Origin of the sequence: Streptomyces sp. NBC_00249 (assembly GCF_026342355.1) — a bacterium.
GTDB lineage: Bacteria > Actinomycetota > Actinomycetes > Streptomycetales > Streptomycetaceae > Streptomyces.
Genome location: NZ_JAPEMV010000001.1, coordinates 1421964 through 1478598, shown reverse-complemented (window position 1 = coordinate 1478598; position 56635 = coordinate 1421964). Strand labels below are relative to the sequence as shown.

The following is a 56635-nucleotide window of genomic DNA, read 5'->3' as shown; positions in this document are numbered from 1 at the left end:
TCCGCCACCGAGACCGCCTTCCTGATGGGCGCCTCCCTCTTCACCGCAGGCCTCGCCACCCTCCTCCAGACCCTCGGGTTCTGGAAGATCGGCGCCAAACTCCCCTTCGTCAACGGCGTCTCCTTCGCCGGAGTGACCCCGATGATCGCCATCGGAAAGGGGGAGGGGGACAACGCCATCCCCATCATCTTCGGCGCGATCATCGTCGCCGGACTGGTCGGCTTCCTCGCCGCCCCCTACTTCGGGAAGCTCGTCCGCTTCTTCCCGCCCGTCGTCACCGGCACCGTGATCACGCTGATCGGCGTCTCACTGCTCCCGGTGGCCTTCAACTGGTCGCAGGGCGGGAACCGCACCGCCACCGACTACGGCTCCATGCAGAACATCGGCATGGCCGCCCTGACCCTGGTGATCGTCCTGGCGATGCGCAAGTTCCTGCGCGGCTTCCTCCAGCAGATCTCCATCCTGCTCGGCCTGGTCGCGGGAACGCTGATCGCGATACCCCTCGACATGACCAGCTTCGACGCCGTGCGCAACGCCGACATCATCGGCTTCCCCACGCCCTTCCACTTCGGCGCCCCGCAGTTCCAGGTCGCCGCCATCATCTCGATGTGCATCGTCATGCTCGTCTGCATGACCGAGTCCACCGCCGACATCCTGGCCCTCGGCAAGATCGTCGGCCGGCCGGCGGACGCGAAGACCATCGAGGGCGGCCTGCGCGCCGACACCCTCGGCAGCGCGCTCAGCCCGCTGTTCAACGGCTTCATGTGCAGCGCCTTCGCACAGAACATCGGACTCGTCGCGATGACCAAGGTGCGCAGCCGGTTCGTCGTCGCAGCCGGCGGCGGCATCCTGATCCTGCTGGGCCTGTGCCCGATGGCCGCCTCCGTCATCGGGGTCGTCCCGCTGCCCGTCCTGGGCGGCGCCGGCGTCGTCCTGTTCGGCTCGGTCGCGGCCAGCGGCATCCAGACCCTGGCGGGCGCGGCCATGGAGAAGGGCGAGAACGCCCTGATCGTGGCCGCCGCGGTCGGCATCGGCCTGATCCCGATCGCCGCCCCGGACTTCTACCACGCCTTCCCGAAGGACCTCCTGGTCGTCCTCGACTCCGGGATCAGCACGGGCTGCGTGGTGGCGATCCTCCTCAACCTGGCCTTCAACCACCTCGGCGCGAAGAAGGACGCGGGGACGGAGGAGACCGCACCGGAACCGGCCTTCGTGCACTGACACTGACGGACCGTCAATCAGCTTGGCTCCAGGGCTGGTTCACCGTCCGACGGCGCGTGCGGCGGTGCGTACGCCACCCACTGCGGGTGTGGCGTGCGCACCGCCGCACGCGTTTCGTCCGAACGGGCCGCCGCCGGCCGGGTCCTGCCAGATGTCCGGGCGGACCGTGCGCAGGCGGCGGCCCGTCCGTCCAGTTCGCAGCGGGAGGCGCGCCCTGCCCGTACGGGAACTGCCCGAGCTGCGCCTCGCGATGACCCCGCTCCTGGGCCGGCTGTGACCACGCCGTGGTCCAGCGCCACGAGGGCCGTCCCGCCCCCGCGCGGAGCTGCTGCGCGCCCTGGAGATCCAGCTGGCCCTGGACGACCGGCTCGGGCAGACCCTCTCGGTGGAGCTGCCGGCCGCGTTGGAGGCGGACCTCGGGCACTACGAGCAGTCCCGCTGCGCGTGCTCCTGCCGGAACGCTGAGCCGCAGGTCGACGGGCGGGACAAGGGGTGTGCACGGGCCGGGAGTTGCCGCGCCGATCCGGCGTGCGCCCGGCGCCGCGCGGAAAGACATTCCCTGCGCACGCGGGAGCCGTCGGACCGGGGCCCGCGTACCGCACGCCACGCCCTCCCCTCCTGCGGCCGGCTCCCACCGCCCGTGGTGCGCCGCCGCGCCCGCAGGAGGGGGATGGGGCGGCCGTCCCCACCTCCTCCGAGCCGACAGGCGGTACAGCGATGGCAGACCTTCCGCAGCTCTGGATGCGCAGCGAGACCCGCCCCACCGAACGGCGTGCGCCCCTGACCCCCGACGACGCCGCGCGGCTCGTCCGCCAGGGCGTACGGATCACCGTGGAGGACTCCGCCCACCGGGTCTTCCCGCTGGAGGAGTACGCGGCCGTCGGCTGCGCCACCGCCCCGGCCGGCTCCTGGGCGGGGGCCGCGCCCGGGTCGGCGTACGTCCTGGGGCTGAAGGAACTCCCGGCGGCGCCCGAGCTCCTGCACCACCGGCACGTCTACTTCGGGCACGCCTACAAGGGGCAGCCGCAGGGCCCCGAGCTGCTGCGCCGCTTCGCCGCGGGCGGCGGGACCCTGCTCGACCTGGAGTACCTCGCCGACGCGCAGGGCCGCAGGCTGGCCGCCTTCGGCTACTGGGCCGGCTACGCGGGCGCCGCCCTGGCCGCACTGCACGCGCGGGGCCTGCTGAGCGCCCCGCTGGTCCCGCTGCCCCGGCCGGAGCTCGACGCGCGCCTGCGGGCCTCACCGCCCGACGGGTTGCGGGCCCTGGTGATCGGCCCGGACGGCCGCAGCGGCCGGGGCGCCTGCGACGCCCTCACCACCGCCGGGATACACGTCACCCGCTGGGGCCGCGCCGCCACCCGCCGACTGGACCGGGGCGCGCTCCTGGACCACGACATCCTCGTCAACGCGGTCCTCACCGACCGGCCCGCGCCGCCCTTCCTGACCCCCGCCGACCTCGACGCCGGACCCCGCAGGCTGTCGGTCATCGCCGACATCACCTGCGACACCGGCTCCGACCTGCACCTGCTGCCCGTCTACGACCGGCTCACCGACTGGACCGCCCCGGCCCTGCGGCTGCGCGGCGCACCCCGGCCGCTCGACGTGATCGCCATCGACAACCTCCCGTCGCTGCTCCCGGCGGAGGCGGCCCGCGCCTTCTCGGCGGACCTCCTGCCCAAGCTCGCCGCCCTGCACGCACCGTCCCCGGACCCGGACTGGCTGCGCTGCCGGGACGCCTTCACCACGGCCCTGACCGCCCTCCGGCAGGACCCGGACCGGGCGGCCTGACCCGGGCCGGCCCGACCGTCCGTCACCGCGCGTCGGGCTCCCACAGCATCAGGTTGCTCATCAGGTCCGCCTGCTCCATCGCGTCGTCGAGCGCGTGGTGCGTGTGGGGCCGGCGCGAGAGGAGGGAGCGGGGCATGCGCCCCTTCACGGCGGCGCGCAGCGGGACGCGGGCCTTCGTCGCGTAGAGGGTCTTCATGTCCAGGCAGCCGGAGTGGCCGAAGGGGCTGTCGTCACCGAACTCGATCAGGTACCAGTACAGGAAGCTCCAGTCGAAGGAGGCCGGGTACGCGCACATCACGGGCTGCGCCCCGGCGGACACCTCCCGCACCCACGCGCGGAACTCCGCCATGGCCACGGCCGGGTCGGCGCCCTCGCTCAGCAGCCGGTCGCGGTCGAGGCCGCTGACGGCGAGCGCCGCGTCCACCCAGCGGTCGCTGATGGGGCGCAGTTCGCGGTAGAAGGTCTGCCGCTCGGGATCGGCGGCCGTGTACGTGGCGCCGTCCTGCCGTCCTGCGACACAGGCCCCGAAGCTGATCATCGAGTACGGGCCGGGTACGGGGCCGTCGGCCTCGATGTCGACGGAGATGTACAGACTGGGCCGGTCGAGGCGGGCGGGACGCGGGGAGTGGGCGGGACGTGCGGAGTGGGCTGTCATGATCCTGATCCTGACAGCCCACCCCGCGCCGCTCATCCGGTTTACGGGGCCGGGGTCAGGTACATCCCGGTGTGGTCGCCGCCGGCGGTGTTCTTGCAGCCGGAGGCGGAGTTGGCGGGCTGGGCCACCGCGAGGGCCAGGCAGCGCCCGACGGCCAGCTGGCCGAAGTAGTTCGGGTGCATGGACTCCTGGATCAGGCCCTGGGACTCGTTGTTGTCGATCCAGCGCGCCCACTCGCTGGTCCTGCCGGACGCCGCCGACGTGGAGCTGACCTGCTTGCTCGCCTTGGCGCAGACCTCACGCCCCTGCATCATGTCCTTCAGGTCCAGGAACTGCACGCCCTTGGCCGCGGCGACCGACTTGATGCGGCCCGCGATCTGCGGCACCAGCGAGTCCCGCGCCCAGTCCGAGTCCCGGTTCCAGAAGGGGCAGCCGCCGGTGTTGAGGCGGCTCCAGTCGCTCTGGGTGTAGCGGTTCTCCGCACCCCGGGGGATCGGAGACGGGTACGACTGCAGGACGATCCGGTACGAGGAGTCCGCGTACCCGGCGGCGCGCATCACGGCCCGGATCTCGTCGACGGACTTGCCGACGCCCGCCATCACCGCGTCGATCTTCTGGTCGACCCCGGCCTGCTGGTCGTCGTAGCAGTAGGAGCCCCACAGCACGAAGTCGTACGCGCAGTCCTTGATGATGTCGGCGAAGCCCAGGTCGTTCCCGCCGATGGACAGCGCGATGACCTTCACGTCGCGGCTCGCGGCGACGGCCGCGAGCTGGTCGGCCTGCGGGGCCTCACCCTTGAAGGCCACGCCCCCGTTGGACGCCCGGAAGACGTTCTGCGAGGTGGCGCCCGAACAGGCCAGGTTGACGGCCGTGTCGGCGATCGCGCCCGCGCTCAGCACCTCGGCCGAGTCCGAGCGGTGGCAGCCGCCGGCGGTGGCGCCGTAGACCTTGGAGGGGTCGTAGGAACTGCCGCTGACCCATGCCCGGTCGGTGCCGTTCCTGCTGCCGCTGTTGGTCAGGCTGTTGCCCTTCCAGCGTCCGGCCTCGCCGGAGATGTAACTGTCGCCCATGGACACCACGGCGGTGGGCCCGTTCCCGGGGCTGGCCGCCGACGTCCCGGCCCCGCCGGCGAGCAGCGCCCCGACGGCGAGCGGTACAACCATCCCGGCGCCGGCCAGTCGTCGCACACGACTGCGCGCGGCCCGGTCCTTGCCGTCCTTGCGGAATCCGATCACTGCGGAACTCCTGCGGTCGGCCACGCCGAAGTTGCCGACAACTTCGCTGCGTGGCGTGGAAAGTGGGGGTACCGCCGGCGCCGGTGGCATCGGAAAGGTGACACGCGCCCACTTGTTACCGCTAGGTACAGCAAGGTTACGATGAAGTAACGCCCGACCGTTCGTTCGGCCGCCCCGTGCCCGTTGACCGCTTCCGCTTCGCCCCGTGCGGGCAACTCCGTTCACGATCCGGCAAATTGCCGGGCAAACGCCCGTGCAAACAGCTCCGCCCCCGTCACCACGAGGGCGACGGGGGCGGAACCGGATGTTCGACTGCTGTGCGTTTCAGTCGAAGTCGGGGGGTCAGCCTACGAGCTGGTCGTACGCGGGGAGGGTGAGGAAGTCCGCGTAGTCGGCGTCGAGGGAGACCTGGAGGAGGAGGTCGTGGGCCTGCTGCCACTTTCCGGACGTGAAGGCCTCGTCGCCGACCTCGGCGCGGATGGCGGCGAGTTCCTCGGTGGCGATCTTCCGGGTCAGATCGGCGGTGGCGAGCTCGCCGTTCTCGAAGACGACTCCGGCGTTGATCCACTGCCAGATCTGGGAGCGCGAGATCTCGGCGGTGGCCGCGTCCTCCATGAGGCCGAAGATGCCGACCGCGCCGAGGCCGCGCAGCCAGGCCTCGATGTAGCGGATGCCGACCTGGACGGCGTTGCGCAGACCCTCGTAGGTGGGCTTCGCGTCCAGGGAGTCGATCGCGATCAGTTCGCCGGGGGCCACCGAGACGTCCTCGCGCAGGCGGTCCTTCTGGTTCGGCTTGTCGCCGAGGACCGCGTCGAAGGAGGCCATCGCGATCGGGACCAGGTCCGGGTGGGCCACCCACGAGCCGTCGAAGCCGTCGCCGGCCTCGCGGTCCTTGTCGGCCTTGACCTTCTCGAAGGCCACCTTGTTGATCTCCGCGTCCTTGCGGGACGGGATGAAGGCCGCCATGCCGCCGATGGCGTGCGCGCCGCGTTTGTGGCAGGTGCGGACGAGGAGTTCGGTGTAGGCGCGCATGAACGGGGCCGTCATCGTGACCGCGTTGCGGTCCGGCAGGACGAACTTCTCGCCGCCGTCGCGGAAGTTCTTGACGATCGAGAAGAGGTAGTCCCAGCGGCCCGCGTTGAGGCCGGCCGCGTGGTCCTTGAGCTCGAAGAGGATCTCTTCCATCTCGTAGGCCGCGGTGATGGTCTCGATGAGGACGGTCGCGCGGACGGTGCCCTGCGGGATGCCGACGTAGTCCTGGGCGAAGACGAAGATCTCGTTCCAGAGGCGGGCCTCCAGGTGAGACTCCGTCTTCGGGAGGTAGAAGTACGGGCCCTTGCCGAGGTCGATCAGGCGCTGGGCGTTGTGGAAGAAGTAGAGGCCGAAGTCCACGAGGGAACCGGAGGCCGCGCCGCCCTCGAAGCGCAGGTGGCGCTCCTCCAGGTGCCAGCCGCGCGGGCGCATGACGACCGTGGCGAGCTGGTCGGCGGGCTTCAGGGCGTAGGCCTTGCCCGTGCGCGCGTCCGTGAAGTCGATGCGGCGCTCGTAGGCGTCGATGAGGTTGAGCTGGCCGAGGACGACGTTCTCCCAGGTGGGAGCCGAGGCGTCCTCGAAGTCGGCGAGCCAGACCTTGGCGCCCGAGTTCAGGGCGTTGATGGTCATCTTGCGGTCCGTCGGACCGGTGATCTCCACGCGGCGGTCGTTCAGCGCGGCGGGGGCCGGTGCGACCTTCCAGTCGCCCTCGCGGACCTGTGCGGTGTCCGGGAGGAAGTCGAGGGTGGAGGTCCGGGCGATCTCGGCGCGCCGCTCGCCGCGTCGGGCGAGGAGCTCGGCGCGGCGGGGGGCGAACCGCCGGTGGAGCTCGGCCACGAAGGCGAGGGCCGCTTCGGTGAGGACTTCGTCCTGCCGGGGCAGGGGCTCGGCGTCGACGATGGCCAGCGGGGACGGCGCTGGTGCGGACATATCTGTCACTCCTTCAGCGGCGGTGCCTGGCGGCCGCGGGGAATGCTCGCGCGAGACGGCACGCAGTGCCGTCGGGTGTGGAGAGTTCCGGGTAACGGTCGCGGGCGCCGTCTTTAAGTTCAGGGCGCTTCTGACCAGTGGATAGTAATTTCCTCATGGTGGAAGTTCAATGGTTTGTTGATGTCGAGATTCTCTGAGTCGACAGATTCCGCTTCCCGGTGGCCCTCAGTGCCACCACCGTCACACCCCGCTCAGGCCGTACACGAGCACGACTCAAGCGAGACGTGCCAGGTCGGGCGGGGTGTCGATGTCGAAAGCGGCCGCGATGTCCCCGCACTCCACCAGCATGACCTCTTTCGCATGTTCCCTCAGATGGACGCGCGCACCCTGGTCACCGGTCGCCGTCGCGGCGATGTCCGCCCACCGGTCCGACCCGAACAGCACCGGGTGCCCGCGCTCCCCGTCGTAGGACGCCGCCACCAGGCTCGCCGGGGACCGGTACGCCTCGCGCACCCGGGCCACCGCGTCCGGGCCGATGCCCGGCTGGTCCACCAGGGACACCAGGGCCGCCCCCGCGCCCGTACCGGCCAGCGAGGTGAGGCCGACCCGCAGGGAGGAGCCCATGCCCTCGGCCCAGTCCGGGTTGTCCATGACCACGCACCCGCTCAGGTCCGCGCGCTCGCGCACCTCGGCCGCCGAGGCGCCCAGCACCACGTGGACCGGGCCGCAGCCGGCCTCGCGCAGGACGCGTACGGCGTTCTCCACCAGCGGGCGGCCCCGGTACGTGAGGAGCGCCTTCGGGCGCCCGCCCAGGCGGCGGCCACCGCCTGCGGCCAGCAGCAGGCCGGCGATCACCGGACCCCCGCCGCCGGCTAGCGGGGGAGCGGGCTGGTCCGAGAGGCCTTCGGAGGCTGAGGGGGCTGAAGGGGCTGGGGAGACTGAATCGGCTGACATGACTGCGATTCTCGCCCCTCGCCCGGTACCCGCGGGCGCCGGGCCAGCAGCCGCGCCGCGGCGGCCAGGGCGGCGCCCACGCGCAGCGGCTCGGAGATCCGGTTCCCGGCGGCGGCCACCAGGGCCCGCTCGTCACGGTCGGTCAAGAGGTGCTGCGGCATCGTGGCTGCTCCTTGCCAATCGGGGGCCAATACCGCGAGTCTGGACCTCGATTGGCCTGGTCGGCAGAGCCAATCGGGGGAGGTTGGCATGGCAAACGGGCGAGTGGTCCATACGGCGGACAGGACGATCGGCAGCCGCCAGCTCGCGGCCATGCTCCCGGCCGAGGTGCTGGCCCGCCCCGGCTACCGCGCCCTCGCCGACGCCGTCCGCACCCTGATCCTCGACGGCCGCGTCGCCCTGCACGTGCGCCTGCCCGCCGAGCGCGAGCTCGCCGAGGCCGTCGGCGCCAGCCGCGCCACCGTCACCAGCGCCTACGACCTGCTGCGCGAGAGCGGCTACGTCCGCAGCCGCCGCGGCTCCGGCACCTGGACCGAACTCCCCGACGGCCACGACCCCGTCGGCGCCCACGCCCTCATCGGCGGCATCGGCGGCCGCGCCGACGACGACCCCGGCATCGACCTGGCCATCGCCGCCATGGGCGCCCCCGAGGGCAGCCTCGCCGACGCCCTCGCCCGGATCGCCCACCGGCTGCCGCTGCTCACCCGCACCCCCGGCTACCACCCCTTCGGCCTGCCCGACCTGCGCGCGGCCGTCGCCGAGCGCTTCACCCGGCGCGGGCTGCCCACCCGCCCCGAGCAGATCCTCGTCACCGCCGGCGCCCAGCAGGCCTTCGCCCTGGTCGTCAGCCTGCTCTGCGGCCCCGGGGACCGCGTCGTCACCGAGAGCCCCACCTACGCCAACGTCCTCGACGCCCTGCGGCACGCCCGGCTGCGCACCGGCTCCATCGCCGTCTCCGACACGGGCTGGGACATGGACATCGCCGAGTCCACGCTGCGCCAGACCGTCCCCCGGATGGCGTACGTGATCCCGGACTTCCACAACCCGACCGGCGCCCTGATGCCCGAGGAGCAGCGGCTGCGGCTGCTCGCCGTGACCCGGGCCACCGGCACCTGGCTGGTGGTCGACGAGACGATCGCCGACATCGCCCTGGACGTGCCCCGGCCCGCCCCGCTGGCCTCCCTCGGCCCCCGCGCCGGCACCGGCGCCGACCACGTGCTCACCATCGGCTCGCTCAGCAAGACCCACTGGGGCGGCCTGCGCGTCGGCTGGGTCCGGGCCTCGTCCAAGCTGATCACCGAGCTGGCCGGCGTACGGGTCGCGGCCGACATGTGCGGCTCGGTGCTCGACCAGCTGGTCGCCCTCCCGCTGCTGGAGGACCTGGACCGGTCCCTGCCCGCACGGCTGGAACAGCTGCGCGGCCAGCGCGCCGCCCTCGTAGCGTCGCTCCAGCGGCACACCCCCGAGTGGTCCTGGCAGCTGCCGCCCGGCGGGCTCTCGCTCTGGGTGGACCTCGGGGAACCGGTCAGCTCCGCGCTCGCCGAACGGGCCGCGGCCGCCGGGGTGCACATAGGGCGCGGGGCCCGCTTCGGCGTGGACCCCGGCACCTTCGAACACCGGCTGCGGATCCCGTACACCCTGCCCGCCGACCGGATCGACGAGGGCGTACGGCTCCTCGCGCAGGCCTTCCACGACGGGGTACCGCTGGCTCCGGGCGTGGACCGGCCGTACTGGGTCGCGTAGGCCCTTTCCTCCCGGTCTACGGGGTGCGGATCAGGCGGCGGGTGGCGGCGGCCGCCACCGCCGAGGTGCGGGAGTCGACCCCGAGCTTGGCGTAGACGTGCACCAGGTGGGACTTGACCGTGGCCTGGCTGAGGAACAGCTTCTTCGAGATCTGCTGGTTCGACAGCCCGTCCGCGACCAGTTGCAGCACCTCCAGCTCCCGCTTCGTCAGCGCCTCCGCCGGGGTCCGCATCCGGTCCATCAGGCGCAGCGCCACCGCCGGGGCCAGCGCCGACTGGCCGGCGGCGGCCGTCCGCACGGCCGCCGCCAGTTCCTCCGGAGGGGCGTCCTTCAGCAGGTAGCCGGAGGCGCCCGCCTCCACCGCCGCCAGGATGTCCGCGTCCGTGTCGTAGGTGGTCAGGACCAGCACGCGGGGTGCGCCGGGCCGCTTGGTGATCGCCGCCGTGGCCGCCGAACCGTGCATGCCCGCGCCGAACTGGAGGTCCATCAGGACCACGTCCACCGGCTCGGAGGCGGCCAGCTCCACGGCCCGCTCGGCGGTGGCGGCCTCCGCGACCACCGCGAAGTCCGGTTCGGTGTCCAGGACCGCGCGCAGCCCGGCCCTGACCACCGGGTGGTCGTCGGCGAGCAGGAGACGGATGGTCACGGTGCCTCCACGGGCAGCGGCAGGGTGACGGCCACGGCGGTGCCCTGGCCGGGGTCGGACTCCACGGTGAACAGCCCGCCCAGGGTCTCGGCCCGCGCGCGCATCGCGGGCAGGCCGAAGCCGCCCTCGCCGGAGGCGGACGGCGCGCCGGCGAGGTCGAAGCCCCGGCCGTCGTCGACGACGTCCAGGGTGACGGAGGCGTCCATGAAGGTCAGGGTGATCTCGGCGCGCCCGGCCCGCGCGTGGCGCACGACGTTGGCCAGCGCCGACTGCGCGATCCGCAGCAGGGCCACCTCGTACGGGGTGGGCAGCACCCGGGGGGCGCCGCTCACGGAGAACCGCACGCGGGGCCCCGGGGCCCCCGAGCACAGCCGCTCCAGCGCGGCGGCCAGCGAGCCGTGCTCCAGGTCGGGGGGCGTCAGGGCCCGTACGAAGCGACGCGCCTCGGCGAGGTTCTCCTGGGCGGCCTCACGCGCCCGCGCGATGTGCGCGAGCGCCGCCGTACCGCCCGTCGGGAGCGCGGCGCCAGGGCGGTCGTCGGAGAGGGCGCGTTCCGCCGCGCGGAGCAGGAGCTGGATCGAGGAGAGGCCCTGGGCGAGGGTGTCGTGGATCTCCCGGGCCAGGCGCTCGCGCTCGGCCAGGATCCCGGCGCCCCGTTCGGCGACGGCCAGCTCGGCCCGGGTGGCGATGAGCTCCTCGATCAGCTCGCGGCGGCGCTCGCTCTCCCGGTACAGGGCCTGGTAGCCGAGCACCGTGGCGACGGCCACCGCCCCGCCCAGGACCGGCCCGAGGAAGGCCCCGGGGGTGAGGGCGCCGCTGTGCGCGAGGCTGTTGTGCCCCACGAAGCCCCCGATCGCCGCGCAGGCGGTGACCACCACGGCGGCGATGCCCCAGCGCAGCCGCAGCAGGTGCAGTTCCAGGAAGTACAGCGGGAAGGCGATCCACAGGCCCTCGGGGGAGACCACGAGCAGCGCGGCCCAGGCGGCGCCCACCGCGGCGAGCCACAGCCCGGCCGCCCGCTCCGAGCGCTGCACCACGGGGGCCCGTACGCCCGCCACGTAGACGGCGGCGAGCACGGCGCACACGCCGGCCACCCACCCGGCCCGCGGCGCGGAGTCGGCGACGGCCCGCCCGGCGGCCAGCGCGAGCAGCCCGAGGAGCAGCGCGTGCAGGCACAGCCGCAGGACGCGGGAGACGGGGGTGAGGGGGCGCGGACGCGCGGCAGCAGACATGGCCCGACCAGCGTAAGTCGGCGGGCGGGACCCCCGGTCAATCGAAAGGTTGATGTCCTGGTGCGCCCTTCGATACGAGGATCCCTACTGTGGCGCGATGCCCTGTGCCCACGCGGAAGAGCAAGGTGGGGGACATGTTCGTCGCATGGAGAGATCTACGGTTCGCCAAGGGCCGTTTCGCCCTCATGGGCTCGGTCGTACTGCTGATCACGCTGCTGGTCGGCCTGCTGTCCGGGCTCACCTCCGGCCTGGCCCGGGAGAACATCTCGGCCGTCACCGGGCTGCCCGCCACCCGGCTGGCCTTCGCCGCGCCCGCCGGGGACCAGAAGGTCTCCTTCACCAACTCCCAGCTGCCCGAGAGCGCCTGGCAGGCCTGGCGCGGCCGGCCTGGGGTGACCTCGGCGCAGCCGCTCGGCATCCGCACCACCAACGCCGTCTCGGGCGAGCGCACGGCCGCCGTCTCCGTCTTCGGGGTCGAGGCCGCCGGCCCGCTCCCGCCCGCAGGCGCGGGGCTCACCCAGGGCTCCGTGGTGCTGACGCAGAAGGCCGCCGCGGAACTCGGCGGGCTCCGCGCGGGCGGCAAGCTGAAGATCGGCCAGCTGGAGCTGACGGTGGCCGCCGTCTCCGGCACCGCCTCCTACAGCCACACCCCGGTCGTCTGGATGGACCTGAACGACTGGCAGCGGATCGGCAACCCGGGCACCTCGCTGGAGACCCTCGCGACCGTGATCGCCCTCGACACGACCGGCTCCGCCGACCTGGCCGCCGCCGACGAGGCCGCCGGGACGAAGTCGCAGACGGTCGACGAGGCGCTCGGCGCCATAGGGTCCTACCAGGCCGAGAACGGCTCGCTCCAGCTGATGCGCGGCTTCCTCTTCGCCATCTCCGCCCTGGTCATAGGGGCCTTCTTCACGGTCTGGACGATCCAGCGCAGCGGGGACGTCGCCGTGCTGAAGGCACTGGGTGCCTCCACCCCGTACCTGCTGCGCGACGCCCTCGGCCAGGCCGTGGTGATGCTGGCGATCGGCACCGGGCTCGGCACCGCCCTCGCGGCCGGCTTCGGGGCGCTGATCAGCGGCGGGGACGTGCCGTTCGTCCTCGACGCCGCCACCGTGCTGGTGCCCGCCGCGATCATGATCGTGCTCGGTGCGCTGGGCGCCGCCCTGTCCATCCGGCGGATCACCGCCGTCGACCCGCTGACCGCCCTCGGGAGCGCCCGATGACCCTGCTCGTCCACGACGTCACGCTGACCTACCCCGACGGGGACACCCGCCTCACGGCCCTCGACGCGGTCGCCCTGGAGGTGCCCGCCGGCAGCCTGACCGCCGTCATCGGGCCCTCGGGCTCCGGCAAGTCCAGCCTCCTGGCCGTCGCCGCCACCCTGGTCACCCCGGACTCCGGGCGGGTCGTGGTCGCCGGCCAGGACGTCACGGCCCTGGGCGCCGCCGAGAAGTCGGCGCTGCGCCGCGAGAAGATCGGCATCGTCTTCCAGCAGCCGAACCTGCTGGCCTCCCTGACCGCGGCCGAGCAGCTCCAGGTGATGGCCCACCTCTCCGGCCGCCCGGCCCGCCAGGTGCGCGCGCGGGCCCTGGAGCTGCTGGACGCGGTGGGCCTGGCCGACAAGGCCGACAAGCGGCCCCACCAGCTCTCCGGTGGCCAGCGCCAGCGGGTCAACATCGCCCGTGCCCTGATGAACGAGCCCGCGGTGCTGCTGGTCGACGAGCCCACCAGCGCCCTGGACCACGAGCGGGGCGCGGCGGTGCTGGACCTGCTTGTCACCCTCACGCGGGAGCGGGCCACGGCCACGGTGCTGGTCACGCACGACCGCGCCCACCTGGAGCGGATGGACCGGACGGCGACGATGGCCGACGGCCGCCTGACGCAGACCCCGGACCCGGTCCCGGCCGCCTGAACCGGCGTACGGGCCCGGCGTACGGGCCCGGCGTACGCGAAGGCCCCCGCACCCCTCTGAGAGGGGCGCGGGGGCCTTCGTACGCCCTGCCCGCTACGCGGGGCTCTGGTTGGCCAGCGCCACCGAGAGCTCGGCGGCCACGCCCTGGAGGATCGGCACGAAGGACTCGGCGACGGCCTCGGTGACCCGGCCCGCCGGACCGGAGATGGAGATCGCGGCGGCGGTCGGCGAGTTCGGCACCGACACGGCGAGGCAGCGGACTCCTATCTCCTGCTCGTTGTCGTCGACCGCGTAGCCCACCCTGCGGACCTGCTCCAGGGCCTCCAGGAAGCCCTCGGGCGTGGTGATGGTCTTCTCGGTCGCGGCCGGCATCCCGGTGCGGGAGAGGAGCGCGCGCACCTCGTCGGCGGGGGTGTAGGCGAGCAGCGCCTTGCCCACGCCCGTGGAGTGCGGCAGCACCCGGCGGCCGACCTCCGTGAACATGCGCATGGAGTGCTTGGACGGCACCTGGGCGACGTAGACGATCTCGTCGCCGTCGAGCAGGGCCATGTTCGCCGTCTCGCCGGTCTCCTCGACCAGGCGGGCGAGGTAGGGGCGGGCCCAGGTGCCCAGCAGGCGCGACGCGGACTCGCCGAGGCGGATCAGGCGCGGCCCGAGGGAGTACCGTCGGTTGGGCTGCTGCCGGACGTAGCCGCAGGCGACGAGCGTGCGCATCAGGCGGTGGATGGTCGGCAGCGGCAGGCCGCTGGCGGCGGAGAGCTCGCTGAGACCGACCTCGCCCCCGGCATCGGCCATGCGTTCGAGCAGATCGAAGGCGCGCTCCAGGGACTGGACGCCACCGCTGGCGGCGGTGGGCTTGGCGGAAGCGTCGGTGGTGCTGGCGCTGGACGTCGGCACGGCGCGGTCCTTTCGGTGCTGGCAGGCAAGGGAGCAGCCTACCGGTCGGTCGGCGTCGGCCCTAGAGCCGGGGCGTCGTCGTCCCCGCCGGTCAGAGGCGGTTTGTCCTGGTGGTGGACGTCCTCGGGAAGTTACCTGCCCGGTCCCCGGTGGTGGTAGCTACATTCTGGATAGTGAAATCTTAATTCCATCCTGTGGAAACATCCAATTGCGGTGAGTGTCGGTCAGTGGTCCGTCCGGACGCTCTTGACTGGCCTCGGATCGGGGTGAAGACTCCGTCAACAGAACGTTGAATTTCGCTCTGTGGAAGTAGATGGGGAGGTTCCGGTGGCCGACGTGGCTGTGGAACTGGTACTGCGCTCGACGCGCGTCATCACCCCCGAGGGGACGCGTGCCGCCTCGGTGGCCGTCGCCGGCGGGAAGATCACGGCTGTGCTGGCGTACGAGGCCGAGGTGCCGGCCGGAGCCCGGCTGGAGGACTTCGGCGACGACGTCCTGCTCCCCGGCCTGGTCGACACCCACGTCCACGTGAACGACCCGGGCCGCACCGAGTGGGAGGGCTTCTGGACGGCGACCCGCGCGGCCGCCGCCGGCGGCATCACCACCATCCTCGACATGCCGCTCAACTCCCTGCCGCCGACCACCACGGTCGACAACCTCCGCGTCAAGCAGGAGGTCGCCCGGACCAAGGCGCACGTGGACGTCGGCTTCTGGGGCGGCGCCCTCCCGGACAACGTCAAGGACCTGCGCCCGCTGCACGACGCCGGCGTCTACGGCTTCAAGTGCTTCCTGTCGCCCTCCGGCGTCGACGAGTTCCCCGAGCTCGACCAGGAGCGGCTGGCCACCTCCCTCGCCGAGATCACCGGCTTCGGCGGCCTGATGATCGTGCACGCCGAGGACCCGCACCACCTGGATTCCGCGCCGCAGACCCCGGGCCCCAAGTACGCCGACTTCCTGGCCTCCCGTCCGCGCGACGCCGAGAACACCGCGATCGGCAACCTGATCGCCCAGGCCAAGCGGCTGAACGCCCGTGTGCACGTCCTGCACCTGTCCTCCTCCGACGCGCTGCCGCTGATCGCCGCCGCGAAGGCCGAGGGCGTCCGGATCACCGTCGAGTCCTGCCCGCACTACCTCACCCTCACGGCCGAGGAAGTCCCGGACGGCGCCAGCGAGTTCAAGTGCTGCCCGCCCATCCGCGAGTCCGCCAACCAGGACCTCCTGTGGGACGCGCTGGCCGACGGCACGATCGACTGCATCGTCTCCGACCACTCGCCCTCCACCGCGGACCTGAAGACGGACGACTTCGCCACCGCCTGGGGCGGCATCTCCTCCCTCCAGCTGGGCCTGCCCGCCATCTGGACCGAGGCGCAGAAGCGCGGACGCTCCCTGGAGGACGTCGTGCGCTGGATGTCCACCGCCCCGGCCGCGCTGGCCGGTCTGGCCGCCAAGGGCGCCATCGAGGCCGGCCGCGACGCCGACTTCGCCGTCCTGGCCCCCGAAGAGACCTTCACCGTGGACCCGGCGCACCTGCACCACCGCAACCAGGTCACGGCGTACGCGGGCAAGACCCTGCACGGCGTCGTGAAGTCCACCTGGCTGCGCGGTACGCAGATCGCCGACCACGGCACCCCGACCGAGCCCACGGGCCTCCTCCTCGAAAGGCAGAACTGACAGTGGCACAGCGTTCGACTGAACTGGCTTCTTTCACCGGTAACGCGAACCCGTACGGAGGCGGCGACCCGTACGCGGACTACCGCACCGCGGAGTTCCCCTTCACCCAGTACGCGAACCTCGCCGCCCGTGAGCTGGGCGCCGGTGTCATCGCCGCCAACGACGAGTTCTTCGCCGAGCGCGAGAACCTCCTCGTCTCCGAGGCCCCGCACTTCGACCCCGAGCACTTCGGGCACAAGGGCAAGGTCATGGACGGCTGGGAGACCCGCCGCCGCCGCGGTGTGTCCGCGGAGCAGCCCTGGCCGACCCCCGAGGACCACGACTTCGCCCTGATCCGTCTCGGCGCCCCCGGCGTCATCCGCGGCATCGTCGTCGACACCGCCCACTTCCGCGGCAACATGCCGCAGGCCGTGTCGGTCCAGGCCGCCTCCGTCGAGGGCTTCCCGACGGCGGAGGAGCTGCTCTCCGAGGACGTCAAGTGGACGACCCTCGTCGAGCGCACCACCGTCGGCGGCCACGCGGCCAACGGCTTCGCGGTCGACGTGGAGCAGCGCTTCACGCACCTGCGCCTCAACCAGCACCCGGACGGCGGCGTCGCCCGCATCCGCGTCTACGGCGAGGTCCGCCCCGACCCGAAGTGGCTCGCCGCGCTGGGCACCTTCGACGTCGTCGCCCTGGAGAACGGCGGCTCCGTCGAGGACGCCTCCAACCGCTTCTACTCCCCGCCGACCAACACCATCAACCCGGGCCGCTCCCGCAAGATGGACGACGGCTGGGAGACCGCCCGCCGCCGCGACAACGGCAACGACTGGATCCGCTACGAGCTGGTCGCCGAGTCCGAGATCCGCGCCGTCGAGATCGACACCGCCTACCTCAAGGGCAACTCGGCCGGCTGGGCCTCGCTGTCCGTCAAGACCGGCGAGGAGGGCGAGTGGGCGGAGTTCCTGCCGCGCACCCGCCTGCAGCCCGACACCAACCACCGCTTCATCCTCGACGCCCCGGCCGTCGGTACGCACGTGCGCATCGACATCTTCCCGGACGGCGGCTTCTCCCGGCTGCGCCTGTACGGCTCGCTGACGGAGGCCGGCGCGGCCGCGCACGCCGCCCGTCACCAGGAGCTGGGCGGCTGAGTCCGCTCCTCCTCCAGCAGACCGCCCCGGGGGCCGACACCCCCGGGGCGCGAGCACCGTCCTACGGGGCGCACCGCGGGCGGTGCGCCCCGTAGGCGTGTCAGGGTTCGGGCCGGGCCGGGCCGGGTCGGGCCGGGTCAGGCCGCGTGGCCGCCGTCCACCGAGAACTCCGCGCCCGTGACGTACGCGGCCTCCGCCCCGGCGAGGAAGGCCACCATGGCCGCCACCTCCTCGGGGGTGCCGAAGCGGCCGAGGGCCGTCATCGCGCTCTGCGGTCCCGCGTACGGACCGTCCGCCGGGTTCATGTCGGTGTCCACCGGCCCCGGGTGCACGAGGTTGGCGGTGATCCCGCGCCCGCCGAGCTCCCGGGCGAGGGCCTTGGTCAGGCCGGTCAGTGCCGCCTTGCTCGTCGCGTACAGGGTTCCGCCGGGGCCCGGGACCCGCTGGGTCATACAGGTGCCGATGGTGATGATCCGGCCTCCGGAGCCCATCCGCCCGGCCGCCGCCTGCGAGGCCAGGAAGGCGCCGCGCACGTTGACCGCCAGGACCCGGTCCACGTCGGCCAGGGTCAGGCCCTCCAGCGGCCCGAGCACGCCCGCGCCCGCGTTGTTGACCAGGACGTCGATCCGCCCGAGGCCGCGCACGGTCTCCTCCACCGCCGACACCGCCTGCTCCGCGTCACCCGCGTCGGCCCGTACGGCCAGGCCGCGCCGGCCGAGCGCCTCGACCTTGCCGACCACCTCGGCGGCCGCGGCCGCGTCGCTGACGTAGGTGATCGCGACGTCGGCCCCGTCCCGCGCCAGCCGCAGCGCGGTCGCCGCGCCGATGCCCCTGCTGCCACCCGTCACCAGGGCCACTGCGTTGCCGTTCATGCTGTTCCTCCGAGTCGCTTGGTTGCGAGTTCAATGAAATCGCCCGGAGATCACCGGCGCTGGCGGGAATCGGACACCGCGTTCACGCGCGCCGCACCGATGAGTTCCGGGCGGCCCGCGAGTCTGAACCGGTGCGAGGCACACCCGGTGCCGAAGACGAAGGAGCGCGGAGCCATGGGCAAGCTGACCCTCACCACCTTCCTCACCCTCGACGGCGTGATGCAGGCCCCCGGCGGCCCCGAGGAGGACACCACCGGCGGGTTCGCCTACGGCGGCTGGGTCGTGCCGTACGCCGACGAGGGCATGGGGGAGTTCATCGGCGAACTGTTCGGCCGCGCCGGAGCCTTCCTGCTGGGGCGGCGGACCTACGAGATCTTCGCCTCGTACTGGCCCGGGCACGACGACCCGGCCGACCCGGTCGCGGGCCGGCTCAACCGGCTGCCGAAGTACGTCGCCTCCACCACCCTGAAGGAAGCGGCCTGGGGCCCCGCCACCGTGGTGGACGGCGAGCAGCTCCAGGCGGAGGTCGTCCGCGCCAAGGACGCCACCGACGGGGAACTCCAGGTCCACGGCAGCGGACAGCTGGCCCGGTGGCTGCTCGCGCGGGACCTCGTCGAGGAGCTCAACCTGCTCGTCTTCCCCGTCCTCCTCGGCGCGGGACAGCGGCTGTTCGAGGCGGGCGCCCTGCCCACCGCCTTCGAACTGGCCGCCTCCCGCTCCACGGGCTCCGGCATCGCGATCCACACCTACCGGCTGGCCGGACGCGCCTCCTTCGGCACCTTCATGGACTGACCGCACCCAGGTCGGCTCCCGTACCAGGTCAGGGGGTGGAATGCGGTCGACGGGGAAGATCGGCTCCGCTACGGTGAGGCCGCACCCGTGCGAGCCGCCGACGTCTCCACCCCCTGCCCGCCGCCGGAGTTGCCCGCGTGTCGACCCTCACCGCCCCCGCGCCCGCCCTCGCCCCCCGCCGGGCCTGGCTGGCCGACCTGCCCGTCCTGCTCGTCGCCGTCGTCTGGGGCGGCAGCTACCTCGCCGCCAAGGGCATCACCACCCAGCACACCGTCATCGCGGTGCTCGTGGTCCGCTTCGCGCTCGTCCTGCCCGTCCTCGTCCTCGCCGGGTGGCGGCGGCTGCGCGCGCTGAGCGCCGCCCAGCTGCGCGGCGCCGGGGTACTGGGCCTCGTACTCGGCGGGATCTTCCTGCTGGAGACCTACGGGGTGGTGCACACCTCCGCCACCAACGCCGGGCTGATCATCAGCCTGACCATGATCTTCACCCCGCTCGCCGAGTCCGCCGTCCGGCGCACCGCCCCCTCCCCGGCCTTCCTCGGGGCGGCCGCCGTCTCCGTCGCCGGAGTCGTGCTGCTCACCCAGGGCGCCGGGTTCAGTGCGCCCGGCCTCGGCGACCTGCTGATCCTCGGCGCGGCCCTCGCCCGCACCCTGCACGTCCTGCTGATGGCCCGGATCAAGGCCGTCCAGGACGCCGACGCCCTCTCCCTGACCACCGTCCAGCTCGGCAGCGCCGTCCTGCTCTTCGCCCTCCTCGCCGCCCTGCCCGGCACCGGAGCCTCGCCCTGGGCCGCGGCCCTGGACTTCGGGCCCGCCGAATGGGCCGGGCTGGCCTTCCTCTCCGTCTTCTGCACCCTCTTCGCCTTCTTCGTGCAGATGTGGGCCGTCCGCCGCACCTCGCCCTCCCGCGTCAGCCTGCTGCTGGGCACCGAACCGCTGTGGGCGGCCGCCGCGGGCATCGCCATCGGCGGCGAGCACCTCGGCGCCCTCGGTCTGACCGGCGCGGCCCTCGTCCTGGCCGGCACGGCCTGGGGCCGCCGCGCCGCGGGCTGACCCGCCCGGCCCGCGCCGATTGGCCGACATTCGCCTGCCGCCTGCTTGATCGCCCGACCTACGGTGGCCCGCATGGCCCGCCTAGAGGTCCGGGAGCTCCGCCAGCCGCACCGGGCGCCGCTCCCGCCGCGAGTACTCGCACGCCTCCGCGATCCGGAAGGCGGCCAGCCCCTCCCTGCCGTCGCACGGGTTGGGGCCCTCGCCGCGCACCAGCCGGACGAAGGCCGCCAGCTCGGCCTCGTAGGCGGGGGCGAACCGCTCCAGGAAGCCGGACCACGGCTTGCTCGCCGGGGGCGGGCCGTGCGGCTCGGTGGAGGCGATGGGGGTACGGTCGTCCAGCCCGGAGGACACCTGGTCCAGCTCCCCGGCGAGCTCCATCCGTACGTCGTACCCGGCGCCGTTGCACCGGGTGGCGGTACAGGTCGCCAGCGTCCCGTCGTCCAGGGTCAGGACGGCCGCGGCCGTGTCGACGTCGCCGTTCTCCCGGAACCGCGGCGGCCCCGCGTCCGAACCGGTCGCGTACACCTCGCGGACCTCGCGCCCGGTCACCCAGCGGACCATGTCGAAGTCGTGCACCAGGCAGTCCCGGTACAGGCCCCCCGAGGTCGCCAGGTACGCGGCGGGCGGCGGAGCCGGGTCGGCCGTCATGGTCCGTACGGTGTGCAGCCGGCCCAGGGCCCCCGAGCGGACCAGCTCCCGCGCGGTGCGGCAGCCGGCGTCGAAGCGGCGCATGAAGCCCAGCTGCAGGGTCCCCCCGACGGACTCCACCTCGCGCAGCACCGCGAGGGTGCGCTCCAGGTCCGGAGCCACCGGCTTCTCGCAGAACACCGGCAGTCCGCCGCGCACCGCCCGGACGACCAGCTCGGCGTGCCCCTCCGTCGAGCAGGCCACGACCAGCGCGTCCACGCCCCAGCTGAAGACCTGGTCCACGGAGGGCGCGGCGGTGGCCCCCAGCCGGTCCGCGAGCCGCGCGGCCCGCCCGGGATCGGCGTCGGCCAGCAGCAGCGAGCCGGCGTCCGGGTGGCGGGCCAGGGCGGCCGCGTGGAACGAGCCGATCCGGCCCGTTCCGATGAGCCCGATGCGCATGCACTCAACGTGACCCCGTACGGGGGACCTGTCAATCTGCCCGGGCACGCCCCGATGACCCTTCATGGTCGACTGTGGCGGATACTGGGCGGCTGGAACCGGAATGACCGATTGATGACGGACGACACGGACGAGGGAAGGGCGGCACGGGGACGTGGCTAGGGTTCGGACAGGGGTACGCGTCGTGGGCGCCGTGCTCGCGGCGGTACTGGGAGCCTCCCTCGCGGGCTGCAGCAGCACCGGCGGCAAGCGTGCCGAGGAGCGGGCGAAGGCCGCGGAGGCGGGCCGGCCCGCCGTGTCCACGCCGCGCTGGACCTTCGCGATGGTCACGCACGCGGGCGACGGCGACACCTTCTGGGACATCGTCCAGAAGGGTGCCAAGGAGGCCGCGGCGAAGGACAACATCAACTTCGTCTACTCGCACGACGACCAGGCCCAGCAGCAGGCACAGTTCGTGCAGAACGCCATCGACCAGAAGGTCGACGGGCTGATCGTCAGCCTCGCCAAGCCCGACGCCCTCAAGGACGTCATCGGCAAGGCCGTCAAGGCGGGCATCCCGGTCGTCACGGTCAACTCCGGATCCGCCCAGTCGGCCGAGTACGGGGCGCTCACCCACATCGGCCAGGACGAGGGCATCGCCGGCGAGGCCGTCGGCGCCGAGCTGACCAAGCGCGGGAAGCGGAAGGCCGTCTGCGTCCTGCACGAGCAGGGCAACGTGGGCCACGAGCAGCGCTGCGCCGGGGCGAAGAAGGCCTTCGGCGGCAGCATGGAGAACCTCTACGTCGAGGGCACCAACATGCCCTCCGTGCAGGCCGCCCTCCAGGCCAAGCTCCAGGCGGACCCCTCCGTCGACGCGATCGTCACCCTCGGCGCCCCCTTCGCGGCCACCGCCCTCAAGGCGAAGGACGCGGCCGGCAGCAAGGCCGAGGTGGACACCTTCGACCTCAACGAGGCCGTCGCCCGCGACCTGAAGTCCGGCGCCCTCGGCTTCGCCGTCGACCAGCAGCCCTACCTCCAGGGCTACGAGGCCGTCGACCTGCTTTGGCTCAACCGCTACAACGCCGACGTCCTCGGCGGCGGCCGGCCGGTGCTGACCGGGCCGCAGATCGTCAGCGGGGCCGAGGCCGCCCAGCTGGAGAAGTACATCAAGCGGGGCACCCGATGAGCACCGCCACCGCGCCCGCCGACGAACGGCTCGCGCCCGCCTCCCTGGTCCGCCGGCTGCTCGGCCGTCCCGAGCTGGGCGCGGTCGTCGGCGCCGCCGCCGTCTTCGTCTTCTTCTCCTTCGCGGCGGACAGCTTCCTGCGGACCTCCAGCCTGAGCACGGTCCTCTACTCGGCCTCCACCATCGGGATCATGGCGGTCCCGGTCGCCCTGCTGATGATCGGCGGCGAGTTCGACCTGTCCGCCGGCGTCATGGTCACCACCTCGGCGCTGTTCAGCTCCATGTTCAGCTACCAGATGACCGCGAACGTATGGGTAGGCGTCGGGGTGTCGCTGCTGGTCACCCTGGCCATCGGCTTCTTCAACGGCTTCATGCTGACCCGCACCAAGCTGCCGAGCTTCATCATCACCCTCGGCACCTTCCTGATGCTGACCGGCCTGAACCTCGGCTTCACCAAGCTGATCAGCGGCTCCGTCTCCACCAAGTCGATCGCCGACATGGAGGGCTTCTCCTCCGCCCGGGCGCTGTTCGCCTCGCAGTGGAACATCGGCTCGGTCACCTTGAAGGTCACCATCCTGTGGTGGCTGGCCCTGGTCGCCGTCGCCACCTGGATCCTGCTGCGCACCCGCGCCGGGAACTGGATCTTCGCGGTGGGCGGCGGCGCCGACGCGGCCCGCGCCACCGGCGTGCCCGTGGTGAAGACCCGTATCGGCCTCTACATGGGCGTCGCGCTGTGCGCCTGGATCTCCGGGCAGCACATCCTCTTCTCCTTCGACGTCGTCCAGTCCGGGGAGGGGGTCGGCAACGAGTTCCTCTACATCATCGCGGCCGTCATCGGCGGCTGCCTGATGACCGGCGGCTACGGCTCGGCGATCGGCTCGGCCGTGGGCGCCTTCATCTTCGGCATGACCAGCAACGGCATCGTGTACGCCCAGTGGAACCCCGACTGGTTCAAGTTCTTCCTCGGCGCGATGCTGCTCCTGGCCACGCTCCTGAACGCATGGGTCCGCAAGCGGGCGGAGGCGAAGTGACCGTGAGCGCGGTGACCAAGACCGAGGGCCCGGCCCTCGTGAAGCTGACCGACGTCAGCAAGTACTACGGCAACATCCGCGCCCTCCAGGGCGTCTCCCTGGAGGTGTCGGCCGGGGAGATCACCTGTGTCCTCGGCGACAACGGCGCCGGCAAGTCCACCCTCATCAAGATCATCGCGGGGCTGCACCGGCACGACGCCGGCAGCTTCGAGATCGAGGGGGAGGAGACCGTCCTCGCCAACCCCCGCGCGGCCCTCGACCGCGGCATCGCCACCGTCTACCAGGACCTGGCCGTCGTCCCCCTCATGCCGGTCTGGCGGAACTTCTTCCTCGGCTCCGAGCCCACCAAGGGCCGCGGCCCCTTCCGGCGCCTGGACGTGGAGCTGATGCGCCGGACCACCCGCGCCGAGCTGCTGCGCATGGGCATCGACCTGCGCGACGTGGACCAGCCCATCGGCACCCTGTCCGGCGGCGAGCGCCAGTGCGTGGCCATCGCCCGCGCCGTCCACTTCGGGGCGAAGGTCCTCGTACTCGACGAGCCCACCGCCGCCCTCGGCGTCAAGCAGTCCGGCGTGGTCCTCAAGTACGTCGCCGCCGCCCGCGACGCCGGACTCGGGGTGGTCCTGATCACCCACAACCCGCACCACGCGCACCTGGTCGGGGACCGTTTCGTCCTCCTCAAGCGCGGCACGATGGCGGGCAGCCACACCCGGGACTCGATCACCCTGGACGAGCTCACCCGGCAGATGGCGGGCGGCTCGGAGCTGGACGAGCTGAGCCACGAGCTGGAGCGGGTGGCAGAATCAGGACCGGACACCGCGGCCGGTACCCCCGCCGGCCCGCAGGCCACCACCACCTCCGACAGGGACGACACGACTCGATGAGTACGTACCGGGACTTCACGCTCGCCCACCGGGGTGCGGCGCGGGGCACCGTCCTGCGGACGGTCGGGACCCGTGAGCGCCGGTCGCTGCTGACCGCCCCGCGCGTGCCGACCGTGGGCATCGACATCGGCGGCACCAAGGTCATGGCCGGCGTCGTCGACGCGGACGGGGTCATCCTGGAGAAGATCCGCACCGAGACCCCGGACAAGTCCAAGAGCCCCAAGGTCGTCGAGGACACCATCGTCGAGCTGGTGCTCGACCTCTCCGACCGGCACGACGTGCACGCGGTGGGCATCGGCGCGGCCGGCTGGGTCGACGCCGACCGCTCCCGCGTGCTGTTCGCCCCGCACCTCGCCTGGCGCGACGAGCCGCTGCGCGACGCCCTGCAGTCCCGGCTCGCGGTCCCGGTCATGGTCGACAACGATGCCAACACCGCCGCCTGGGCCGAGTGGCGCTTCGGCGCGGGCCGGGGCGAGGACCACCTCGTCATGATCACCCTGGGCACCGGCATCGGCGGGGCCATCCTGGAGGGCGGCCAGGTCAAGCGCGGCCGCTACGGGGTGGCCGGCGAGTTCGGGCACATGCAGGTCGTCCCCGGCGGGCACCGCTGCCCCTGCGGCAACCGCGGCTGCTGGGAGCAGTACAGCTCCGGCAACGCCCTGGTCCGCGAGGCCCGCGAGCTGGCCGCCGCCGACTCCCCGGTCGCGTACAACATCATCGCCAGGGTCGGCGGCAACGTCACCGAGATCACCGGCCCGCTGATCACCGAGCTGGCCCGCGAGGGCGACGCCATGTGCGTCGAGCTCCTCCAGGACATCGGCCAGTGGCTCGGCGTCGGCATCGCCAACCTCGCCGCCGCCCTCGACCCCTCCTGCTTCGTCATCGGCGGCGGCGTCAGCGCCGCCGACGACCTCCTCATCGGCCCCGCCCGGGACGCCTTCCGCCGCCACCTCACCGGCCGCGGCTACCGCCCCGAGGCCCGGATCGCCAAGGCCCAGCTCGGCCCCGAGGCGGGTATGGTCGGCGCGGCCGACCTGGCCCGGCTCGTCGCCCGCCGCTTCCGCCGCGCGACGCGCCGCCGGGTGGAGCGGCACGAGCGCTACGCGCAGCTCGGCCGGCGCGGCGCCGGCTCCACCAGCCCCAAGGACCCCGAGAACCAGGACAGACCGTGACACCGCCCTCCCTGCCCAGACAGGCCTCCGCCCCCGGGGCGGGCGGCCCCCCGCCCGCCGACGACGGCGGGCAGGACCGACAGGGCCGCCGCCAGACGGTCCGGCGCCGCTGGGTCACGGCGATCATCATCCTGCTGCTCGTCGGCGTCCCGGCGGGCTACCTGGCCGTCTCCGCCCAGCAGAGCCGCGAGAGCGGCCGCGACAAGGCCTCGAAGATCGGCGCGGTCAAGGTGCGCGAGGGCTGGCCCTCCAGGGTGCAGCGCAGCGTCTACGAGGTCCCGATCCCGATGATGGCCTCCCTCGTCGGCTACCTGGAGACCAACAACTGGCACACGAGCCGGCTGTTCGTGCAGTTCGGGACGACCCCCGAGGAGCTCGACACCTTCCTCGCCGACATCGGCACCAGCCGCGGGGAGCTGACCCCGGGCGTCTCCATCTCCCCGCACGACGCCAAGGTCGCGGGCTGGAGCTGGAGCCCGAAGCACCAGTGGGCCGGCATCAGCCTGGACGCGAAGGAACCCCGCCCCGCCCGGGACGTCACCGTCGACCTGACCAACCCGGCCAACCCCCGCGTCTACGTCGTCTCCACCACGGTCCCGTAGGCCGTCTCTTCCCCCTATCGTGGGCCCCATGAAGCTCACCAAACGGCTGCACTCCTGCGTCCAGTTGGAGAAGGACGGGCGCACGCTCGTCATCGACCCGGGCGCCTTCAGCGAAGCGGACGCGGGCCTCGGGGCCGACGCCCTGCTGGTCACGCACGAGCACCCGGACCACTTCGAGGAGGGCCGCCTGCGCGCCGCCCTCGACGCGAACCCGGCGGCCGAGCTGTGGACCCTGCGCAGCGTCGCCGGGAAGCTCTCCGCCGCCTATCCGGGCCGGGTGCACACGGTGGGCCACGGGGACACCTTCGCCGCGGCGGGCTTCGAGGTCCAGGTGCACGGCGAACTGCACGCCGTGATCCACCCGGACATCCCGCGGATCACCAATGTCGGCTTCCTCGTCGACGGTTCCCTCTTCCACCCGGGGGACGCGCTGACCGTGCCGGACGCCCCCGTGGAGACGCTGATGCTCCCGGTGCACGCGCCCTGGAACAAGGTCGCCGAGGTGATCGAGTACGTCCGCGAGGTCAAGCCGCTCCGGGCGATCGACATCCACGACGCCTACCTGTCGGACATCGCCCGCCCCATCTACGACACGGCCCTGGACGGCCTGGGCGGCGCCCCCCACAGCAGGCTCCGCGCGGGCGAGAGCGCCGCACTCTGACTGTCGGTGGCGGGCGGTAGGTTGGTGGGCATGCGTATCGCCACCTTCAACGTCAACTCGATCACCGCCCGCCTGCCGCGGCTGCTGGCCTGGCTGGAGAGCTCCGGTACGGACGTCCTGTGCATCCAGGAGACCAAGTGCTCGGCGGAGCAGTTCCCGGCCGAGGCGCTGCGCGAGCTGGGCTACGAGTCGGCCGTCAACGCCACCGGCCGGTGGAACGGCGTGGCCCTGCTCTCGCGCGTCGGGCTGGAGGACGTGACCCTGGGCCTGCCCGGCGGGCCGGACTACGAGGGGGTCCAGGAGCCCCGCGCGATCTCCGCCACCTGCGGCGGCGTGCGCGTCTGGTCGGTGTACGTGCCCAACGGCCGCGAGGTCGAGCACGACCACTACGGCTACAAGCTCCAGTGGTTCACGGCCCTGACCGCCGCGATCGCCGAGGACGCGGCCGGCCCGCGCCCCTTCGCGGTGCTCGGCGACTTCAACGTGGCGCCGACCGACGAGGACGTGTACGACCCGGCGGTCTTCGAGGGGCTCACCCACGTCACCCCGGCCGAGCGCGCGGCGCTGGAGACCCTGCGGGGCGCGGGCCTCACCGACGTCTTCCCGCGCGCCCTCAAGTACGACAGGCCGTACACCTTCTGGGACTACCGGATGCTCGCCTTCCCGAAGAACAAGGGCATGCGCATCGACCTGGTCTACGGGAACGAGCCCTTCCGCAGCGCGGTCAAGGACGCCTACGTGGACCGCGAGGAGCGCAAGGGCAAGGGAGCCTCCGACCACGCCCCGGTCGTCGTCGACCTGGAGCTCTGAGCGGGCCGCCCGGATCGCCGGCGCACCAGGCGCGCCCTGTGGCCAGCCGGGGATCCGGGTGCCAGGCTGGTCCGTATGAACATCCCTTTCCTGGCCAACTGGCTGAACCGGCACGAAACGGAACAGGGTACGGGGCTCGCCGCCGCCCTCGCGGACGATCCCGAGGGCGTCGCCGAGCTGTTCTCGGAGTGCGAGATGCTCCGGGCCCAGGCACGGGTGGCCGGGCTCGAACTCGACCAGACCCCGGCCTCGTTGGAGGCCCTCGACCAGCTGATGCCGCGCTGGCGGCGGGATCCCGAGGCGGTGCCCTGGCTGGGCAACGACGCCGGTTTCTACCTCGGCACCGTGATCGTCCGGACCGTACCGGGGACGCTCTGGCAGGTCTGGCCCAACGGCCAGCCGGTCATCCGCCTCGCCTCGGGCCGGGAGCTCAACGTCGTCGAGTCGGGGGTGTCCTGGGCCATGACCGGATCTCCCGAGCTCAGCCAGGCCTACGCCGAGGCCTCCGAGGGCTGAACCCTCGACCGGTGTGCTTTATGTACCTTTTAGGCGTGTCGAGGTGAAGTCCCCTTCGGCGGCTGGATAGTTTGCGCTGACCTCGACACACCGACAAGTGGGCAGGGCAGCGTATGGCCGTCGATCCGTTGATCGAGCTGCGGGACGTCAACAAGCACTACGGGACCCTGCACGTCCTCCAGGACATCAACCTCACCGTCGGCCGCGGGGAAGTGGTGGTGATCATCGGTCCCTCCGGTTCCGGGAAGTCCACCCTCTGCCGGACGATCAACCGGCTGGAGACCATCGAGTCGGGGACGATCACCCTCGACGGCCGGCCCCTCCCCGCCGAGGGCAAGGAGCTGGCCCAGCTGCGCGCCGAGGTCGGGATGGTCTTCCAGTCCTTCAACCTCTTCGCGCACAAGACCGTCCTGGCGAACGTCTCGCTCGCCCAGGTCAAGGTCAGGAAGCGCAAGAAGGAGGAGGCCGACAAGCGCTCCCGGGAGCTGCTGGACCGGGTCGGCCTGGCCGACCAGGCCGCCAAGTACCCCGCCCAGCTCTCCGGCGGCCAGCAGCAGCGCGTGGCCATCGCCCGCGCCCTGGCCATGAGCCCCAAGGCCCTGCTCTTCGACGAGCCCACCTCCGCCCTCGACCCGGAGATGATCAACGAGGTGCTGGAGGTCATGCAGCAGCTCGCGAGCGAGGGCATGACCATGGTCGTGGTCACCCACGAGATGGGCTTCGCCCGCTCCGCCGCGAACCGCGTCGTCTTCATGGCCGACGGGAGGATCGTCGAGGACCGCACCCCGGAGGCCTTCTTCACCGCTCCCGAGAGCGACCGGGCCAAGGACTTCCTCTCCAAGATCCTCAAGCACTGAGGGGCGGCCCGATGAAGCACACCCGGCACACCCTGCGCGCCCTCGCCCTGACCCTGGCCCTGCTCGCCGCCGCCGTCGGCTGCGGGAAGTCCGGCAGCCCCCCGGTCAAGGGGCCGCAGCCCGAGGACCTGCCCGTGTACAAGGTCGCCACCGGCTTCCAGCTGCCCGGGTCACGCACCTGGGAGAAGGCGAGGAAGCGCGGCCACCTCGTGGTCGGGGCCAAGGAGGACCAGCCGTACATGGGGGAGAAGGACCCGGCGACCGGCCGCTACTCCGGCTTCGACGTCGAGATCGCCAAGATGATGTCGGCCTCCCTCGGCTTCGACCCGAAGACGATCGAGTTCAAGACGATCGCCTCCGCGAACCGCGAGACCGCCCTCCAGAACGGCCAGATCGACTACTACGTGGGCACCTACACGATCAACGACAACCGCAAGAAGCAGGTCGGCTTCGCCGGCCCCTACTTCATGGCGGGCCAGTCCCTGCTGGTCCGCAGGAACGAGCAGGACATCAAGGGCCCCGAGGACCTCGCGGGCAAGAAGGTCTGCTCGGCCGCCGGCTCCACCCCCTACCAGCGGCTCCAGAAGGAGTTCCCGAAGGCGGTCCTCGTCGCCTACGACACCTACTCGGCCTGCGTGGACAACCTGCTGACCTACCAGGTCGACGCCGTCTCCACCGACGACTCCATCCTCCTCGGCTACGCCGCCAAGGTCCCCGAGGAGCTCAAGGTCGTCGGCGAGCCCTTCTCCAAGGAGCCCTACGGCATCGGAGTCCCGCGCGGTGACAACGCCCTGCGCTTCGCCCTCGACGACGCGCTGGCCGAGCACGAGAAGAACGGCGACTGGAAGAAGGCCTACGAGGCCACCCTCGGCCTCTCCGGCGTACCGGCCCCGACCCCGCCGCCCATCGACCGCTACCCGGCGAGCTGAGGGGAGAACGCACCGCCATGGACGTACTCACGGAGAACTTCGCCCTCTACGGGAAGGGCTTCCTCGGCACCGTCGAACTCACCGTCTACGCCTCCCTCGTCGCCCTGGTCCTGGGCTTCCTGATGGCCTCCTTCCGCGTCGCGCCCGTCGGTTCCTTCCGGGTCTTCGGCACGGTCTGGGTGACCGTGCTGCGCAACACCCCGCTCACCCTGCTCTTCTTCGCCGTCCTGCTCGGCCTGCCGCGCTTCGGGCTGGTCCTGCCCTTCCAGCTGTTCGCCGTCCTCACGCTCGGCTGCTACACGTCCGCCTTCATCTGCGAGGCGCTGCGCTCGGGCATCAACACGGTGCCCAAGGGACAGGGCGAGGCGGCCCGCAGCCTCGGCATGTCCTTCGGGCAGACCCTGGGCACGGTGGTGCTGCCGCAGGCCTTCCGGTCGGTCATCCCGCCCATCGGCTCCACCCTGATCGCGCTCGCCAAGAACTCGGCGATCGCCGGCGCCTTCAGCGTCACCGAGCTGCTCGGCACGTACAAGACCCTCAACGAGCTGGGCTACAGCATCATCTGGACCTTCGTCTGGATCGCCGTGGGCTACCTGATCATCACCCTGTCCATCAGCGCGTTCTTCCACGTGCTGGAGAAGCGCTACGGAGTCGCCCGATGACCGCGCACGCGCTCCACGGGGACCTGGAGTCCACCGCCCTCTACGACATCCCCGGCCCCCAGGCCCGCAGGCGGCACTTCCTCTACGGGATCGCCTCGACCGTGGTGATCCTCGGGCTGCTCGCCTGGCTGCTCTACCTGCTCTTCGACTCGAACCAGTTCACCGCCTCCAAGTGGGGCCCCTTCACCTACGAGGGCATCCAGGAACTGCTGCTCAAGGGCCTGGGGAACACCCTGAAGGCCTTCGCCTACGCCTCGGTGCTCTCGCTGCTGCTCGGCGCGGTGCTCGCGACCGGCAGGCTGTCGGTCCACCGGCCGGTGCGCTGGGCGGCGGCCCTGTGCGTGGAGTTCTTCCGGGCCATGCCGGTCCTGGTGATGATCTTCTTCATCTTCGTCGCGCTGAAGGTGCAGCCGCTGCCCGCGCTGGTGGCGGGGCTGACCCTGTACAACGGATCGGTGCTGGCCGAGGTCTTCCGTACGGGGATCAACTCCGTCGAGAAGGGCCAGCGCGAGGCGGCGTACGCGCTCGGCATGCGCAAGACGCAGGTCATGACCTTCGTCCTGGCCCCGCAGGCGGTCCGGGCGATGCTGCCCACGATCATCAGCCAGCTGGTGGTGGCCCTCAAGGACACCTCGCTGGGCTACCTGATCACCTACGAGGAGTTCCTGCACGCGGGCAAGCTGATCGCCTCGAACCTGGACTACGACCTGCCCTTCATCCCCGTCGTGATGATCATCTCCCCGATCTACATCGGCATGTGCATGCTGCTGTCCTGGTTCGCCACCTGGGTGGCGAGGCGGGAGCGGCGCAGCGTGAAGACCGCGGCGGTCGAGGTCGCCCCCGCCGAACCGGAGACCGTGCTGCCGGGCAGGTGAGGGCGCGGGGCGCCCCGCCCCGGCCCGGCAGCGGCCGTGGATCACTGCTCGCGCAGCGGCACCGAGACGTACGAGGGATCGGTGCGCGGCGAGGAGAAGGTCAGCTGCGCGCCGGTGGGGTTGTGCTCGATGTAGAGCGGGTCGACCGTGTCCACGACCAGGGCGAGCCGGTGGCCCTCGGGCACGTCGTAGGCGGTGGAGAAGAGGTCCAGGTCCACCCCGAACGACTGCCCGGGGGTCTTGCCGTGGAAGGTCTGCGGGGCGCTGGTGACCAGCTTGCCGATGCCGAGCGGGCCGACGTCGTAGAGGTAGGCGACGAAGGTGCCGTCGCCCTTGGTGGGGGTGACGGTGGTGTGCAGGCGTACGGTGCCGCGGACGCGGCGCTCCTCCTCGTAGCGGCCGGACTGCCAGACGGCGGCGAAAGCGCGGGGGAGGAGGGGGATCGAGGCCATGGGCGGGGCCTTGGCGAGCTGGTCGAGGATGCTGGAGAGGAAGACCGTGCCGCCGTTCGCGCCGGAGTCGACGTTCGCGAAGACGTGCTCGCTGTCGGTGAGGGCGATCCTCTCGGTGCCCGCGGCGCCGACCGACTTCCAGTCGGCGTACCCCTCGTAGCCTTCGGTGCTACGGGACTTGAGCTGGACCGGGGCCTCGGTGTCGACCCCGTTGCGCTCGCCCTTGAGGTAGCGGTCGAACCAGCGGTGGGCGTTGGTCCAGGTGTCGTTGGGCAGGCCGAACAGGCCGGTGGCCTCGGCGGTGGCGTGGTCGCCCGGGCGGAACTCCAGGCGCTTGGGGCCGGTCAGCTTCTCGAAGAACGAGGCGTACTGGTTGGGCGGGAAGATGGTGTCGCCCCAGGCGTTGCCCATCATGATCGCGGGGCCGTTGGCGTTGATCCGGTCCACCTGTTCGGAGGCGGAGCGCTTCCTGCCCCACTCGATCATCGCCTGTTCCCTGTCCAGCTTCGAGCCGAGGAAATCCCCGAGGATCTGCTGGAGTTCGGGGCCCGGGCGGCCCGTGAGGTAGCCGGCGGCGCCGAGCACCCCGGCGGCCTGGAGGTGCTGGGTGCGCCCGGAGTAGATGGACTCGATCAGGTCGGCCCAGCCGCTGAGCGCGACCACGGCCTTGACGCGCGGGTCGCGGGCGGAGGCCAGCAGGCTGATGCCCGCCCCGTACGAGACGCCGCCGAGGCCGATGTGCGAGGCGTCGGCGGGGGTGTGGGCCAGCGCCCAGTCGATGACGGCGGAGACGTCCGCGGTGTCGGCGGGGCCCGCCGTCTCGATCTGGCCACCGGAGAGCCAGAAGCCGCGGGAGGTGTAACTGACCACGACGTAGCCGGAGTCGGCGAGCTGCTTCGCCTGGGCGATGTATTCGATCTGCGGCATGCCCCAGCTCGTGGGGAGCACGATCAGCGGGTACGTCCGGCCGCTCGTGGCGCCCGCCGGGGTGAAGACGTTGCCCTTGAGGGTGATGCCGCCGGAGCCGGGGATGTCGTGGAAGGTCAGCTGCGCCGACGAGGCGGGGGCGGCGGCGGGGGCCGCCTGGGCCTGGTGGGGGGCCAGGCCCAGGGCGGTCGCGGCCAGGAGGGCTGCCGTGGCTGCTGCGGTGGGGGTGCGGAGTGCCATGTGTCGCTCCTCGCGTGCGCCGTTTCGAAGTGAACCGACGTTAACCGGAGGGGCTTACCTAAGGTAACCCACGAGTAAGTTACGTACTGGTAACAATTGACCGATAGTCAGCACCCCGGGGCCGGGCTCAGCCGTTCTGCCCGCCGCCGGCCGTGGCGCTCTTGGCCTTCCACTGGTCCCAGGACAGGTTCCACTCGCCGTAGCCGTTGCCGAGGTCGGCGTTGCCCTTGGAGCCGCTGCCGACGACCTCGAAGGGGTCCCCGGCCTGCACGGACTCGTAGAAGGACTTGGCGTTGGCGTCGCTCATGCCCACGCAGCCGGAACTGGTGTTGGCGCTGCCGAAGTTGGCCGAGTTCCACGGCGCGGCGTGCGCGTACATGCCCGACCAGGTCAGCCGCATCGAGTAGTCGACCATCTTGTCGTAGGCGTCGCCGAGGCCCACCGTCTGGGAATCCATCCGGATGGTGCCCTCCTTCGCCATCAGCACCATCTTTCCGGACCAGGAGGCCTTCTTGCCGCCCGGAGTTCCGGCCGAGACCGGGATCGTCCGCACGGTCCGGCCGTCCTCGGTCACCGACATCTTCTTGGTGTCGAGGCTGACCTCCATCCGGCGGTCCTTGCCGATCTTGAACTCGGTGTTGTAGTCACGGGCGAAGAGCCCGCCGCCCGTACCGGAGTCCACGCCGTTCAGGTTCATCTCGACCTTGACGTCGGTGCCGGACTTCCAGTACTCCTTCGGCCGCCAGTCCACCCGGTCCTTGCCCGAGTAGTCGGTGATCCAGCCCCAGGAGCCCTCGGTGTCGTTCGAGGTGGTGACCTTCAGCTGCTTCTCGACCTCGGCCTTGTTCTTCACCGGGTTGTCGAAGACCAGGGAGACGGGCATCGCGACGCCCACCGTGCTGCCCTTGGGGATGTTGATCGAGACCTTGTTCACCTTGTCCGCGGCGGAGGTCTTGAACTGGGTGTTCGCGCTCCGGCTCGCCGTGTCCTGCGCCTCCACCTTGTAGTCGGTGCCCGGCGAGGCGTTGCGCTCGGAGGTCCAGTCCTTTCCGTCGGCGGATATGCGGCCCGGCAGTTCCCCGCCCTTGCCGTCCGTCACCTTCACCTGGGCGAGCTTCCCGTCGGCGACGGTCACCTTGACCGGCTCGCCGGCCTTCACCTGGTCACCCGTGAGGTTCACCGATATCGCCATCGCGGCCTGCTGCCCCGGGTCCGCCTTGGAATCCCCGCCCGCGTTCCCGCCCGAACCGCCCCCGCAGGCGGTCAGTGCGGCGGCCAGCAGGGCGGTGCCCGCCACCACGGCGTGGCGGCCGCGGCCCGGAAGGGCCTGACGGCGCGAAAGTGAGGTACGGCGTGTGCGGCTCAACGAAAACCCCTCCGAAGTAAAGATCGTCCGTGAACAAGGAGTGAACGGGGCGCCGCAAGGTTGCGGATTCAGCAGAAAATATGGTCATTTTTTCCCCGGATCCCCTCCGGCCGCCCGTCCGGCCCGGGACGCGGGACCTTCGGCCCCCGGCAAGGGCCGGACGGCCCTACCGGACGGGCGAGGGGTCCGGTTCCGAAGCGGGTACGCTCCACACTTCGACCTCGACGAACGGCCGTTCGGGCCGCCGTGGCGCAAGCCCGCCACCGGCGGGGGCCGTCGAGACGCTCAGTGAATGGGAGACCCCGATGCACGCCACCGACACCAGGACGGCCGGCACGCCGGGCGGCGACGGGGCCGCACCGCCGTCCGCCCCCGCCGCCGCCCCCGGGCCGGCCAAGGGCGGCTCCGTCCTGCGCAGCGGCGCGCTCATGGCCGCCGGCTCCGTCGTCTCCCGCGCGACCGGCTTCGTCCGCTCCGCCGTGGTCGTCGCCGCCCTCGGCACCGGCTTCCTCGGCGACAGCTACGCCGTCGCCAACACCGTTCCCAACATCATCTACATGCTGCTCGTCGGCGGCGCCCTCAACGCCGTCTTCGTCCCGGAGCTGATGCGGGCCGCCAAACAGCACGAGGACGGCGGCGCCGCCTACACCGACCGGCTGCTCACCGCCTGCACCCTCGCGCTCGTGCTGCTCACGGCCGTCGCGGTGCTCGCCGCACCCCAGATCATCGGGACGTACACCGACTACAGCGGCGCCCGGATGGACACCACCGTCGCCCTGGCCCGCTTCTGCCTCCCGCAGATCCTCTTCTACGGCCTGTTCACCCTGCTCGGGCAAGTGCTCAACGCCCGGGGCCGGTTCGGCGCCATGATGTGGACCCCCGTCCTCAACAACCTCGTCATCATCAGCGTCTTCGGGCTCTTCATCGGGCTCTCCCACAGCTCCCCCGACGGCCTCACCGCCGCCGACACCCGGCTGCTCGGACTGGGCACCACCGCCGGCATCGTCCTCCAGGCCCTCGCCCTGATCCCCTCGCTGCGCGCCGCCCGCTTCCGCTGGCGCCCCCGCTTCGACTGGCGCGGCAGCGGCCTCGCCCGCCCGCTGCGCAACGCCGGCTGGCTGGTCCTGCTCGTCCTCACCAACCAGTTCGCCTACTGGGTCGTCACCCGCTTCTCCACCGCCACCGGACGCCTCGCGACGGAGGCGGGCCTCGCGGCCGACGTCGGCTACGCCGCCTACACCAACGCCTACCAGCTGTGGATCGTCCCCCAGGGCATCATCACCGTCTCCCTGGTCACCGCCCTGATGCCCCGGATGAGCGCCGCCGCCTCCGACGGCGACCTCGGCGCCGTCCGCAAGGACGTCTCCTACGCCCTGCGCTCCAGCGCCGCCCTCGTCGTCCCCGCCGCCGCGCTGTTCGCCGTGCTCGCGCCCTGGCTGATGGACTGCGTCGCCGGCTACGGCAAGGTCACCCCCGCCGGGGTCGAGGTCATGGCCGGCATGCTCATCGCCTTCGCGCCCGGCCTCGTCGCCTACTCCGCCCAGTACGTGCTCTCCCGCGGCTTCTACGCCCTCTCCGACACCCGGACCCCCTTCTTCCTGAACCTGGTCGTCGTCGCCTGCAACGCCGGCCTGTCCTACGCCGCCTACCAGCTGCTGCCGCTGCGCTGGGTCGTGACCGGCATGGCCGCCGCCACCACCGTCGCCTTCACGGCCGGCGCCGCCGTGACCGCGTACGCCCTCGCCCGCAGGCTCGGCCCGCGCCGGCCGGCCCGCGGAGCCGGCGCCACGGCCCTGGGCACCCACCTGAGGCTGCTCGTCGCCTGCCTGCCCGCGGCCGCCGCCGCGTACGCGGCAGCCCGCGCCGCCGACGGCCTCGGATCCTTCGCCGCGGCCGGGGCGGGAACCGCCGTCCTCGCGCTGGTCGTCGTACTCCTCGCCAGGCCGCTGCGTCTGACGGAGATCACCGACCTGCTGGACTCCCTGCGCCGCAAGACAGGCCGTAAGACCGGCTGAAAGCGGGAGGAAAGCGTATGAAACACCTTGGGATACTGACCGGATGCCACGCGTACTGCTGATCGAGGACGACCCTTCCATCCGCGAGGGGGTGGGCCTGGGCCTGCGCCGCCGCGGACACGAGGTGAGCGCCGCCGGGACCGGCGAGGAGGGCCTGACCCTGATGGGGACCTTCCACCCCGATCTGGTCCTGCTCGACCTCATGCTGCCGGGGATCAACGGCGTCCAGGTCTGCCGCCGGATCCGCGAGAGCAGCGAAGTCCCGATCATCATGCTCACCGCGCGCGGCGACGACCTCGACATCGTCGTCGGCCTGGAGGCCGGCGCCGACGACTACATCGTCAAACCCGCCCGCACCGAGGTCATCGAAGCCCGCGTCAAGGCCGTGCTGCGCCGCCTGCTCGACCCCGTGGGCCGCCCCGAGGTCGAGCAGCACGGCGCGCTCGCCGTCGACCGCGCCGGGCTGACCGTCGCCAAGGACGGCGAACGCGTCCCCCTCGCCCCGAGCGAGATCAAACTGCTCCTGCACCTGTCCGCCTCGCCCGAGCGGGTCTTCTCCCGGCAGCAGCTCCTGGAGTACGTGTGGGAGCACAGCTACCACGCCGACGCCCGGCTCGTGGACGCCTGCGTCCGCCGGCTGCGCAACAAGATCGAGGACCCCGGGAGCAGCCCCCGCTACATACAGACCGTGCGGGGCTTCGGCTACCGCTTCGGACCGCTGTAAGGGGGGCACCGGCCGTGCGAAACCTGGCGCCGCTCGGACTGCGCACCCGCCTCATCGCGGCGTTCCTGCTGGTCGCGGTGATCTCCGCCGTCAGCACGGCCGCCCTCACCTACCAGCAGGCCCGCACCGCGATCCTCACCCAGAGCCAGGACACCGCCGTCAGCACCCTGCGCGACCAGCTGGAGAACCAGGCCCTGACCCTGCCGATGGACCAGCAGCAGCTCCAGCGCGTCGTCAACGAGATCGGCAAGCGCGGCAAACCCCACCCCTGGACGGTGTTCGGCGAGTACGGCAGCCTGCGCGCCTCCTCCAACACCACCCCCGCCACCTCCGCGATCCTCACCGACACCCTGCGCCGCCAGGTCGCCGCCCACCCCCACGGAGCCTTCCAGCGCGTCGAGGACAGCCACGGCGAGCCCTACCTGACCGTCGCCATGCCCGCCGTGTTCACCCACCACGGGTCCCGGGCGGCGACCGGAGCCGTCCTCTACGCCGTCATGCCGCTCGGCGGCGAGCAGCAGACCGTCGACGCCATGGTCCAGGCCGCCCGGCAGGGCGCCGTCCCCGGCCTCGCCATCGCCGTCGTCCCCGCCCTGCTCGCCGCGCGCAGCGTCCTGCGGCCCGTACGGGACATGCGGCGCGCCGCCCAGCGCCTCGGCCGCGGCCGCCTCGACACCCGGATCGAGGTCCGGGGCCGCGACGAACTCTCCGGCCTCGCCCGGACCTTCAACGAGACCGCCGGCGCCCTGGAGGAATCCGTCGCCGAACTGCGCGAGGCCGAGACCCGGGCCCGCCGCTTCGCCTCCGACGTCTCCCACGAACTGCGCACCCCGCTCGCCGGGATGCTCGCCGTCACCGAGGTCCTCGACGAGGACGCCGAACACCTCGACCCCGACACCGCCAAGGCCCTGCGCCTGATCAGCACCGAGACCGGGAAACTCGCCGTCCTCGTCGAGGACCTGATGGAGATCTCCCGCTTCGACGCACGCGCCGCCGAACTCAACCTCGACGACGTGGACATCGCCGAGGCCGTGGGCAAGACCCTCGAACGCCGCCACTGGGACGACGGCCGGGTGACCACCGAACTCCCGGACGCGGTCCGCGCCCGGCTCGACCCGCGCCGCTTCGACGTGGTCCTCGCCAACCTCGTCGGCAACGCCCTGCGCCACGGCGGCGCCCCCGTACGGGTCCGCGTACGCACCGCTCCGGGCGCTCCCGGCGGGGGCGGCGAACGGCTGCAGGTGGAGGTCTCCGACAGCGGCCCCGGCATCGCCCCCGAGGTGCTCCCGCACATCTTCGAACGCTTCTACAAGGCCGACGCCGCCCGCACCCGCTCCGCCGGCAGCGGACTCGGACTCGCCATCACCCTGGAGAACGTCCGGCTGCACGGCGGCACCCTGAGCGCCTCCAACGCCCCCGGCGGGGGAGCCGTGTTCCGCCTCGACATGCCCCTGGAGGCCGGCGCGTGACCCGGACCCGGCCCGCGGCGGCGGGCGTCGCGGCGGCGGCGGTCCTGCTCGGCCCGCTGCCGCTCACCGCCTGCGGGATCAAGCCCACCGGTGTCGTCGAGAGCGGCGCCGCCGCACGGGTCGTGGTCCCCGCGCGGCCCGGCACCCCGATGGCCTACTACGTGGACCCCGACGGCCGGCTCGTCCCCGCAACCCTCGCCGGGGAACCGCCCGCCACCCCCCGCACCGCCCTGGTGCGCCTGCTGCTGGGCCCCGGCCGCACCGAGCAGGAGGCGGGCTTCGGCACCCGGCTGCCCCGGACCGAACCCCAGGAGGCCGCGGCGGTCGGCGTCGCCTTCACCGCCCACGACCGGATCGAGATCCGCGTCCCCTTCGGCGTGGCCGGCCTGGAACCGCTCGCCCGCAGCCAGCTCGTGTGCAGCGCCCTGTCCTCCGTCGACGCGCGCTACACGGCGGTCCTCCGCGGCCCGGACACCACCCTCGACCCCGCGCACTGCGACGCATAGGCCTTGCGCGGGCCGCGCCGTGCCGCCACCGTGTGGACCATGGAACGCGCCGCCGCCGATGCCCTCGATGCCTCCGCCGTGCCCGACGTCTTCGACCCGCGCGTCTACGCCGCCGGCGTCCCGCACGAGCGGTACCGGCTGCTGCGCGACCGCCACCCCGTGGCCTGGCAGGACGAGCCGGAGATCCAGGGCTGGCCCGCCGGCCCCGGCTTCTGGGCCGTCACCCGCCACGCCGACGTCGTCCGCGTCCTGCGCGACCACACCACGTACTCCTCCTGCCTCGGCGCCACCCAGATCCGCGACCCCGACCCGGCCGACCTGCCCTTCCTGCGCCGCACCATGCTCAACCAGGATCCCCCCGGCCACGGCAGGCTGCGCCGCCTGGTCTCCCGGGCCTTCACCCCCGCCCGGGTCGACGCCTTCGCCGGGCGGGTGCGCGAGCGCGCCCGTACCCTGCTGGCCGCGGCCCGTGACGGCGCCGCGGACGGAGCCGCCGACCTGGTCGGCGCCGTCACCGACGAGTACGCCCTGCTGAACCTCACCGACCTGCTGGGCGTTCCCGCCGCCGACCGGGGCCTGCTGCTGGAGTGGACGGTGCGGATCATCGGCTACCAGGACCCCGAGGACGCCCCCGCGCCGCGCCTCGGTCCGGACGGCAAGCCGCTCAACCCGCGCTCCCCGGCCCTGCTCGGCGAGATGTTCGCGTACGCCCGCGAACTGGCCGCCCACAAACGGGCCCACCCCGGCGACGACGTGATGACCGCCCTCGCGCTGGCCGGACTGGAGCCGGCCGAGCTGGAGATGTTCTTCTTCCTGCTGACCGTCGCGGGCAACGACACCGTCCGCAGCGCCGCCCCCGGCGGCCTGCTCGCCCTCGCCCGCCAGCCCGACGCCTACCGGCGGATCGCCGACGGCAGCGCCCCCGTGGCGACGGCCGTCGAGGAACTCCTGCGCGTCCACCCCCCGGTGCTGAGCTTCCGCCGCACCGCCGCCCGCGCCACCGAACTCGCCGGACAGCCGATCGCCGCCGGGGACAAGGTGGTCGTCTTCCACGCCTCCGCCAACCACGACGAACGCGTCTTCACCGACCCGGACCGGCTCGACCCCGCCCGCTCCCCGAACCCGCACGTCTCCTTCGGCGACGGCCCCCACGTCTGCCTGGGCGCCCACTTCGCCCGGCTCCAGCTGCGCACCCTCCACGAGGAGTGGCGTGCGGCCATGCCCCCGCCCGAACTGGCGGGGGAGCCCCGCGGGCTGGTGTCCAACTTCATCAACGGGATCACGCGGCTGCCGCTACGGGTGTCCGGGCCGCCGCGGTGACGTCCGCCACCAGCTCCGTCACATCGGGCCCGTACGCATCGGAGTTGACCACCTTCAGGACGACGCAGAACGACTCGTCGCGGTAGGTGCGGGCCAGCGGGACGTGGTGCCGGGCGAGATAACGGGCGGCGGCCTGGTTGCTGTTGGCGGTCTGCCCGGACAGCAGGAACACCGGCCGGGAGCCCCGCCCGGCCGTCAGCCGCGCCAACAGCACGTACTCGACGAGGCCCGGCACCCACCGGTACGTCTCGCCGCCGACATGGATGGCCCCCCGGTCCGGATCGCCGGCTTCGAGGCCGATGACGACGCGCACCCCCGGCAGCATGGAGGTCAGGTGCGCGGTCGTCCGGACGTTGGAGGCCGGCCCGCCGACGCAGAACTCGGCCCGCTCACCGAAGCCCTGGCGGGCCCCCTCGTGGGTGACGACCTGCACGGTGGCCCCGCAGTCCTTGATCAGTGCGGATATCTCCAGCAGGGCGAAGGCGTCGTTGCGGTGCAGGGAGGAGTCCTTCCCGCCCATCTGGCGGTTGACCACGAACAGACAGTCGGACCCGGTCGGCAGCCCGAAGAAGGCCTGCTTGCGGCGCAGCGCGCGCCGCCAGAGGTAGGTCCGGGAGAACCAGCCGATCCCGCCGCTGCACGCGGTGGCCACCACCCCGAGCACGATGTTGCGCACGTCGTCGTTCATGCGCGGGATGCTAGTGCTGTGACCGGAAAAGTTCACCGGGTCGCGACGCCCGGCACGGCACCTCGCCGCGTTGTCGGACCGCGCAAGTACGTCCAGTACGAGCCGCGGTCCTCCGCCTTGCGATGTACCGCACCGGACGCCGCGCCCCGGCAAACCTTCCCGGCCACAGCACTAGGGCATCCGATCGAGAGGGTCACCAGCCGGTGCCGAGACCCTGAACCGCACTGCTGCGCCGACGCCCTGACGGGACGTGGGGGCGGCCGCTAGGCTCGGCGGACGCTGCCACTGGAGGTTCGGATGCACCGTCGCGCCGCCCGTACGTTACCGCTGCTGGCCGTCGTGGCCGCACTCGTCTCGACCGGGGCCGCCGCCCCGCCTGCGGCCCCGGCCGCGCCGGCCGCGCCGCCCAAGGTCCCCGTCGCCGCCGGGTACGGCGGGGCCGTCGCGAGCGTCGACGCGGACGCCTCCGCCGTCGGTATCGAGGTCCTGCGCTCCGGCGGCAACGCCGTGGACGCCGCCGTCGCCACCGCGGCCGCGCTCGGGGTGACCGAGCCGTACTCGGCCGGGATCGGCGGGGGCGGCTACTTCGTCTACTACGACGCCAAGTCCCGCCGGGTGCAGACCGTCGACGGCCGTGAGACCGCGCCCGCGAGCGCCACCGCCGGGCTGTTCCAGGAGAACGGCGTCCCGATCCCCTTCGCCGAGGGCCAGACCAGCGGCCGCGGCGTCGGCGTCCCCGGCACCCCCGCCACCTGGAAGACCGCCCTCGACGCCTGGGGCACCCGGCCGCTGGGCCGGCTCCTGCGCCCCGCCGAGAAGCTCGCCCGTGACGGCTTCACCGTCGACAGCACCTTCCGCGCGCAGACCGAGGCCAACCAGGACCGCTTCAAGGACTTCCCCGACACCCGCAGGCTGTTCCTGCCGGGCGGGCAACTCCCCGTCGTCGGCTCCACCTTCAAGAACCCGGACCTCGCCGCCACGTACGCCGAACTCGGCCGCAAGGGCGCCGGAGCCCTCTACCGGGGCCCGATCGCCGAGGACATCGTCCGCACGGTCCGCAAGCCCCCCGTCGACCCGGCCGCCACCCGCAACGTCCGCTCCGGTGACCTCACCGCCGCCGACCTGCGCGCCTACGAGACCAAGCGGCAGGCCCCGACGCAGGTCAGCTACCGGGGCCTGGACGTGTACAGCATGGCCCCCTCCTCCTCCGGCGGCACCACCGTCGGCGAGGCGCTGAACATCCTGGAGCGCACCGACCTCTCGAAGCTCTCGGAGTCCCAGTACCTGCACCGGTTCATCGAGGCCTCCCGGATCTCCTTCGCGGACCGGGGCCGGTGGGTCGGTGACCCGGCCGCCGAGTCCGTCCCGACGCGCGAGCTGCTCTCGCAGCGGTTCGCGGACAGCCGCGCCTGCCTGATCGAGCCGGACCGGGCCCTGACCAGCCCGCTGGCCCCCGGCGACCCGCGCCACCCCGCCCCCTGCGCCACCACGGGGCAGGCCGCCCCGACCACCTACGAGGGGGAGAACACCACCCACCTGACGGTCGCCGACCGCTGGGGCAACGTGGTGTCCTACACCCTGACCATCGAGTCCACGGGCGGCAGCGCCATCACCGTCCCGGGGCGCGGGTTCCTGCTCAACAACGAGCTGACGGACTTCTCCTTCGCCCCGGCCGCGCCCGGGGTCCCCGACCCGAACCTGCCCGGTCCGGGCAAGCGCCCGCGGTCCTCCATGTCCCCGACGATCGTCCTGGAGGACGGCCGTCCGGTCCTGGCCGTCGGCTCCCCGGGCGGCGCCACCATCATCACCACCGTCCTGCAGACCCTGCTGGGGCACCTGGACCGGGGCCTGCCGCTGGTCGACGCCATCGCGGCCCCGCGCGCGAGCCAGCGCAACCAGACCACCACCGAGCTGGAGCCGGGCCTGTGGAACAGCGCGCTGCGCGGTGAACTGGAGGCCCTGGGGCAGGGCTTCCGGCAGAACCCCGAGATCGGCGCCGCCACCGGGGTCCAGCGCCTGCCGGACGGCCGCTGGCTGGCGGCGGCGGAGACCAGCCGCCGGGGCGGGGGCTCGGCGATGGTGGTCCACCCGCACGGAAAGCCGTAGCGCCCGGGCGGTGATCTAGAGGGCGGTGAGGATCCTGGGGCCCTCGGCGGTGATCGCGACCGTGTGCTCGGCGTGGGCGGCGCGGGAGCCGTCGACGGTGCGCAGGGTCCAGCCGTCGGGGTCGCAGGTGTAGTCGTCGGTGCCGCCGGCGATCAGCATCGGCTCGATCGCGAGGACCATGCCGGGGCGCAGCTTCATGCCGCGTCCCGGCGGGCCCTCGTTGGGGACGCCCGGGTCCTCGTGCATGCTGCGGCCCACGCCGTGGCCGCCGAAGCCGTCCGGGATGCCGTACCCGGCGGTGCGGCAGACGGTGCCGATGGCGTGGGCGATGTCGCCGATCCGGTTGCCGGGGACGGCCGCCGCGATCCCGGCGGCGAGGGCCGCCTCGGCGGTCTCGATGAGCCGCAGGTCGGCGGGGCGCGCCCGGCCGACGGTGAAGCTGACGGCCGCGTCCCCGACCCAGCCGGCGAGCTTCGCCCCGCAGTCGACGCTGACCAGGTCGCCGTCGCGCAGCCGGTAGTCGTCCGGGATGCCGTGCACGATCGCGTCGTTGACGGAGACGCACACCACCGCAGGGAAGGGCACCGGCGCGAACTGCGGCCGGTAGCCGAGGAAGGGCGAGCCCGCCCCGGCCTCGCGCAGCACCGCGCGGGCCACCCCGTCCATGTCCCGCAGGGAGACCCCCACCCGCGCGTGTTCCCGTACGGCTGCCAGGGCGTGGGCGACCACCCGGCCGGCCGCACGCATCTCGTCGATCGCTTCGTCCGTCTTCAGCTTCACCATGCCAATAACTATACCGGTATAACTGTAACGGGATAGTTATTGGGTTCCGGGGTAGGATGGAGGCATGGTCCGTACTCCCCTGACACCCGAAGAGCGCGAGCGGGGCGAGCGCCTGGGCGCGCTGCTGCGCGAGGCGCGCGCAGGCCGCAGCATGGTCGAGGTCGCGGCCAGCGCGGGCCTCTCCGCCGAGACCCTCCGTAAGATCGAGACCGGGCGGGCACCCACCCCGGCCTTCTTCACGGTCGCCGCCCTCGCCGAGGCCCTCGGCCTCTCCCTGGACGACGTCATACGCCGCTGCGCGCTCGTACCGGTCTGACCGAGGGCGCGCCTCAGCCGCCGCACCCGATCGGCACCGGATCCTCGCGCGGCGGCTCCTCGTAGCGCGGGCAGCCGCACGGCCCGGCCGCGGTGCAGTCCCCGGCGCTGTGCTGCGCCCGGGAGTGGCCGCATGCCCCGCAGGCGTCCGGCGCGTCGTCGCCCGACACGGCCTCCGCCAGGAGCAGCAGGGCGAACGCCGCCAGGGGCGCGCTGACGAACGCCACGAGGAACCAGTCGCCCACGGTCACAGCCGCGCCCGCCTCAGCCCCCGCACGGCCCGTGGTCCGGCTGCAGCCGCTCCCACCAGGACGCGCACCGGCACCGGCCGAACGGCGATCCGCACTCCGCGCACTTCGAGGACCCCTCCGCTCCGCGTCCCTCCCCGGGCCGGAACGCCCCGCACGGGCAGGGGAACGGCGCGGTGCCGCCCAGGCACCGTGCGGGCGAGGGCGCGTGCTCGCCCTGCGCGTGAGGGCAGTCGGCGCACGGGCGTCCCAACAGCCCACTCATAGGGCCACCTTCCGACAGGGAGGCGAAAACCCGAACATCGTACCGGCCGGGGCGAACCCCGGAACAGGCCCCGACGGCCCAGCGGTTCCGCCCACCCCGGGAGTGTCGGGCGGCCGATCGGCGCAACCGGCGGTGGGACGGCGGCAATCCGGGGCACAGGTGATCCCGTGTCAGCCATGAACGCAACGCAACGCCTCGGCCTCGCCACACTCGGCGCCCTCCTGGCCGGCGGCCTCCTCCTCGCAGCCTGCACCGTCCCCGACGACCCCCACCCCCACGAGGGGGACGCGCGCGACGCGACCCCGCACCACCCCGGCTCGCCGCGGGCCGCACCCGCTTCCGGTACGCCGGACAGGGGCTGAGGCGCCTCCCCGGCCGGGCAGGGCTCAGGTCCGTACGGCGCAAGCATTGTCTGGCGCGGATCACGGACGGATGACGGGAAAATTACGTCCGATGTCGGGCCGTCTCACGGAGCGGAACGCGGGCAGGGCCTGCATGAACTCTGGCATTCACGATTGGTGTGCGGTGAATGGCCTGATGCAGGGGCCCGTCGGACGCCTTTCGGGGGCCCCGGGCGGAGGGAGCGCGAGACTCGACACGCCCGCAGCGGCGGTAGGGGACCGGTCGCGGGATCGCCGTCAAGCTTTGAGGCTCCCGTAGCCCGCCCGTAACACGGGTGGGATGCAATGCCGGAATGGAGACGCCGACTGCGCTGGTGATCGGGCAACTCACGGACTACTTGCGGGGTTTGACGCAAAGACTCGATCCGGGCGCGGGCTGGTACGGGGAGTTCCTGCGCCGGGACCCGGACGGCATGCGGGCCTGCCTGGAGGGGGCCGCGGTGCCGCCGTGGGACGTGGTGGAGTCGCTGCTCGGGGACCTCGCGGGGGAGCGGGACGCGGTGGCCCGGGAGGCGGCCTACGCGGCCGGGCTGCGGGCGGCCGCGGTCGCCGCGTGGGACGCGATGCCGGGCGGGGCGCAGGAGCTGCGGACCCTGCTCCCCGCCGCCGCCGAGCAGCGGGCCCGGTCCCAGGAGGCGCTGCGGAGCCTGACCGCCCGGCTGGGCGGCGTGGGCGACCCGGCGGAGGCGGCCGCGCTGAACCGGGAGCTGGCCTGGATCCGGGACGACGCCGCCCGCGCGGGCGCCCGGCACGCGGACCTGACGGCCCGGCTGAGCGCCCTGCCGCTGCCGCTGCCGGAACCGCCGTCGAGGCCGCCACTGGAGCCGCCGTCGCAGTGGCGGCCGGATCCGGAGCCCGCGCAGCCGCCGCTGCCCGGGGTCCCGCGCCAGCGGGAGGCGCCGGCCGGGCGGGCCGAGGGCCGGTGGCTGCGCGGCGCCCGCCGGCGCGCCGGGGGAGCCCGGTACGCGGGCGCCCCCGAAGCCCCCGCCCCCGCGGCGCCCCCCGCCACGACCCCCCTCCCCGTCCCCCGAGGCGCCCGCTTCCCCCACCCGGCCCCGGAAGCCACCCCCGCCCCGCCGCCGGGATCCGAAACCCCCACGGACGCACTTCCCGGGCCCTGGACGGCCCCGCCCGCCGACGGAGGCCCGCGGGCGGGCGCCGGGCCGGGGCCGGAGGGCGTCGGCGGTGCCGCGTCCGCCGCGCCCCGGGAGGCCACTGCCGCAGGCCCCGGGCCCGGCGGCCCCGCCTGGCACCCGGCGTGGCAGGGCGCGGGTGCGGATGCCGAACGGGCCGACGACGTCGGATGGTTCGGCGGAGGCGGCCCGGAAGCGGCTGCCGGCCCGGGGGCCGGGTACGAGGCCGTGACCGGCGTCGGGGGTTCCGCCGGCTGGGGAGCGGGGTGGCAGGACGCGCCCGACCGGCCCGGCGGAGGCGGCCCCGATGGGGGTGCCGTGCCGGGGGGTCTCCGCGGTAGCGGTACGGCGCGGGAGGCGTTCGTCGCGGTGCTGCTCGGGCTACGGGCTCAGGGGCGGAGCGGGGAGGCGCACGCGTTGCTGTGCGAGGCCGCCGCCTGGCCCGCCGACCGGCTGCCCGGCCTCGCGGACGAGCTGGCCCGCGCCGGGCTCGCCGCCGACTGGGCCACGCTGCTCTGGGAGGCGGCCTCGCTCCCGCCCGGGCGGCTCGCCGCGGCCGCCGCCGCGCTCGGGGAGGCCGGCCGGGAGGCCGACAGCGACCGGCTGCTGCGCCAGGGCGTGGCCCGCCCCGCCGCCGAGGTCGCCGACGCCGCCCTCGCCCTCGGCGGCGCCGGCCGCGACCGGGAGGCCCTCGCGCTGCTCGGCGCGTTCGTGCGCCTGCGCACCGCCGAGGAGGCCGCCGCGCTGGCCCGCCGCGACCCGCACTGGTTCGCTCCCCGACTGCTCCGCGCGGCCCGGGACCTGTCCGCGACCCGGCACCGGGACCTGGCCCACGCCCTGCGCGTGGCAGGGATCCCCGCTACCTGAAGCGCCCGCCTGCTGACCGTAATCGACCGCGTGGCGACGTAACTTGATCGACTACTCCAACCGCGCAAGGTGGTCTTGCCCCGCGCTGTGACGAGGCCTACCTTCGACTCCCTACGGACACCGTCTACGTGCGTAGAAGTCGGCGTTCCCGTCGCGAGGAGCAGCTCATGGCCCAAGTCGTCCGCGCCGCACTCGTCCAGGCCACCTGGACCGGAGACACCGAGTCGATGATCGCCAAGCACGAGGAGCACGCCCGCCGGGCGGCCGCCCAGGGCGCGCAGATCATCGGCTTCCAGGAGGTGTTCAACGCCCCCTACTTCTGCCAGGTCCAGGAGCCCGAGCACTACCGCTGGGCCGAGGCCGTCCCCGACGGCCCCACCGTCCGGCGCATGCAGGCCCTCGCCCGCGAGACCGGGATGGTGATCGTCGTCCCGGTCTTCGAGCTGGAGTCGGAGGGCTTCTACTACAACACCGCCGCCGTCATCGACGCCGACGGCAGCTACCTCGGCAAGTACCGCAAGCACCACATCCCCCAGGTCAAGGGCTTCTGGGAGAAGTACTACTTCCGCCCGGGCAACCTCGGCTGGCCGGTGTTCGACACCGCCGTCGGCAAGGTCGGCGTCTACATCTGCTACGACCGCCACTTCCCGGAGGGCTGGCGCGCGCTCGGCCTCGCAGGCGCCCAGCTGGTCTACAACCCGTCCGCCACCTCCCGCGGCCTCTCGGCGTACCTGTGGCAGCTGGAACAGCCCGCCTCCGCCGTCGCCAACGAGTACTTCGTCGCCGCCATCAACCGCGTCGGCCAGGAGGAGTACGGCGACAACGACTTCTACGGCACCAGCTACTTCGTGGACCCCCGCGGCCGGTTCGTCGGCGAGGTCGCCAGCGACAAGGAGGAGGAACTCCTCGTCCGGGACCTCGACTTCGACCTGATCAAGGAGGTCCGCGACCAGTGGGCCTTCTACCGCGACCGCCGCCCCGACGCCTACGGAGGGCTCGTACAGCCGTGACCAATCCCATCCCCCTGCACAACCGCCACGCCGCGGTCCTGCCCGACTGGCTCGCGCTCTACTACGACCGCCCCATCGAGCTCACCCACGGCGAGGGCCGCCACGTCTGGGACGCCGAAGGCAACCGCTACCTGGACTTCTTCGGCGGCATCCTCACCACCATGACCGCCCACGCCCTCCCCGAGGTCACCAAGGCCGTCGCCGAACAGGCCGGGCGGATCATCCACTCCTCGACCCTCTACCTGAACCGCCCCATGGTCGAGCTGGCGGAGCGGGTCGCGGCCCTGTCCGGCATCCCCGAAGCCCGGGTCTTCTTCACCACCTCCGGCACCGAGGCCAACGACACCGCCCTGCTGCTCGCGACCACGTACCGCCGCTCCAACCAGATCCTGGCGATGCGCAACAGCTACCACGGCCGGTCCTTCTCCACCGTCTCGATCACCGGCAACCGCAGCTGGTCCCCGACCAGCCTCTCCCCGCTCCAGACGTACTACGTCCACGGCGCCGTCCGCACCCGCGGTCCCTTCGCCCACCTCGGTGACACCGCCTTCACCGCCGCGGCCGTCGCCGACCTGGAGGACGTACTGGGCCAGGCGCGCGGTGGAGCGGCCGCCCTGATCGCCGAACCGGTGCAGGGCGTCGGCGGGTTCACCTCCCCGCCCGACGGCCTCTACGGGGCCTTCCGCGAGGTCCTCGACCGGCACGGCATCCTCTGGATCAGCGACGAGGTGCAGACCGGCTGGGGCCGCACCGGCGACCACTTCTGGGGCTGGCAGGCCCACGCCCAGAACGGCCCGCCGGACATCATCACCTTCGCCAAGGGCATCGGCAACGGCATGTCCGTCGGCGGGGTCGTGGCCCGCGCCGAGGTGATGAACTGCCTCGACTCGAACTCCATCTCCACCTTCGGCGGTTCCCCGGTCACCATGGCCGCCGGCGTCGCCAACCTCGCCTACCTCCTCGAACACGACCTCCAGGGCAACGCCCGCCGCGTCGGCGGCCTCCTCCTGGAACGGCTGCGCGCCATCGCCGCCACCGTGCCCGCCGTACGCGAGGTGCGCGGCCGGGGCCTGATGGCCGGCCTGGAGCTGACGAAGCCCGGCACCGACCAGGCCGACCCCGACGCGGCGGCCGCCGTCCTGGAAGCCGCCCGCGCGGGCGGCCTGCTGCTCGGCAAGGGCGGCGGGTACAACACCAGCGTGCTGCGGATCGCACCGCCGCTCTCCCTCACCGTCGCCGAGGCGGAAGAGGGCGCCGAGATCCTCGCCGAGGCCCTGCGCGGCCTGAACTGACCACGGGGGAGACGTACATGAGCAACCGCACCCTGATCAGCGGCGGCCTCGTCATCACGGCCGCCGACGAACTCCACGCGGACGTCCTGGTCGAGGACGGCCGGGTGGCGGCGCTCGCCGCCCACGGCTCGGCTGCGGCCGGGGCCTGGACCGCCGACCGCGTCATCGACGCGAGCGGGAAGTACGTCATCCCCGGCGGGGTCGACGCCCACACCCACATGGAACTCCCCTTCGGCGGCACCTTCGCCTCGGACACCTTCGAGACGGGCACCCGCGCCGCCGCCTGGGGAGGCACCACCACCATCGTGGACTTCGCCGTGCAGAGCAGGGGCCACTCCCTGCGCGAGGGCCTCGACACCTGGTACGCCAAGGCGGACGGCAAGTGCGCCGTCGACTACGCCTTCCACATGATCCTCTCCGACGTCAACGAACACACCCTGAAGGAGATGGACCTGCTCGTGGAGGAGGGCGTCACCTCCTTCAAGCTGTTCATGGCCTACCCCGGCGTCTTCTACAGCGACGACGGCCAGATCCTGCGCGCCATGCAGCGGGCCTCCGGCAACGGCGGGCTGATCATGATGCACGCCGAGAACGGCATCGCCATCGACGTCCTCGTCGAACAGGCCCTCGCCCGCGGCGAGACCGACCCCCGCCACCACGGGGAGGTCCGCAAGGTGCTCCTGGAGGCCGAGGCCACGCACCGGGCGATCCAGCTCGCCCGGGTGGCCGGCTCGCCCCTGTACGTGGTCCACGTCTCGGCGGAGGAGGCGGTGGCCGAGCTCGCCGCCGCCCGCGACAAGGGCCTTCCCGTCTTCGGGGAGACCTGCCCGCAGTACCTGTTCCTGTCCACCGACAACCTCGAAGAGCCCGACTTCCAGGGCGCGAAGTACGTCTGCTCCACCCCGCTGCGCCCCCGCGAGCACCAGGCGGCCCTGTGGCGGGGCCTGCGGACGAACGACCTCCAGGTGGTCTCCACCGACCACTGTCCCTTCTGCTTCCAGGGCCAGAAGGAGCTGGGCCGGGGCGACTTCTCCAAGATCCCCAACGGGCTGCCGGGGGTGGAGAACCGCATGGACCTCCTCCACCAGGCCGTTCTGGACGGGCACATCAGCCGCCGCCGCTGGATCGAGATCGCCTGCGCGAGCCCGGCCCGGATGTTCGGCCTCTACCCGCGCAAGGGCACCATCGCGCCGGGCTCCGACGCCGACATCGTCCTCTACGATCCGCACGCCGAGCAGGTCATCTCCGCCGAGACCCACCACATGAACGTGGACTACTCGGCGTACGAGGGCAAGCGGATCACCGGACGCGTCGACACGGTCCTCTCGCGCGGCGAACTCGTCGTCGACCGGCGCCAGTACACCGGCCGGGCGGGCCACGGGGCGTTCGTCCACCGCTCCACCTGCCAGTACCTGTAAGCGCAAGCGCCGCCGCACACGGCAAGAGCAAGGAGCAGCCCGCCATGGACTTCGGCCTCGTCCTGCAAACCGACCCGCCGGCCTCGGCGGTCGTCAGCCTCATGAAGCGCGCCGAGCGCAACGGCTTCCGCTACGGCTGGACCTTCGACTCCGCCGTGCTGTGGCAGGAGCCGTTCGTCATCTACAGCCAGATCCTGGCCAACACGCGGAAGATGCACGTCGGCCCGATGGTCACCAACCCGGGCACCCGCACCTGGGAGGTCACCGCCTCCACGTTCGCCACCCTCAACGACATGTACGGCAACCGCACCGTCTGCGGGATCGGGCGCGGCGACTCGGCGATGCGGGTCGCCGGCCGCGCGCCCAACACCCTGGCCCGGCTCGGCGAGGCCATCGAGGTGATCCGCGACCTCGCCGAGGGCCGCGAGGCGGTCGTCGACGGCAACCCGATCCGGATCCCCTGGATCCGCGACGGGCGGCTCCCGGTGTGGATGGCGGCGTACGGGCCGAAGGCGCTGGCCCTGGCCGGGGAGAAGGCGGACGGCTTCATCCTCCAGCTCGCCGACCCCTTCCTCACCGAATGGATGATCAGGGCGGTCCGCGAGGCCGCAGCCCGGGCCGGCCGGGACCCCGGCGCGATCACCATCTGCGTGGCCGCCCCGGCGTACGTGGGCGAGGACCTGGCCCACGCCCGCGACCAGTGCCGCTGGTTCGGCGGCATGGTCGGCAACCACGTCGCCGACCTCGTCTCCCGCTACGGGGAGCACTCCGGGATGGTCCCGGACGACCTCACCGAGTACGTCAAGGCCCGCCAGGGCTACGACTACAGCCACCACGGCCGCGCCGGGAACCCGTCCACCGACTTCGTCCCCGACGAGATCGTCGACCGCTTCTGCCTGCTGGGCCCGGCCGAGGCCCACATCGAGAAGCTGCGAGCCCTGCGCGACCTCGGGGTCGACCAGTTCGCCCTCTACGACATGCACGACGCCCGGGAGTCCACCATCGACGCCTACGGGGAGCACGTCATCCCGGCCCTCAACGGCTGACCCCCCGGCCGTCGGCGTAGAGGACCGGCCGGGTGAGGGCGCTCGACACCCGGTGGGGCGGTCAGCCCCCGGCCTCGACCCCGGTCTTCTCGGGGTCGGCGGGCAGGGGGCGGTTGAGGAGGTCGTGGTGGGAGATGAGGTAGCCGGCGTGGAGGCGGCTGCGGGCGCCGATGCGCTTCATGATCTGGGAGACGTGGCGCTGGCAGCTGCGCAGCGAGATACCGAGGCGTTCGGCGATGCGCTTGTCCTCATCTCCGTTGACCAGAAGGCGCATGATGCTGAGCTTGACGTCCTCGGAGGTCTCCATGACCCGCTGGCGCTTGTATTCGAGGGGGAAGGGGGAGGCGGCAGCCCAGGCGCGTTCGAAGGTGGCGACGACGAAGTCGACCATGCTGGGGTCGCTGACGATCATCGTGCCGCCCTGCTGGTCGCGCAGCGGCAGGACGGCACGGCGCTCGTCGAAGATCATGACCTGCGGGAAGCCGTCGGCGAGTGTGCGGACCTGGGTGCCGAGGGCCGTGAAGTGCTCGACGTAGGAGACGGTGCCGACGTCGAAGTGGGCACTGTGCTGGTAGAGGGTCCGGATGCCGACCCCCCGCTCCAGCAGGTCGCGTGACCTGCCGACCGATTCGTGCAGCGCCTCCGGCGGCCGAGCGCCGCCGGGGTGGGAGGTGAGCACCTCGCTGGTCGCACTGGCAGCCAGACTGTTGATGGCCCGTCTGACGTCGTTGGGGTCCGGGACCACTTCGATGCCCTTGCGCTGCAGACGTTCGCTCGCCGCCGCCTCGTATACGTGGACGAGGCTGTCGTAGGTCACCCGCATCGCGTCGGCGTGCTCTTGGAGGCGCCGCATTTCGAGGAGCAGGGGATCGAGCAGCTGCATCTTCGCGCTGTCCGGCGATACCGCGATGAGTTGGTCCTCGCCCTGGCCTGCGTCCCGCAGGAGGCGCATCGCTTGCAGACTCCGGATCGCCGTGTCGATCTCGCCGCCCGACAGTGCGGTTTCCCCCTCCAGGTCACGCACAGTGACGGCTCCGGTGGCGCAGGCACGGGCGTAGATCTGCTTTTCGGAGGCGCGCAGAGCAGGCACTGCGTCAATGCGTGATTCGGTCACGTTCCGGGAGCATAGTCCGTTTTCGGTGCCTGTCGTATTCCTGCCAACGAGGATATGACGTCTTGGTTGCCTTGGCCGGGAGTGGATCGCTGCCTACATTGGAGCCGTGCCTCAAAAGGGCGCTGTGTTAACCAACTTGGTTTGGAAAACTGTGATGAGCACCACTTGTCCTCGCGTGTCTTCTGTTTCTTCGCGACCCGGCTCGGCTGCGGCCCCCGGCGTGGCGCCCGACCTGGTTCGGCGGTAGCCGCGTGTCGTCCCAAACGTGGCTCAGTCGCCTGCGACGGCCCTTGCTCCGGCCGGCCGGACGGATCGTGGTGATCCCTCACTCCGGTGGCGGTCCCAATGCTCTGCTCCCGCTGGTAGGGCGGCTTCCCGACTCGTTGGAAGTCGTCGGGGTGACACTTCCCGGGCGTGAGCGCCGCTTCGCCGAGGATCCGGAGATTTCACCGAACGACCTGGTGGAGGGTATTCTGGCGGAGCTCTCCGGGCTGGCTCCGATGCCGACCGTTCTGTTCGGGCACAGCCTGGGCGGGTCCATTGCGCTCGCGCTGACCCTTGCGGATCCGACCGTCTGCTCGGCACTCGTGATCAGCGCCCAACTGCCCGACGGTTCACAGATCGAGCGGCCGGAGGAGTGGGACGACAGTGTGCTGCTGGCGGTGGTCGAACGGGGTGGCGGAACTCCGCCGGGCCTGCTCGACGACCCGGCCTGGCGCGAGCACATGCTGCGGCTGCTGCGGGCCGATCTCACCCTGGGTGGCCGCCTCGCACGCCGGAACGCACAGGGCAGGGTGGCCCATCCGCTCACCGTGATCGGTGGGGAACAGGACCTCCTGGTGCCTGCGGAGAAACTGAATGCCTGGGCCGACCGGGCGGATGCGGGCCTTTCTTCTTACATTCTCCCCGGTGGCCACTTCTATCTGATGGACGAGGCGAACTGCGACATTATCGCTGCGGCCGTGGCGGCCTCCCTCGAAAGGTCCGTGCCGACGACTTAAGGCCCGAACAGCCAATTCTGTGAGCGGGCTTCCGCTCGATCACCTCCCCACCATCCGTCGCGAGCAGTCACCGACGGCCTTCGGGCCCGGACGTGTTCGCGACTCGCCGACAGTGCGGGCGCGCCACTCGCCGACCGTGTGGGCCCGTCGCCCGCCGCCGGGTCCAGGCCCCGCTCCCGCGCCGTCGCCCTCGGTGCGTCCTCACTGACCTCAGGACGCCCACCGCCTGGACCTGCGACGTCGGACATGGATTCCGTCGCATGCGTGGCGCCGCACGCGTCATCAACCTCGCTCTCGCCACTCGCGATTGAGCCAACCGCCTGGTCACCTTCGATGACAGGCCCGCCTTTCCGTATTAAGGGGACTATTTATCATGAAAACGACCTATCTCATCTGCTTGCCCTTCGCAGGGGCCGGGGCTTCCTTCTTCAAGGACTGGCAGGCGCTTGCCCCGGAGGGGCTGCACATCGTGCCCGTGCAGCTGCCAGGACGTGAGGAGCGCTTCATCGACGCGCCGCACACCGAGGTGGCGCGGGCCGTGGAGGAGGCATACTCCGCGACCCTCGGCCAACTCGCGGGCGCCGACCAGGTCGCCGTCTTCGGACACAGCCTCGGGGCGGTGCTCGCCTACGAACTCGCGCACCAACTCGCCGGAACCCAGGGAGTATCGCTGGCGCGGCTGTTCGTGAGCGGTTCGCCCGGCCCGTGGAACGGTCGCGAGAGCCGCGCCACAGGCCTGGACGACGAGGCGTTCCTGGCCCAGGTCCGCGAGTTCGCCGGCTACAACCACCCCGCGCTGGAACACCCCGAGATGCGTGCGCTGCTGCTGCCCATGCTGCGGGCCGACGTCGAAATGCACGAGAACTACCGTCCGTCCTCGGACAAACCGCTGGACGTCGCCATCACCGCCCTGCGCGGCCGCGACGACGAGCTCGTCGACTCGGCGCTGATCGCGCAATGGCGCGAGGCGACGACGGCGGAGTTCGCGCCGGCAGAGCTGGACGGCGGCCACATGTACCTGGCCGACGGCGCAGAGGCGCTCCTGCAGCTGATCGCCGCCGAACTCGGTACGGCGGACGCCCGATGACGCTTCGACTGGCCGGCAAGACCGCCGTCATCACCGGCGCCGCCCGCGGGCTCGGCCGCGCCACCGCCGTCGCCTTCGCCCGCGAGGGCGCCGACCTGATGCTGCTCGACATCGCGGCGGACCTGCCCGGAGTGCCGTACCCGCTGGGCTCCGACAGTCAGCTCGCCTACACCGCGGAGCTCTGCCGCGAGTACGGCGTCTCCGCCATGACGAGGCGGCTCGACGTCCGCGACCTCGGCGAGGTCGAGGCGGCGATGGGAACCGCCCGCGAGCGGTTCGGCCGCATCGACGTGCTCGTCAACAACGCCGGAATCGCCGCCCCTTCCGGCAAGGCCGCGCACGAGATCGAAGAGCGCGAGTGGCAGCTGATGATCGATGTGGACCTTTCCGGTGCCTGGCGCACCATCCGCGCGGTCGGCGGTCACATGGCCGAACAGCGATCCGGCAGCATCATCAACATCGCCTCCACCGCCGGCCTGGTGGGCTACCGCCACTTCGCCGGGTACGTGGCCGCCAAGCACGGCCTGGTCGGCCTGACCAAGGCCGTCGCACTCGACTACGCGCCCTACAAGGTGCGGGTGAACGCGCTCTGCCCCGGCTCGGTCCGGGACGACTCGCAGGTCGAGGGCCGGATGCTGTCGGAGATCGCCCGCTCGCTGGACGTACCGGTAGCCGAGCACGAGGAGACCTTCGTCCAGGCGCAGCCGATGAACGCCCTGATCGAGCCCGAGGACATCGCGTCGGCAGCTCTGTGGCTGGCCTCCGACGAGTCCCGGCAGGTCACCGGCAGCGTCGTGGCGGTGGACGGCGGCTTCACCGCCCGCTAGCGGCGGACCGGTCCCGGGCCGGCCGGCCCGTCACATGGCGTTCAGCACGGTAGCCCCAGGCCCGAGAGCCCGCCTCCGACGGTTCCGCCCGGTCGCCCCGCACCGGTCGCCGGTCAATGGCTCCGCCGATGCCAGTTCACCGTTGCCTACTTCACAGACTCAATGTCCGGAGAACCACTCGTGCCACGTTTCGATAACCACGCCCAGCTGATCCCGACTGACTGCGCGCCGTCCGGCCACGTCCACGCGTTGCGGATCCGGCTGTCCGAAGGGGCCGACACCTCCCGGCTCGCCCGCGTCCTCGAGGGAGCGGCCGGCCTGTGGTGGCCGCAGGCCGCCGAGCGGCAGCCGAAGGTCTGGAGCGAGCCCGTTCCGGCGGCCGCCGGATCCGCGATCGCCGATCGCCGGCTGCAGAGCGAGCTGCAGCGGCCGTTGGACCCCGACCACGCGCTGCTGCGCGTGGGGGTCCTCGAGTACGCGGACGGCCCCGCTGACCTCGTGCTGGTCGCCCACCGCGGCTTCCTGGACGCGGCCTCCCTGCGCCACGTGGCCGACGTGCTGCTCGGCCGGGCGCCGGCCGAGCGGTTCAGCGCGGTGGCAGTCGGGCGCCCTGCCCCGGCCGACGGCGAACTGCGCAAGCTCTGGAGCGAGGCGGAGTTCGCCGGCCGGGCCGAGTGGGCGGTGGCCGACGGCTCGGCCAAGGACCGCACCGGTGTGGTGCGCGTCGAGCTGCGCTGCACAGCCGCCGACGAGCCCGGCACCCTCGCGGTGGCGACCGGGCTGGTCCTCGGGCGGTACGAGAACCAGGACACCCCGGTCATCGGAGCCCTGACCGTTCAGCCGGGTCGCCCGGCCGACGCCCTCGGCGCGTTCGACGCGGGCACCCTGCTGCCCATCGACCTCTCCGGCGCGCGCGCCACCGCAGAGCTGGTCGGCGAGGCCGGCCGACTGCTGTCCGGTGCCGGAACGCTGTGCGACCGGCGGCAGTACGCGGACCTGGTCG

54 protein-coding genes (2 of these 54 only partly in view) are annotated in these 56635 nt (G+C 72.5%); 39 read left to right on the top strand and 15 right to left on the bottom strand.

What is annotated here, in order from left to right:
• From OOK31_RS06620 to OOK31_RS06610, 3 genes are all read left to right on the top strand, one after another.
• Positions 1-1221: the 3' portion of a nucleobase:cation symporter-2 family protein gene (locus tag OOK31_RS06620; protein ID WP_267011385.1), read on the top strand. The gene continues 183 nt to the left of window position 1, outside the view; only the last 1221 of its 1404 coding nucleotides appear in the window; its start codon lies beyond the left edge, outside the window; its stop codon occupies positions 1219-1221.
• Between the two features lie 151 nt (positions 1222-1372).
• Positions 1373-1498: a hypothetical protein gene (locus OOK31_RS06615; protein ID WP_267011384.1), complete on the top strand. Its 126-nt coding sequence runs from the start codon at positions 1373-1375 to the stop codon at positions 1496-1498.
• 440 nt (positions 1499-1938) lie between these two features.
• Positions 1939-3009, top strand: coding sequence for a saccharopine dehydrogenase (locus tag OOK31_RS06610; RefSeq protein WP_267011383.1), 1071 nt, complete (start codon positions 1939-1941; stop codon positions 3007-3009).
• A gap of 22 nt (positions 3010-3031) precedes the next feature.
• Here OOK31_RS06610 and OOK31_RS06605 read toward each other — a convergent pair whose 3' ends face one another.
• The 4 genes from OOK31_RS06605 to OOK31_RS06590 form a co-directional block, all read right to left on the bottom strand.
• A complete protein-coding gene (locus OOK31_RS06605) occupies positions 3032-3664 on the bottom strand; it encodes a 3'-5' exoribonuclease (RefSeq protein ID WP_267011382.1) in 633 nt (210 codons plus the stop codon).
• 41 nt (positions 3665-3705) lie between these two features.
• Entirely contained in the window at positions 3706-4899 is a 1194-nt protein-coding gene (locus OOK31_RS06600; RefSeq protein WP_267011381.1) for a GDSL-type esterase/lipase family protein, read from the bottom strand.
• A gap of 342 nt (positions 4900-5241) precedes the next feature.
• On the bottom strand, positions 5242-6861 hold the full coding sequence (gene aceB / locus OOK31_RS06595) for a malate synthase A (RefSeq protein WP_267011380.1): 1620 nt from the start codon (positions 6859-6861) through the stop codon (positions 5242-5244).
• 273 nt (positions 6862-7134) lie between these two features.
• Positions 7135-7716: an NTP transferase domain-containing protein gene (locus OOK31_RS06590; RefSeq protein WP_267011379.1), complete on the bottom strand. Its 582-nt coding sequence runs from the start codon at positions 7714-7716 to the stop codon at positions 7135-7137.
• Positions 7717-8064: 348 nt separating this feature from the next.
• On the opposite strand from OOK31_RS06590, the gene OOK31_RS06585 reads away from it, so the two are divergent.
• The gene (locus OOK31_RS06585) at positions 8065-9558 is read left to right on the top strand and encodes a PLP-dependent aminotransferase family protein (RefSeq protein ID WP_267011378.1); all 1494 of its coding nucleotides are present in this window, start codon (positions 8065-8067) and stop codon (positions 9556-9558) included.
• Between the two features lie 16 nt (positions 9559-9574).
• Here OOK31_RS06585 and OOK31_RS06580 read toward each other — a convergent pair whose 3' ends face one another.
• Positions 9575-10204, bottom strand: coding sequence for a response regulator transcription factor (locus OOK31_RS06580; RefSeq protein ID WP_267011377.1), 630 nt, complete (start codon positions 10202-10204; stop codon positions 9575-9577).
• A complete protein-coding gene (locus tag OOK31_RS06575) occupies positions 10201-11436 on the bottom strand; it encodes a sensor histidine kinase (RefSeq protein WP_267011376.1) in 1236 nt (411 codons plus the stop codon). The genes OOK31_RS06580 and OOK31_RS06575 overlap by 4 nt, the downstream gene beginning before the upstream one ends.
• Before the next feature lie 134 nt (positions 11437-11570).
• Here OOK31_RS06575 and OOK31_RS06570 point away from each other — a divergent pair, with 134 nt between their 5' ends.
• Together OOK31_RS06570 and OOK31_RS06565 are read left to right on the top strand one after the other, a co-directional pair.
• Positions 11571-12659 carry an ABC transporter permease gene (locus OOK31_RS06570; protein ID WP_267011375.1) on the top strand — a complete coding sequence of 363 codons (1089 nt, stop codon included), beginning with the start codon at positions 11571-11573 and terminating at the stop codon, positions 12657-12659.
• Complete coding sequence (locus OOK31_RS06565; RefSeq protein WP_267011374.1) at positions 12656-13348, top strand: ABC transporter ATP-binding protein; 693 nt, start codon at positions 12656-12658, stop codon at positions 13346-13348. The genes OOK31_RS06570 and OOK31_RS06565 overlap by 4 nt, the downstream gene beginning before the upstream one ends.
• Before the next feature lie 93 nt (positions 13349-13441).
• Here the strand turns inward: OOK31_RS06565 and OOK31_RS06560 are convergent, their stop codons facing one another.
• Complete coding sequence (locus tag OOK31_RS06560; RefSeq protein WP_267011373.1) at positions 13442-14245, bottom strand: IclR family transcriptional regulator; 804 nt, start codon at positions 14243-14245, stop codon at positions 13442-13444.
• A 327-nt stretch (positions 14246-14572) separates the two neighbouring features.
• On the opposite strand from OOK31_RS06560, the gene allB reads away from it, so the two are divergent.
• Positions 14573-15916, top strand: a complete 1344-nt coding sequence (gene allB, locus OOK31_RS06555) for an allantoinase AllB (protein ID WP_267011372.1) — start codon at positions 14573-14575, stop codon at positions 15914-15916.
• A 2-nt stretch (positions 15917-15918) separates the two neighbouring features.
• Positions 15919-17046, top strand: a complete 1128-nt coding sequence (gene alc, locus OOK31_RS06550) for an allantoicase (RefSeq protein ID WP_267011371.1) — start codon at positions 15919-15921, stop codon at positions 17044-17046.
• A gap of 137 nt (positions 17047-17183) precedes the next feature.
• Here alc and OOK31_RS06545 read toward each other — a convergent pair whose 3' ends face one another.
• Positions 17184-17918, bottom strand: coding sequence for an SDR family oxidoreductase (locus tag OOK31_RS06545; protein ID WP_267011370.1), 735 nt, complete (start codon positions 17916-17918; stop codon positions 17184-17186).
• A gap of 174 nt (positions 17919-18092) precedes the next feature.
• Here OOK31_RS06545 and OOK31_RS06540 point away from each other — a divergent pair, with 174 nt between their 5' ends.
• Together OOK31_RS06540 and OOK31_RS06535 are read left to right on the top strand one after the other, a co-directional pair.
• Positions 18093-18710 carry a dihydrofolate reductase family protein gene (locus OOK31_RS06540; protein WP_267011851.1) on the top strand — a complete coding sequence of 206 codons (618 nt, stop codon included), beginning with the start codon at positions 18093-18095 and terminating at the stop codon, positions 18708-18710.
• Between the two features lie 137 nt (positions 18711-18847).
• A complete protein-coding gene (locus tag OOK31_RS06535) occupies positions 18848-19762 on the top strand; it encodes a DMT family transporter (protein ID WP_267011369.1) in 915 nt (304 codons plus the stop codon).
• 81 nt (positions 19763-19843) lie between these two features.
• On the opposite strand, the gene OOK31_RS06530 is transcribed toward OOK31_RS06535, so the two are convergent.
• Positions 19844-20848: a Gfo/Idh/MocA family oxidoreductase gene (locus OOK31_RS06530; RefSeq protein ID WP_267011368.1), complete on the bottom strand. Its 1005-nt coding sequence runs from the start codon at positions 20846-20848 to the stop codon at positions 19844-19846.
• A 184-nt stretch (positions 20849-21032) separates the two neighbouring features.
• On the opposite strand from OOK31_RS06530, the gene OOK31_RS06525 reads away from it, so the two are divergent.
• The 12 genes from OOK31_RS06525 to OOK31_RS06470 all read left to right on the top strand — a co-directional run bounded on the left by OOK31_RS06525 (position 21033) and on the right by OOK31_RS06470 (position 31012).
• Positions 21033-22013 carry a sugar ABC transporter substrate-binding protein gene (locus OOK31_RS06525; RefSeq protein ID WP_267011367.1) on the top strand — a complete coding sequence of 327 codons (981 nt, stop codon included), beginning with the start codon at positions 21033-21035 and terminating at the stop codon, positions 22011-22013.
• Positions 22010-23044 (top strand): ABC transporter permease, encoded by a 1035-nt coding sequence (locus tag OOK31_RS06520; protein ID WP_267011366.1) that lies wholly within the window; start codon positions 22010-22012, stop codon positions 23042-23044. The genes OOK31_RS06525 and OOK31_RS06520 overlap by 4 nt, the downstream gene beginning before the upstream one ends.
• Positions 23014-23928: an ATP-binding cassette domain-containing protein gene (locus OOK31_RS06515; RefSeq protein ID WP_267011365.1), complete on the top strand. Its 915-nt coding sequence runs from the start codon at positions 23014-23016 to the stop codon at positions 23926-23928. The genes OOK31_RS06520 and OOK31_RS06515 overlap by 31 nt, the downstream gene beginning before the upstream one ends.
• Positions 23925-25100, top strand: coding sequence for an ROK family glucokinase (locus OOK31_RS06510; protein ID WP_267011364.1), 1176 nt, complete (start codon positions 23925-23927; stop codon positions 25098-25100). The genes OOK31_RS06515 and OOK31_RS06510 overlap by 4 nt, the downstream gene beginning before the upstream one ends.
• Positions 25097-25702: a hypothetical protein gene (locus tag OOK31_RS06505; protein WP_267011363.1), complete on the top strand. Its 606-nt coding sequence runs from the start codon at positions 25097-25099 to the stop codon at positions 25700-25702. Before OOK31_RS06510 ends, OOK31_RS06505 begins: the two co-directional genes overlap by 4 nt.
• 28 nt (positions 25703-25730) lie before the next feature.
• Positions 25731-26363 (top strand): MBL fold metallo-hydrolase, encoded by a 633-nt coding sequence (locus OOK31_RS06500; RefSeq protein WP_267011362.1) that lies wholly within the window; start codon positions 25731-25733, stop codon positions 26361-26363.
• A gap of 30 nt (positions 26364-26393) precedes the next feature.
• On the top strand, positions 26394-27173 hold the full coding sequence (locus OOK31_RS06495) for an exodeoxyribonuclease III (protein WP_267011361.1): 780 nt from the start codon (positions 26394-26396) through the stop codon (positions 27171-27173).
• A gap of 75 nt (positions 27174-27248) precedes the next feature.
• A complete protein-coding gene (locus OOK31_RS06490; protein ID WP_267011360.1) occupies positions 27249-27689 on the top strand; it encodes a DUF6278 family protein in 441 nt (146 codons plus the stop codon).
• A gap of 113 nt (positions 27690-27802) precedes the next feature.
• Positions 27803-28546: an amino acid ABC transporter ATP-binding protein gene (locus OOK31_RS06485; protein WP_267011359.1), complete on the top strand. Its 744-nt coding sequence runs from the start codon at positions 27803-27805 to the stop codon at positions 28544-28546.
• An 11-nt stretch (positions 28547-28557) separates the two neighbouring features.
• Positions 28558-29475: a glutamate ABC transporter substrate-binding protein gene (locus OOK31_RS06480; RefSeq protein WP_267011358.1), complete on the top strand. Its 918-nt coding sequence runs from the start codon at positions 28558-28560 to the stop codon at positions 29473-29475.
• Between the two features lie 17 nt (positions 29476-29492).
• Positions 29493-30137, top strand: coding sequence for an amino acid ABC transporter permease (locus OOK31_RS06475; RefSeq protein ID WP_267011357.1), 645 nt, complete (start codon positions 29493-29495; stop codon positions 30135-30137).
• Positions 30134-31012, top strand: a complete 879-nt coding sequence (locus OOK31_RS06470; protein WP_267011356.1) for an amino acid ABC transporter permease — start codon at positions 30134-30136, stop codon at positions 31010-31012. The genes OOK31_RS06475 and OOK31_RS06470 overlap by 4 nt, the downstream gene beginning before the upstream one ends.
• 41 nt (positions 31013-31053) lie before the next feature.
• Here the strand turns inward: OOK31_RS06470 and OOK31_RS06465 are convergent, their stop codons facing one another.
• Positions 31054-32631, bottom strand: a complete 1578-nt coding sequence (locus OOK31_RS06465; protein WP_267011355.1) for an alpha/beta fold hydrolase — start codon at positions 32629-32631, stop codon at positions 31054-31056.
• A 127-nt stretch (positions 32632-32758) separates the two neighbouring features.
• The gene (locus OOK31_RS06460; protein ID WP_267011850.1) at positions 32759-33928 is read right to left on the bottom strand and encodes an Ig-like domain-containing protein; all 1170 of its coding nucleotides are present in this window, start codon (positions 33926-33928) and stop codon (positions 32759-32761) included.
• Between the two features lie 374 nt (positions 33929-34302).
• Here OOK31_RS06460 and murJ point away from each other — a divergent pair, with 374 nt between their 5' ends.
• The 5 genes from murJ to OOK31_RS06435 are packed head-to-tail and all read left to right on the top strand — an operon-like array spanning position 34303 to position 40031.
• The gene (murJ, locus tag OOK31_RS06455; RefSeq protein ID WP_267011354.1) at positions 34303-36012 is read left to right on the top strand and encodes a murein biosynthesis integral membrane protein MurJ; all 1710 of its coding nucleotides are present in this window, start codon (positions 34303-34305) and stop codon (positions 36010-36012) included.
• A gap of 43 nt (positions 36013-36055) precedes the next feature.
• A complete protein-coding gene (locus tag OOK31_RS06450) occupies positions 36056-36736 on the top strand; it encodes a response regulator transcription factor (RefSeq protein ID WP_267011353.1) in 681 nt (226 codons plus the stop codon).
• Between the two features lie 14 nt (positions 36737-36750).
• Complete coding sequence (locus tag OOK31_RS06445) at positions 36751-38205, top strand: HAMP domain-containing sensor histidine kinase (protein ID WP_267011352.1); 1455 nt, start codon at positions 36751-36753, stop codon at positions 38203-38205.
• On the top strand, positions 38202-38711 hold the full coding sequence (locus OOK31_RS06440) for a hypothetical protein (RefSeq protein WP_267011351.1): 510 nt from the start codon (positions 38202-38204) through the stop codon (positions 38709-38711). The genes OOK31_RS06445 and OOK31_RS06440 overlap by 4 nt, the downstream gene beginning before the upstream one ends.
• 39 nt (positions 38712-38750) lie before the next feature.
• Positions 38751-40031 carry a cytochrome P450 gene (locus tag OOK31_RS06435; RefSeq protein ID WP_267011350.1) on the top strand — a complete coding sequence of 427 codons (1281 nt, stop codon included), beginning with the start codon at positions 38751-38753 and terminating at the stop codon, positions 40029-40031.
• Here the strand turns inward: OOK31_RS06435 and OOK31_RS06430 are convergent.
• Positions 39991-40719, bottom strand: a complete 729-nt coding sequence (locus OOK31_RS06430) for a hypothetical protein (RefSeq protein ID WP_267011349.1) — start codon at positions 40717-40719, stop codon at positions 39991-39993. The two genes, OOK31_RS06435 and OOK31_RS06430, sit on opposite strands and share 41 nt — an antisense overlap.
• Positions 40720-41016: 297 nt before the next feature.
• On the opposite strand from OOK31_RS06430, the gene ggt reads away from it, so the two are divergent.
• Entirely contained in the window at positions 41017-42825 is a 1809-nt protein-coding gene (ggt, locus tag OOK31_RS06425; protein WP_267011348.1) for a gamma-glutamyltransferase, read from the top strand.
• Positions 42826-42840: 15 nt separating this feature from the next.
• Here the strand turns inward: ggt and map are convergent, their stop codons facing one another.
• On the bottom strand, positions 42841-43608 hold the full coding sequence (gene map / locus OOK31_RS06420; protein WP_267011347.1) for a type I methionyl aminopeptidase: 768 nt from the start codon (positions 43606-43608) through the stop codon (positions 42841-42843).
• A 64-nt stretch (positions 43609-43672) separates the two neighbouring features.
• Here map and OOK31_RS06415 point away from each other — a divergent pair, with 64 nt between their 5' ends.
• Entirely contained in the window at positions 43673-43924 is a 252-nt protein-coding gene (locus tag OOK31_RS06415; RefSeq protein WP_267011346.1) for a helix-turn-helix domain-containing protein, read from the top strand.
• Between the two features lie 13 nt (positions 43925-43937).
• Here the strand turns inward: OOK31_RS06415 and OOK31_RS06410 are convergent, their stop codons facing one another.
• The gene (locus OOK31_RS06410) at positions 43938-44174 is read right to left on the bottom strand and encodes a hypothetical protein (RefSeq protein ID WP_267011345.1); all 237 of its coding nucleotides are present in this window, start codon (positions 44172-44174) and stop codon (positions 43938-43940) included.
• A gap of 438 nt (positions 44175-44612) precedes the next feature.
• Between OOK31_RS06410 and OOK31_RS06405 the strand changes: the two genes are divergently transcribed.
• The 6 genes from OOK31_RS06405 to OOK31_RS06380 all read left to right on the top strand — a co-directional run bounded on the left by OOK31_RS06405 (position 44613) and on the right by OOK31_RS06380 (position 51603).
• Entirely contained in the window at positions 44613-44798 is a 186-nt protein-coding gene (locus tag OOK31_RS06405) for a hypothetical protein (RefSeq protein WP_267011344.1), read from the top strand.
• A gap of 332 nt (positions 44799-45130) precedes the next feature.
• Positions 45131-46837 (top strand): hypothetical protein, encoded by a 1707-nt coding sequence (locus OOK31_RS06400; protein ID WP_267011343.1) that lies wholly within the window; start codon positions 45131-45133, stop codon positions 46835-46837.
• Between the two features lie 167 nt (positions 46838-47004).
• Positions 47005-47847, top strand: a complete 843-nt coding sequence (locus tag OOK31_RS06395) for a nitrilase-related carbon-nitrogen hydrolase (RefSeq protein ID WP_267011342.1) — start codon at positions 47005-47007, stop codon at positions 47845-47847.
• Positions 47844-49139: an aspartate aminotransferase family protein gene (locus tag OOK31_RS06390; protein ID WP_267011341.1), complete on the top strand. Its 1296-nt coding sequence runs from the start codon at positions 47844-47846 to the stop codon at positions 49137-49139. The genes OOK31_RS06395 and OOK31_RS06390 overlap by 4 nt, the downstream gene beginning before the upstream one ends.
• Before the next feature lie 17 nt (positions 49140-49156).
• Entirely contained in the window at positions 49157-50557 is a 1401-nt protein-coding gene (gene hydA, locus OOK31_RS06385; RefSeq protein ID WP_267011340.1) for a dihydropyrimidinase, read from the top strand.
• A gap of 44 nt (positions 50558-50601) precedes the next feature.
• A complete protein-coding gene (locus OOK31_RS06380; protein WP_267011339.1) occupies positions 50602-51603 on the top strand; it encodes a TIGR03842 family LLM class F420-dependent oxidoreductase in 1002 nt (333 codons plus the stop codon).
• A 61-nt stretch (positions 51604-51664) separates the two neighbouring features.
• Here the strand turns inward: OOK31_RS06380 and OOK31_RS06375 are convergent, their stop codons facing one another.
• The gene (locus OOK31_RS06375) at positions 51665-52693 is read right to left on the bottom strand and encodes a helix-turn-helix transcriptional regulator (protein ID WP_267011338.1); all 1029 of its coding nucleotides are present in this window, start codon (positions 52691-52693) and stop codon (positions 51665-51667) included.
• Positions 52694-53031: 338 nt separating this feature from the next.
• Between OOK31_RS06375 and OOK31_RS06370 the strand changes: the two genes are divergently transcribed.
• The 4 genes from OOK31_RS06370 to OOK31_RS06355 all read left to right on the top strand — a co-directional run.
• Positions 53032-53718, top strand: a complete 687-nt coding sequence (locus OOK31_RS06370; protein WP_267011337.1) for a thioesterase II family protein — start codon at positions 53032-53034, stop codon at positions 53716-53718.
• A gap of 373 nt (positions 53719-54091) precedes the next feature.
• Positions 54092-54805: a thioesterase II family protein gene (locus OOK31_RS06365; protein ID WP_267011336.1), complete on the top strand. Its 714-nt coding sequence runs from the start codon at positions 54092-54094 to the stop codon at positions 54803-54805.
• Positions 54802-55632 carry a mycofactocin-coupled SDR family oxidoreductase gene (locus tag OOK31_RS06360; RefSeq protein WP_267011335.1) on the top strand — a complete coding sequence of 277 codons (831 nt, stop codon included), beginning with the start codon at positions 54802-54804 and terminating at the stop codon, positions 55630-55632. The genes OOK31_RS06365 and OOK31_RS06360 overlap by 4 nt, the downstream gene beginning before the upstream one ends.
• A gap of 180 nt (positions 55633-55812) precedes the next feature.
• Positions 55813-56635: the 5' portion of a non-ribosomal peptide synthetase gene (locus OOK31_RS06355; RefSeq protein WP_267011334.1), read on the top strand. The gene runs 2168 nt beyond the window's last position; 823 of the gene's 2991 nt are visible here — the first part of the coding sequence; its start codon is at positions 55813-55815; its stop codon lies off the right edge, out of view.

Bases quoted from the DNA above. Each gene is read 5' to 3' on its own strand.
- OOK31_RS06615 (WP_267011384.1), top strand. From the start codon at position 1,373: ATGTCCGGGCGGACCGTGCGCAGGCGGCGGCCCGTCCGTCCAGTTCGC.
- OOK31_RS06610 (WP_267011383.1), top strand. From the start codon at position 1,939: ATGGCAGACCTTCCGCAGCTCTGGATGCGCAGCGAGACCCGCCCCACC.
- OOK31_RS06605 (WP_267011382.1), bottom strand. From the start codon at position 3,664: ATGACAGCCCACTCCGCACGTCCCGCCCACTCCCCGCGTCCCGCCCGC.
- aceB (WP_267011380.1), bottom strand. From the start codon at position 6,861: ATGTCCGCACCAGCGCCGTCCCCGCTGGCCATCGTCGACGCCGAGCCC.
- OOK31_RS06585 (WP_267011378.1), top strand. From the start codon at position 8,065: ATGGCAAACGGGCGAGTGGTCCATACGGCGGACAGGACGATCGGCAGC.
- OOK31_RS06575 (WP_267011376.1), bottom strand. From the start codon at position 11,436: ATGTCTGCTGCCGCGCGTCCGCGCCCCCTCACCCCCGTCTCCCGCGTC.
- OOK31_RS06570 (WP_267011375.1), top strand. From the start codon at position 11,571: ATGTTCGTCGCATGGAGAGATCTACGGTTCGCCAAGGGCCGTTTCGCC.
- OOK31_RS06565 (WP_267011374.1), top strand. From the start codon at position 12,656: ATGACCCTGCTCGTCCACGACGTCACGCTGACCTACCCCGACGGGGAC.
- OOK31_RS06545 (WP_267011370.1), bottom strand. From the start codon at position 17,918: ATGAACGGCAACGCAGTGGCCCTGGTGACGGGTGGCAGCAGGGGCATC.
- OOK31_RS06540 (WP_267011851.1), top strand. From the start codon at position 18,093: ATGGGCAAGCTGACCCTCACCACCTTCCTCACCCTCGACGGCGTGATG.
- OOK31_RS06530 (WP_267011368.1), bottom strand. From the start codon at position 20,848: ATGCGCATCGGGCTCATCGGAACGGGCCGGATCGGCTCGTTCCACGCG.
- OOK31_RS06520 (WP_267011366.1), top strand. From the start codon at position 22,010: ATGAGCACCGCCACCGCGCCCGCCGACGAACGGCTCGCGCCCGCCTCC.
- OOK31_RS06515 (WP_267011365.1), top strand. From the start codon at position 23,014: ATGGGTCCGCAAGCGGGCGGAGGCGAAGTGACCGTGAGCGCGGTGACC.
- OOK31_RS06510 (WP_267011364.1), top strand. From the start codon at position 23,925: ATGAGTACGTACCGGGACTTCACGCTCGCCCACCGGGGTGCGGCGCGG.
- OOK31_RS06500 (WP_267011362.1), top strand. From the start codon at position 25,731: ATGAAGCTCACCAAACGGCTGCACTCCTGCGTCCAGTTGGAGAAGGAC.
- OOK31_RS06495 (WP_267011361.1), top strand. From the start codon at position 26,394: ATGCGTATCGCCACCTTCAACGTCAACTCGATCACCGCCCGCCTGCCG.
- OOK31_RS06490 (WP_267011360.1), top strand. From the start codon at position 27,249: ATGAACATCCCTTTCCTGGCCAACTGGCTGAACCGGCACGAAACGGAA.
- OOK31_RS06485 (WP_267011359.1), top strand. From the start codon at position 27,803: ATGGCCGTCGATCCGTTGATCGAGCTGCGGGACGTCAACAAGCACTAC.
- OOK31_RS06480 (WP_267011358.1), top strand. From the start codon at position 28,558: ATGAAGCACACCCGGCACACCCTGCGCGCCCTCGCCCTGACCCTGGCC.
- OOK31_RS06475 (WP_267011357.1), top strand. From the start codon at position 29,493: ATGGACGTACTCACGGAGAACTTCGCCCTCTACGGGAAGGGCTTCCTC.
- OOK31_RS06470 (WP_267011356.1), top strand. From the start codon at position 30,134: ATGACCGCGCACGCGCTCCACGGGGACCTGGAGTCCACCGCCCTCTAC.
- OOK31_RS06465 (WP_267011355.1), bottom strand. From the start codon at position 32,631: ATGGCACTCCGCACCCCCACCGCAGCAGCCACGGCAGCCCTCCTGGCC.
- murJ (WP_267011354.1), top strand. From the start codon at position 34,303: ATGCACGCCACCGACACCAGGACGGCCGGCACGCCGGGCGGCGACGGG.
- OOK31_RS06450 (WP_267011353.1), top strand. From the start codon at position 36,056: ATGCCACGCGTACTGCTGATCGAGGACGACCCTTCCATCCGCGAGGGG.
- OOK31_RS06435 (WP_267011350.1), top strand. From the start codon at position 38,751: ATGGAACGCGCCGCCGCCGATGCCCTCGATGCCTCCGCCGTGCCCGAC.
- OOK31_RS06430 (WP_267011349.1), bottom strand. From the start codon at position 40,719: ATGAACGACGACGTGCGCAACATCGTGCTCGGGGTGGTGGCCACCGCG.
- ggt (WP_267011348.1), top strand. From the start codon at position 41,017: ATGCACCGTCGCGCCGCCCGTACGTTACCGCTGCTGGCCGTCGTGGCC.
- map (WP_267011347.1), bottom strand. From the start codon at position 43,608: ATGGTGAAGCTGAAGACGGACGAAGCGATCGACGAGATGCGTGCGGCC.
- OOK31_RS06415 (WP_267011346.1), top strand. From the start codon at position 43,673: ATGGTCCGTACTCCCCTGACACCCGAAGAGCGCGAGCGGGGCGAGCGC.
- OOK31_RS06405 (WP_267011344.1), top strand. From the start codon at position 44,613: ATGAACGCAACGCAACGCCTCGGCCTCGCCACACTCGGCGCCCTCCTG.
- OOK31_RS06400 (WP_267011343.1), top strand. From the start codon at position 45,131: ATGGAGACGCCGACTGCGCTGGTGATCGGGCAACTCACGGACTACTTG.
- OOK31_RS06395 (WP_267011342.1), top strand. From the start codon at position 47,005: ATGGCCCAAGTCGTCCGCGCCGCACTCGTCCAGGCCACCTGGACCGGA.
- hydA (WP_267011340.1), top strand. From the start codon at position 49,157: ATGAGCAACCGCACCCTGATCAGCGGCGGCCTCGTCATCACGGCCGCC.
- OOK31_RS06380 (WP_267011339.1), top strand. From the start codon at position 50,602: ATGGACTTCGGCCTCGTCCTGCAAACCGACCCGCCGGCCTCGGCGGTC.
- OOK31_RS06365 (WP_267011336.1), top strand. From the start codon at position 54,092: ATGAAAACGACCTATCTCATCTGCTTGCCCTTCGCAGGGGCCGGGGCT.
- OOK31_RS06360 (WP_267011335.1), top strand. From the start codon at position 54,802: ATGACGCTTCGACTGGCCGGCAAGACCGCCGTCATCACCGGCGCCGCC.